This window comes from Mammaliicoccus vitulinus (assembly GCF_029024305.1).
Taxonomy (GTDB): Bacteria; Bacillota; Bacilli; order Staphylococcales; family Staphylococcaceae; genus Mammaliicoccus; species Mammaliicoccus vitulinus.
The window spans coordinates 865070-922740 of the sequence record NZ_CP118974.1 but is presented as its reverse complement, the minus strand read 5'-3'; the positions used below and the strand labels follow the sequence as shown (position 1 = coordinate 922740).

The 57671-nt window shown below is 34.2% G+C and carries 57 protein-coding genes, 24 tRNA genes and 3 rRNA genes (2 of these 84 running past the window's edge); 14 read left to right on the top strand and 70 right to left on the bottom strand.

Going from position 1 to position 57671, the window contains the following annotated elements; all coding sequences use genetic code 11:
* The 5 genes from ppx to nagA form a co-directional block, all read right to left on the bottom strand.
* Nucleotides 1-71 carry the 5' end (the start) of an exopolyphosphatase gene (gene ppx, locus PYW35_RS04680; protein WP_103323117.1) on the bottom strand. 1456 nt of this gene lie to the left of the window's left edge, so only the first 71 of its 1527 coding nucleotides appear in the window; it begins with the start codon at nt 69-71; its stop codon lies off the left edge, out of view.
* 88 nt (nt 72-159) lie between these two features.
* On the bottom strand, nt 160-1548 hold the full coding sequence (fumC, locus tag PYW35_RS04675; RefSeq protein WP_103323118.1) for a class II fumarate hydratase: 1389 nt from the start codon (nt 1546-1548) through the stop codon (nt 160-162).
* An 844-nt stretch (nt 1549-2392) separates the two neighbouring features.
* Nucleotides 2393-2539 carry an SAS053 family DNA gyrase inhibitor gene (locus PYW35_RS04670; RefSeq protein ID WP_233709559.1) on the bottom strand — a complete coding sequence of 49 codons (147 nt, stop codon included), beginning with the start codon at nt 2537-2539 and terminating at the stop codon, nt 2393-2395.
* Between the two features lie 4 nt (nt 2540-2543).
* Nucleotides 2544-3143, bottom strand: coding sequence for a 6-phosphogluconolactonase (locus PYW35_RS04665; protein ID WP_016913145.1), 600 nt, complete (start codon nt 3141-3143; stop codon nt 2544-2546).
* A 47-nt stretch (nt 3144-3190) separates the two neighbouring features.
* On the bottom strand, nt 3191-4342 hold the full coding sequence (nagA, locus tag PYW35_RS04660; RefSeq protein ID WP_103323119.1) for an N-acetylglucosamine-6-phosphate deacetylase: 1152 nt from the start codon (nt 4340-4342) through the stop codon (nt 3191-3193).
* 86 nt (nt 4343-4428) lie between these two features.
* Between nagA and PYW35_RS04655 the strand changes: the two genes are divergently transcribed.
* Nucleotides 4429-4566 (top strand): hypothetical protein, encoded by a 138-nt coding sequence (locus PYW35_RS04655; RefSeq protein WP_016913147.1) that lies wholly within the window; start codon nt 4429-4431, stop codon nt 4564-4566.
* 29 nt (nt 4567-4595) lie between these two features.
* Here PYW35_RS04655 and trmL read toward each other — a convergent pair whose 3' ends face one another.
* From trmL to PYW35_RS04605, 10 genes are all read right to left on the bottom strand, one after another.
* Nucleotides 4596-5069, bottom strand: coding sequence for a tRNA (uridine(34)/cytosine(34)/5-carboxymethylaminomethyluridine(34)-2'-O)-methyltransferase TrmL (trmL, locus tag PYW35_RS04650; protein ID WP_103323120.1), 474 nt, complete (start codon nt 5067-5069; stop codon nt 4596-4598).
* A 3-nt stretch (nt 5070-5072) separates the two neighbouring features.
* Nucleotides 5073-6200 (bottom strand): tRNA epoxyqueuosine(34) reductase QueG, encoded by a 1128-nt coding sequence (gene queG, locus PYW35_RS04645; RefSeq protein ID WP_016913149.1) that lies wholly within the window; start codon nt 6198-6200, stop codon nt 5073-5075.
* A 322-nt stretch (nt 6201-6522) separates the two neighbouring features.
* Nucleotides 6523-7284 (bottom strand): acetylglutamate kinase, encoded by a 762-nt coding sequence (gene argB, locus PYW35_RS04640; protein WP_103323121.1) that lies wholly within the window; start codon nt 7282-7284, stop codon nt 6523-6525.
* A gap of 14 nt (nt 7285-7298) precedes the next feature.
* Complete coding sequence (gene argJ, locus PYW35_RS04635; RefSeq protein ID WP_016912869.1) at nt 7299-8537, bottom strand: bifunctional glutamate N-acetyltransferase/amino-acid acetyltransferase ArgJ; 1239 nt, start codon at nt 8535-8537, stop codon at nt 7299-7301.
* A gap of 15 nt (nt 8538-8552) precedes the next feature.
* Nucleotides 8553-9587, bottom strand: coding sequence for an N-acetyl-gamma-glutamyl-phosphate reductase (gene argC / locus PYW35_RS04630; RefSeq protein WP_016912870.1), 1035 nt, complete (start codon nt 9585-9587; stop codon nt 8553-8555).
* Between the two features lie 26 nt (nt 9588-9613).
* Nucleotides 9614-10339 carry an amino acid ABC transporter ATP-binding protein gene (locus PYW35_RS04625; RefSeq protein WP_016912871.1) on the bottom strand — a complete coding sequence of 242 codons (726 nt, stop codon included), beginning with the start codon at nt 10337-10339 and terminating at the stop codon, nt 9614-9616.
* A complete protein-coding gene (locus PYW35_RS04620; protein ID WP_103323122.1) occupies nt 10332-11795 on the bottom strand; it encodes an ABC transporter substrate-binding protein/permease in 1464 nt (487 codons plus the stop codon). The genes PYW35_RS04625 and PYW35_RS04620 overlap by 8 nt, the downstream gene beginning before the upstream one ends.
* Before the next feature lie 96 nt (nt 11796-11891).
* A complete protein-coding gene (locus PYW35_RS04615) occupies nt 11892-12890 on the bottom strand; it encodes a D-2-hydroxyacid dehydrogenase (RefSeq protein WP_103323123.1) in 999 nt (332 codons plus the stop codon).
* A 333-nt stretch (nt 12891-13223) separates the two neighbouring features.
* Complete coding sequence (locus PYW35_RS04610; protein ID WP_103323124.1) at nt 13224-14276, bottom strand: PTS sugar transporter subunit IIC; 1053 nt, start codon at nt 14274-14276, stop codon at nt 13224-13226.
* A gap of 118 nt (nt 14277-14394) precedes the next feature.
* Nucleotides 14395-14736: a nuclear transport factor 2 family protein gene (locus PYW35_RS04605; protein WP_016912965.1), complete on the bottom strand. Its 342-nt coding sequence runs from the start codon at nt 14734-14736 to the stop codon at nt 14395-14397.
* 84 nt (nt 14737-14820) lie between these two features.
* Between PYW35_RS04605 and PYW35_RS04600 the strand changes: the two genes are divergently transcribed.
* Both PYW35_RS04600 and PYW35_RS04595 read left to right on the top strand, forming a co-directional pair.
* The gene (locus PYW35_RS04600) at nt 14821-15786 is read left to right on the top strand and encodes a LacI family DNA-binding transcriptional regulator (protein ID WP_103323125.1); all 966 of its coding nucleotides are present in this window, start codon (nt 14821-14823) and stop codon (nt 15784-15786) included.
* 60 nt (nt 15787-15846) lie between these two features.
* The gene (locus tag PYW35_RS04595; protein WP_016912967.1) at nt 15847-16062 is read left to right on the top strand and encodes a hypothetical protein; all 216 of its coding nucleotides are present in this window, start codon (nt 15847-15849) and stop codon (nt 16060-16062) included.
* 45 nt (nt 16063-16107) lie between these two features.
* On the opposite strand, the gene PYW35_RS04590 is transcribed toward PYW35_RS04595, so the two are convergent.
* The 30 genes from PYW35_RS04590 to PYW35_RS04445 form a co-directional block, all read right to left on the bottom strand.
* Nucleotides 16108-16192: transfer RNA gene (locus tag PYW35_RS04590), tRNA-Leu, on the bottom strand.
* A 285-nt stretch (nt 16193-16477) separates the two neighbouring features.
* Nucleotides 16478-16981, bottom strand: coding sequence for a DMT family transporter (locus tag PYW35_RS04585; RefSeq protein ID WP_016912968.1), 504 nt, complete (start codon nt 16979-16981; stop codon nt 16478-16480).
* A gap of 11 nt (nt 16982-16992) precedes the next feature.
* Nucleotides 16993-17421 carry a DMT family transporter gene (locus PYW35_RS04580; protein ID WP_016912969.1) on the bottom strand — a complete coding sequence of 143 codons (429 nt, stop codon included), beginning with the start codon at nt 17419-17421 and terminating at the stop codon, nt 16993-16995.
* Between the two features lie 87 nt (nt 17422-17508).
* Nucleotides 17509-17823, bottom strand: coding sequence for an ArsR/SmtB family transcription factor (locus tag PYW35_RS04575; protein ID WP_026023294.1), 315 nt, complete (start codon nt 17821-17823; stop codon nt 17509-17511).
* A gap of 394 nt (nt 17824-18217) precedes the next feature.
* Nucleotides 18218-18292 (bottom strand) — tRNA-Cys (locus tag PYW35_RS04570).
* 6 nt (nt 18293-18298) lie between these two features.
* A tRNA-Gln gene (locus tag PYW35_RS04565) sits at nt 18299-18370 on the bottom strand.
* 16 nt (nt 18371-18386) lie between these two features.
* Nucleotides 18387-18459 (bottom strand) — tRNA-His (locus PYW35_RS04560).
* Between the two features lie 2 nt (nt 18460-18461).
* Nucleotides 18462-18535, bottom strand: a tRNA-Trp gene (locus tag PYW35_RS04555).
* 13 nt (nt 18536-18548) lie between these two features.
* Nucleotides 18549-18632, bottom strand: a tRNA-Tyr gene (locus PYW35_RS04550).
* 7 nt (nt 18633-18639) lie between these two features.
* Nucleotides 18640-18715 (bottom strand) — tRNA-Thr (locus PYW35_RS04545).
* A gap of 14 nt (nt 18716-18729) precedes the next feature.
* A tRNA-Phe gene (locus tag PYW35_RS04540) sits at nt 18730-18802 on the bottom strand.
* Nucleotides 18803-18821: 19 nt separating this feature from the next.
* A tRNA-Asp gene (locus tag PYW35_RS04535) sits at nt 18822-18897 on the bottom strand.
* Nucleotides 18898-18911: 14 nt separating this feature from the next.
* A tRNA-Met gene (locus PYW35_RS04530) sits at nt 18912-18985 on the bottom strand.
* Nucleotides 18986-19013: 28 nt separating this feature from the next.
* Nucleotides 19014-19106: transfer RNA gene (locus PYW35_RS04525), tRNA-Ser, on the bottom strand.
* A 12-nt stretch (nt 19107-19118) separates the two neighbouring features.
* Nucleotides 19119-19192: transfer RNA gene (locus PYW35_RS04520), tRNA-Ile, on the bottom strand.
* Nucleotides 19193-19228: 36 nt separating this feature from the next.
* A tRNA-Met gene (locus PYW35_RS04515) sits at nt 19229-19302 on the bottom strand.
* A 20-nt stretch (nt 19303-19322) separates the two neighbouring features.
* Nucleotides 19323-19398 (bottom strand) — tRNA-Ala (locus tag PYW35_RS04510).
* A 24-nt stretch (nt 19399-19422) separates the two neighbouring features.
* Nucleotides 19423-19496: transfer RNA gene (locus PYW35_RS04505), tRNA-Pro, on the bottom strand.
* 18 nt (nt 19497-19514) lie between these two features.
* Nucleotides 19515-19588: transfer RNA gene (locus PYW35_RS04500), tRNA-Arg, on the bottom strand.
* Nucleotides 19589-19597: 9 nt separating this feature from the next.
* Nucleotides 19598-19686: transfer RNA gene (locus PYW35_RS04495), tRNA-Leu, on the bottom strand.
* 6 nt (nt 19687-19692) lie between these two features.
* A tRNA-Gly gene (locus PYW35_RS04490) sits at nt 19693-19767 on the bottom strand.
* 33 nt (nt 19768-19800) lie between these two features.
* Nucleotides 19801-19882 (bottom strand) — tRNA-Leu (locus PYW35_RS04485).
* A 3-nt stretch (nt 19883-19885) separates the two neighbouring features.
* Nucleotides 19886-19961 (bottom strand) — tRNA-Lys (locus PYW35_RS04480).
* A gap of 9 nt (nt 19962-19970) precedes the next feature.
* A tRNA-Thr gene (locus tag PYW35_RS04475) sits at nt 19971-20046 on the bottom strand.
* Between the two features lie 6 nt (nt 20047-20052).
* Nucleotides 20053-20128: transfer RNA gene (locus tag PYW35_RS04470), tRNA-Val, on the bottom strand.
* A gap of 27 nt (nt 20129-20155) precedes the next feature.
* Nucleotides 20156-20270, bottom strand: a 5S ribosomal RNA gene (gene rrf, locus PYW35_RS04465).
* A gap of 88 nt (nt 20271-20358) precedes the next feature.
* A 23S ribosomal RNA gene (locus PYW35_RS04460) occupies nt 20359-23285 on the bottom strand.
* 178 nt (nt 23286-23463) lie between these two features.
* A tRNA-Ala gene (locus PYW35_RS04455) sits at nt 23464-23539 on the bottom strand.
* Between the two features lie 22 nt (nt 23540-23561).
* Nucleotides 23562-23638, bottom strand: a tRNA-Ile gene (locus PYW35_RS04450).
* 94 nt (nt 23639-23732) lie between these two features.
* A 16S ribosomal RNA gene (locus tag PYW35_RS04445) occupies nt 23733-25288 on the bottom strand.
* Together the 16S, 23S and 5S rRNA genes with 23 tRNA genes alongside form the textbook arrangement of a ribosomal RNA operon.
* A 490-nt stretch (nt 25289-25778) precedes the next feature.
* Between PYW35_RS04445 and PYW35_RS04440 the strand changes: the two genes are divergently transcribed.
* Entirely contained in the window at nt 25779-26219 is a 441-nt protein-coding gene (locus tag PYW35_RS04440; protein WP_040808625.1) for a YgzB family protein, read from the top strand.
* Between the two features lie 25 nt (nt 26220-26244).
* Here PYW35_RS04440 and perR read toward each other — a convergent pair whose 3' ends face one another.
* From perR to bcp, 3 genes are all read right to left on the bottom strand, one after another.
* On the bottom strand, nt 26245-26697 hold the full coding sequence (perR, locus tag PYW35_RS04435) for a peroxide-responsive transcriptional repressor PerR (RefSeq protein ID WP_016913035.1): 453 nt from the start codon (nt 26695-26697) through the stop codon (nt 26245-26247).
* A gap of 78 nt (nt 26698-26775) precedes the next feature.
* Nucleotides 26776-27729: a phosphoglycerate dehydrogenase gene (locus tag PYW35_RS04430; RefSeq protein ID WP_103322944.1), complete on the bottom strand. Its 954-nt coding sequence runs from the start codon at nt 27727-27729 to the stop codon at nt 26776-26778.
* Between the two features lie 5 nt (nt 27730-27734).
* Nucleotides 27735-28193: a thioredoxin-dependent thiol peroxidase gene (gene bcp / locus PYW35_RS04425; protein ID WP_016913033.1), complete on the bottom strand. Its 459-nt coding sequence runs from the start codon at nt 28191-28193 to the stop codon at nt 27735-27737.
* An 84-nt stretch (nt 28194-28277) separates the two neighbouring features.
* Between bcp and PYW35_RS04420 the strand changes: the two genes are divergently transcribed.
* Nucleotides 28278-29564 carry a glutamate-1-semialdehyde 2,1-aminomutase gene (locus PYW35_RS04420; protein ID WP_016913032.1) on the top strand — a complete coding sequence of 429 codons (1287 nt, stop codon included), beginning with the start codon at nt 28278-28280 and terminating at the stop codon, nt 29562-29564.
* 95 nt (nt 29565-29659) lie between these two features.
* Nucleotides 29660-30754, top strand: coding sequence for an FUSC family protein (locus tag PYW35_RS04415; RefSeq protein ID WP_016913031.1), 1095 nt, complete (start codon nt 29660-29662; stop codon nt 30752-30754).
* Between the two features lie 246 nt (nt 30755-31000).
* Here the strand turns inward: PYW35_RS04415 and PYW35_RS04410 are convergent, their stop codons facing one another.
* The 4 genes from PYW35_RS04410 to mutY form a co-directional block, all read right to left on the bottom strand.
* Nucleotides 31001-32587 (bottom strand): FMN-binding glutamate synthase family protein, encoded by a 1587-nt coding sequence (locus PYW35_RS04410; RefSeq protein ID WP_103322943.1) that lies wholly within the window; start codon nt 32585-32587, stop codon nt 31001-31003.
* 66 nt (nt 32588-32653) lie between these two features.
* Entirely contained in the window at nt 32654-34393 is a 1740-nt protein-coding gene (locus PYW35_RS04405) for an ABC transporter ATP-binding protein (protein ID WP_016912910.1), read from the bottom strand.
* A gap of 67 nt (nt 34394-34460) precedes the next feature.
* Entirely contained in the window at nt 34461-35009 is a 549-nt protein-coding gene (gene ntdP / locus PYW35_RS04400) for a nucleoside tri-diphosphate phosphatase (RefSeq protein WP_016912911.1), read from the bottom strand.
* 81 nt (nt 35010-35090) lie between these two features.
* On the bottom strand, nt 35091-36122 hold the full coding sequence (gene mutY, locus PYW35_RS04395; RefSeq protein ID WP_103322942.1) for an A/G-specific adenine glycosylase: 1032 nt from the start codon (nt 36120-36122) through the stop codon (nt 35091-35093).
* Nucleotides 36123-36215: 93 nt separating this feature from the next.
* Here mutY and PYW35_RS04390 point away from each other — a divergent pair, with 93 nt between their 5' ends.
* Nucleotides 36216-37190, top strand: coding sequence for a metal-dependent hydrolase (locus tag PYW35_RS04390; RefSeq protein ID WP_016912913.1), 975 nt, complete (start codon nt 36216-36218; stop codon nt 37188-37190).
* Nucleotides 37191-37497: 307 nt separating this feature from the next.
* Here PYW35_RS04390 and PYW35_RS04385 read toward each other — a convergent pair whose 3' ends face one another.
* The 5 genes from PYW35_RS04385 to PYW35_RS04365 form a co-directional block, all read right to left on the bottom strand.
* Complete coding sequence (locus tag PYW35_RS04385; protein WP_016912874.1) at nt 37498-38265, bottom strand: ABC transporter permease; 768 nt, start codon at nt 38263-38265, stop codon at nt 37498-37500.
* Nucleotides 38266-38274: 9 nt separating this feature from the next.
* Nucleotides 38275-39822, bottom strand: a complete 1548-nt coding sequence (locus PYW35_RS04380; protein WP_016912875.1) for an ABC transporter ATP-binding protein — start codon at nt 39820-39822, stop codon at nt 38275-38277.
* Nucleotides 39823-39834: 12 nt separating this feature from the next.
* Nucleotides 39835-40152 carry a YfhH family protein gene (locus PYW35_RS04375; protein WP_016912876.1) on the bottom strand — a complete coding sequence of 106 codons (318 nt, stop codon included), beginning with the start codon at nt 40150-40152 and terminating at the stop codon, nt 39835-39837.
* Complete coding sequence (gene recX, locus PYW35_RS04370; RefSeq protein ID WP_016912877.1) at nt 40145-40948, bottom strand: recombination regulator RecX; 804 nt, start codon at nt 40946-40948, stop codon at nt 40145-40147. The genes PYW35_RS04375 and recX overlap by 8 nt, the downstream gene beginning before the upstream one ends.
* 83 nt (nt 40949-41031) lie before the next feature.
* Nucleotides 41032-41850 carry a glycosyltransferase gene (locus PYW35_RS04365; protein ID WP_016912878.1) on the bottom strand — a complete coding sequence of 273 codons (819 nt, stop codon included), beginning with the start codon at nt 41848-41850 and terminating at the stop codon, nt 41032-41034.
* 162 nt (nt 41851-42012) lie between these two features.
* On the opposite strand from PYW35_RS04365, the gene PYW35_RS04360 reads away from it, so the two are divergent.
* Nucleotides 42013-43746 carry a pyruvate oxidase gene (locus PYW35_RS04360; protein ID WP_103322941.1) on the top strand — a complete coding sequence of 578 codons (1734 nt, stop codon included), beginning with the start codon at nt 42013-42015 and terminating at the stop codon, nt 43744-43746.
* A gap of 474 nt (nt 43747-44220) precedes the next feature.
* On the opposite strand, the gene PYW35_RS04355 is transcribed toward PYW35_RS04360, so the two are convergent.
* Entirely contained in the window at nt 44221-44736 is a 516-nt protein-coding gene (locus PYW35_RS04355) for a type 1 glutamine amidotransferase domain-containing protein (protein ID WP_103322940.1), read from the bottom strand.
* Between the two features lie 107 nt (nt 44737-44843).
* Nucleotides 44844-45005, bottom strand: a complete 162-nt coding sequence (locus tag PYW35_RS04350) for an SE1561 family protein (protein ID WP_016912451.1) — start codon at nt 45003-45005, stop codon at nt 44844-44846.
* Between the two features lie 137 nt (nt 45006-45142).
* Between PYW35_RS04350 and yfkAB the strand changes: the two genes are divergently transcribed.
* Nucleotides 45143-46270: a radical SAM/CxCxxxxC motif protein YfkAB gene (yfkAB, locus tag PYW35_RS04345; protein ID WP_103322939.1), complete on the top strand. Its 1128-nt coding sequence runs from the start codon at nt 45143-45145 to the stop codon at nt 46268-46270.
* Between the two features lie 79 nt (nt 46271-46349).
* On the opposite strand, the gene PYW35_RS04340 is transcribed toward yfkAB, so the two are convergent.
* The 4 genes from PYW35_RS04340 to PYW35_RS04325 all read right to left on the bottom strand — a co-directional run bounded on the left by PYW35_RS04340 (nt 46350) and on the right by PYW35_RS04325 (nt 48648).
* On the bottom strand, nt 46350-46862 hold the full coding sequence (locus PYW35_RS04340; protein ID WP_016912448.1) for an acyl-CoA thioesterase: 513 nt from the start codon (nt 46860-46862) through the stop codon (nt 46350-46352).
* 73 nt (nt 46863-46935) lie between these two features.
* On the bottom strand, nt 46936-47115 hold the full coding sequence (locus tag PYW35_RS04335) for a hypothetical protein (RefSeq protein WP_016912447.1): 180 nt from the start codon (nt 47113-47115) through the stop codon (nt 46936-46938).
* 81 nt (nt 47116-47196) lie between these two features.
* Nucleotides 47197-48426, bottom strand: a complete 1230-nt coding sequence (locus PYW35_RS04330) for an aminopeptidase (RefSeq protein ID WP_103322938.1) — start codon at nt 48424-48426, stop codon at nt 47197-47199.
* Nucleotides 48427-48444: 18 nt separating this feature from the next.
* Nucleotides 48445-48648: a DUF1128 family protein gene (locus PYW35_RS04325; protein WP_016912445.1), complete on the bottom strand. Its 204-nt coding sequence runs from the start codon at nt 48646-48648 to the stop codon at nt 48445-48447.
* A 137-nt stretch (nt 48649-48785) separates the two neighbouring features.
* Here PYW35_RS04325 and PYW35_RS04320 point away from each other — a divergent pair, with 137 nt between their 5' ends.
* The 4 genes from PYW35_RS04320 (at nt 48786) to PYW35_RS04305 (ending at nt 51305) form a co-directional block, all read left to right on the top strand.
* Nucleotides 48786-49151, top strand: a complete 366-nt coding sequence (locus PYW35_RS04320; protein WP_016912444.1) for a PH domain-containing protein — start codon at nt 48786-48788, stop codon at nt 49149-49151.
* Nucleotides 49152-49313: 162 nt separating this feature from the next.
* Complete coding sequence (locus PYW35_RS04315; protein ID WP_016912443.1) at nt 49314-49613, top strand: YtxH domain-containing protein; 300 nt, start codon at nt 49314-49316, stop codon at nt 49611-49613.
* Between the two features lie 71 nt (nt 49614-49684).
* Complete coding sequence (locus PYW35_RS04310; protein ID WP_016912442.1) at nt 49685-50752, top strand: YihY/virulence factor BrkB family protein; 1068 nt, start codon at nt 49685-49687, stop codon at nt 50750-50752.
* Nucleotides 50736-51305 (top strand): beta-class carbonic anhydrase, encoded by a 570-nt coding sequence (locus PYW35_RS04305; RefSeq protein ID WP_016912441.1) that lies wholly within the window; start codon nt 50736-50738, stop codon nt 51303-51305. The genes PYW35_RS04310 and PYW35_RS04305 overlap by 17 nt, the downstream gene beginning before the upstream one ends.
* Before the next feature lie 48 nt (nt 51306-51353).
* On the opposite strand, the gene PYW35_RS04300 is transcribed toward PYW35_RS04305, so the two are convergent.
* From PYW35_RS04300 to map, 5 genes are all read right to left on the bottom strand, one after another.
* Entirely contained in the window at nt 51354-51983 is a 630-nt protein-coding gene (locus tag PYW35_RS04300; protein WP_016912440.1) for a response regulator transcription factor, read from the bottom strand.
* Complete coding sequence (locus PYW35_RS04295; protein WP_016912439.1) at nt 51973-53016, bottom strand: sensor histidine kinase; 1044 nt, start codon at nt 53014-53016, stop codon at nt 51973-51975. Before PYW35_RS04295 ends, PYW35_RS04300 begins: the two co-directional genes overlap by 11 nt.
* Nucleotides 53013-53723 (bottom strand): cell wall-active antibiotics response protein LiaF, encoded by a 711-nt coding sequence (gene liaF / locus PYW35_RS04290; RefSeq protein WP_103322937.1) that lies wholly within the window; start codon nt 53721-53723, stop codon nt 53013-53015. Before liaF ends, PYW35_RS04295 begins: the two co-directional genes overlap by 4 nt.
* Before the next feature lie 16 nt (nt 53724-53739).
* Entirely contained in the window at nt 53740-54129 is a 390-nt protein-coding gene (locus PYW35_RS04285) for a hypothetical protein (protein ID WP_016912437.1), read from the bottom strand.
* A 141-nt stretch (nt 54130-54270) separates the two neighbouring features.
* Complete coding sequence (map, locus tag PYW35_RS04280) at nt 54271-55026, bottom strand: type I methionyl aminopeptidase (RefSeq protein ID WP_016912436.1); 756 nt, start codon at nt 55024-55026, stop codon at nt 54271-54273.
* Nucleotides 55027-55123: 97 nt separating this feature from the next.
* On the opposite strand from map, the gene PYW35_RS04275 reads away from it, so the two are divergent.
* The gene (locus PYW35_RS04275) at nt 55124-56119 is read left to right on the top strand and encodes an FUSC family protein (RefSeq protein WP_103322936.1); all 996 of its coding nucleotides are present in this window, start codon (nt 55124-55126) and stop codon (nt 56117-56119) included.
* Nucleotides 56120-56767: 648 nt separating this feature from the next.
* Here the strand turns inward: PYW35_RS04275 and gatD are convergent.
* Together gatD and murT are read right to left on the bottom strand one after the other, a co-directional pair.
* Nucleotides 56768-57490 carry a lipid II isoglutaminyl synthase subunit GatD gene (gene gatD, locus PYW35_RS04270; protein ID WP_103322935.1) on the bottom strand — a complete coding sequence of 241 codons (723 nt, stop codon included), beginning with the start codon at nt 57488-57490 and terminating at the stop codon, nt 56768-56770.
* Nucleotides 57490-57671, bottom strand: the end of a protein-coding gene (gene murT, locus PYW35_RS04265; RefSeq protein WP_016912133.1) for a lipid II isoglutaminyl synthase subunit MurT. The gene runs 1129 nt beyond the window's last position; 182 of the gene's 1311 nt are visible here — the last part of the coding sequence; its start codon lies beyond the right edge, outside the window; its stop codon occupies nt 57490-57492. The genes gatD and murT overlap by 1 nt, the downstream gene beginning before the upstream one ends.

Sequence of the window (57671 nt, the reverse complement as noted above, 5' to 3'; positions counted from 1 at the left end):
TCTTTAGAATACTCAAAAATAACGAGCCTTATAGTGTTGGAACCTATATCTATTAATCCTAACCTTTTCATAAATTGCCTCCAGGAATATATTTTGATACATAAAAAGGTGCTTATAGCACCTTTTTATGTTCTTTATATTTATGTCTTATAGCTGCTACTATTTTTGAGAGCTTATCATATCTTCTGGTTTAATCCATTCATCAAACTGTTCCTCAGTTAAATGTCCTGATTGTATAGCTGATTCTTTCAATGTTAAGCCATTTTTATGAGCATTTTTCGCAATTGCTGCTGCATTTTCATATCCAATATGTGGATTTAATGCTGTAACTAACATTAATGATTGATTTAAATATTTATCAATATTTTCTTCAATCGGTTCAATACCTACAGCACAATTGTTGTTAAATGTTTCAATTCCATCTGTTAATAAATATATTGATTGTAACGCGTTATATAAAATAACTGGTTTAAACACGTTTAATTCGAAGTTACCTTGTGAAGCAGCAATGCCTACAGCTGCATCATTACCAAGGACTTGAACAGAGACCATCGTTAACATTTCACATTGAGTTGGATTTACTTTACCTGGCATAATAGAAGACCCAGGTTCATTTTCAGGTATAGAAATTTCAGCTAACCCAGCTCTTGGCCCTGATGCTAACCATCTTACATCGTTGGCAATCTTCATTAAATCACTTGCTAATGCTTTTAATGCACCATGCACGTAGACAACTTCATCATGAGCAGTTAAAGCATGGAATTTATTTTCAGATGATACAAACGGATATCCTAATTGTTCTGCAATTTGTTTAGCTACTTTATCGCCAAATTCAGGATGTGCATTTATACCAGTACCTACAGCTGTACCACCAATTGCTAAGTTTAATAATTGACCTTTAGATTGATTTAATAATGTCTCACATTTATCTAACATATATCTCCAACCACTAACTTCTTGACCTAAAGTTAACGGCGTTGCATCTTGTAAGTGTGTTCTACCAATTTTAATAATATCTTTAAACGATTCTTCTTTCTCTTTAAAAGTATCTCTTAAAGTACTTAAAGCTGGTAATAATTTAGACTCAATTTCATGATACAGCGCAACATGCATAGCAGTAGGATATGTATCGTTTGAGCTTTGAGACATATTTACGTGGTCATTCGGATGAACACTTTCTTCTGAACCTTTGTCTTTTAAATATTCATTTGCAACAAAGCTTACAACTTCATTCACGTTCATGTTACTTTGTGTACCACTACCTGTTTGCCAAACAACTAATGGAAAATGATCATCTAATTTTCCTTTTAAAATTTCATCAGTTGCATAGACGATTGCATCTTTCTTATCGTCCGATAATTTACCAAGATCATGGTTTGAAATTGCAGCTGCTCTTTTTAAATGCGCAAAACCATATATCACTTCGATAGGCATTTGTTCTTTACCTACTGGGAAATTTTGTTTACTTCTTTGTGTTTGCGCTTTCCAATACTTGTCACTTGGTACTTTTATTTCACCAAAAGTATCATGTTCGATTCTGTAACTCATTCTTATTACGCCCCTTTATTTCTTGTATTCATCACTCTTTATTCATCTTTATTATATCTTATAAAGCCTTTTATTTAAACTCTCAGTTGTCAGAAAATTAAATTTTTCACAAAAAAGACTGTCACAATGGACAGTCTCAGTGTGTCGACAAAGTCTTAGACATTACCGGCATTTTTTATGCGCATGCTTTCCGCGGGCATGTTCTCAGCCTGTAGTCTTCGAATCATGCTGTCCCCGCAGGAGTCAGCGCTAAAAAAATACCAAATATTAAAAATTCATATTATAAAATAGATAAAATTTTATTTAGGAGTTGATTCTATGTTGAATTTTATTTTGACTTTATCAAGTCAGGGCTCACTTGATAAATAGAACCCTCGAATTTATCATGTCAGGGCTCACTTGATAAATAGAACCCTCGAATTTATCATGTCAGGGCTCACTTGATAAATAGAACCCTTGAATTTATCATGTCAGAGCTCACTTGATAAATAGAATCCTCGAATTTATCATGTCAGGACTCACTTGATAAATAGAACCCTTGAATTTATCATGTCAGGATCCACTTGATAAATAGGAAACAATCTTTATACTTTTTCTCCACGATTTTGCAAAGTGCTGACGCCCGGGGGAATAGTATGAGTGAGAGACTACAGGCTCGAGCCATACCCCAGGCAAGCATGCACTTTCAAAATCGTAAGATTTTAAAAAATATCATAATGTTTACTAAAAAACAGCCAACAAGTTCACTTTAAGTGACTTTGTCGACTGTCTAAGACTGTCACAATGGACAGTCTTTTAACTTTAGTCAACTTATTATAATTAAAATTCATCTAATCAGTTCAAGTTATGAGTCTTGTTCTTCTTTCTTTTCTTCATATGCTTCGTCGTTCTGTTCTGAAATTTGTTCCATTTCTTTACCTAGCTCTTTTACATCATCTAAGTCTTGAACCATTTCATTTTCTTCTTCAGGATGTTTATTCAAAAGTTTCACCTTCTTATGAAAATTGAATTGAGAAGTAAGATCTAACGTCTTCTGGCAATCCTTGTGCCGCTTCGTTATCTAATAAAACTGTGACCATTCTATGTTGTTTTAATTTTGCTGATTCAACTGAACCATTTGCTGGCTCTTCATATAATTGACTCACTGCTTTAGCTTTTTCTTTACCTGTAACAAGTACAATAACTTCTCTAGCTGGATGTATCGCTTGATTATAATCCAATCCAGTTCTACTATCTTCAGTTAAAGTAATGACATCTAACATCAATTTATTTTTCTTTTTATCAGTGTTCACTTTATCTTTGATAAATGATTCTACATCACTACCGACATCAGTTTTTAAGACTTGTTTTTTTGGTACACCTAATTCTGTGTAGTAATCTTCTTTACCATCAAAATCTAAAACATGAATTTGGCTAAAGTTCACTGGATTTTTCTTTACGTCATCTAATAATTCATCAAAAAATGAAGTGTTTTCTGCATCTAAGTGAATACCAACTACTGAAGTACTATCTGAATTAAATTGTTTACGAACTACATCTGCAGCGTAACGTGCAGCGATATCTTTTGTTTCAAATACTTTAAAGTTTAAAGCCATTTTGTCCACTCCTCATTTCAACTTATCTATTTTCTAAATCATAATCTTCATTCATTATCTATAATATACCCTTTTTTAATGGTAGTTAAAACATTTAATTCTGAATCAACTACAACAAGGTCTGCTTGCTTGCCAACTTTGATTGAACCGAGTCTATCATCTACATGTAATCGTATAGCTTGATTTAAACTAGTAGTACGCCACGCTTCTTCAAGTGACACGTTTGCAAAGTCCATTAAATTTTTCAATCCTTTATTCATCAACAATATACTTCCTGCTAATGATCCAGATTTCAATCTTGCTTCATTATTTTCAACATAAACGTCTTGTCCACCGAGATCGTATTTACCTTCTGACATACCTTTAGCTCTCATCGCATCAGTTATAATACAAAAGTTCTCATTCCCTTTTGCTAAATAAGCTAATTTAACTGCAGCTGGATGTGAATGAATACCATCAACAATCACTTCTGTTGTCAGTCGTTCATCTGTCAGTGCAGCACCGAACACACCTGGTTCTCTATGTGTAAAAGTTGTTTGTGCATTATATAAATGCGTTATATGTTTAAGACCGTTTTCTACCGATTCTTCAATGCCATTAAAATCTGTTACAGTGTGACCTGCAGAAAAAATCACTTCATTGTTTAATTGTTTGATCGTTTCTGCTGCCCCTTCTACTTCAGGAGCAATTGTTACGATTTTAATATTCCCGTTCGCTTTATCTTGAAAGTCATTGAATTTTTGAACTGAAGGTCTCGCAACAAATGCTGGATTTTGAGCGCCAACTTTATATTCAGATATAAATGGACCTTCTAAATGTACACCTAAAATTTCTGCGCGTTTTTCATCTAGCTGTTTATAATTCGCAACATTTTCTAATGCATCGCTTACCGCTTCAGCTGATTGCGTCATTGTAGTCGCAAGAAAACTTGTCGTTCCTTCTGATAACAATTTCTCTGATAATATGTTTAATGCTTCTGGTGTAGCATCCATAGCGTCTTGTCCGTAGCCACCGTGTATATGTATATCTATGAAGCCAGGTAGCAAGTGTTGCCCTTTTAAATCTACAGACTGTGCATCACCTTTATACTCGCCTTCTTGAATGTCATATATATATCCATCTCGTACTTCGATATATCCATTTTCTATTTTAGCTGTTTCAGTATACACTTGAGCATTTTTCAAAATATAATGATTCATTTCTAGGTCTCCTTAAAAATGTATTTAAATATCCCTCTAATTCGTATATAATAAAGATAACATAACATTACAAGGGGGCTAATTAAATGAACACGTTATTAATTTGTATGGTTGGTGTAGCATTTATTACTGCGATGTTAACTGCTGGTCGCGATTCTAAGGACTATGGTCTTAAAGAAGAAGATTTAAATAAAGAGCTTGAATCTCTAAAATCAAATAATTAATAACTGAGACCATTGGGCCTCAGTTTTTTTTATGATAAATTAGGATAATTTTGTTGTCTTAAAGCTTCATAAATTAATATAGCAGCCGTGTTAGATAAGTTTAATGATCTTACATTTTCATTCATCGGAATTCTTAAAGCTGTTTCTTTATATTTTTCTTTAACCCAATCAGGAAGTCCTGTCGTTTCTCTACCAAACACAAAATAATGATCTTCTTCTGTGCTACTATAATCAAATTGAGTATGCGGTTGCGTACCAAATTTCGTTAGTAAGTAATAGTTTCCGCCTTCAGTTTTCTCGAAAAATTCCTCAATGCTATCGTAATAAACAATGTTTACAAACTTCCAATAATCCAAACCTGCTCTTCTTAACATTTTATCGTCAGTACTAAATCCTAATGGTCTTATTAAATGCAAAGTAGTATCAGTTGCTGCACAACTACGTGCAATATTCCCTGTATTAGCTGGTATTTCTGGTTGATATAAAACTACATGATTTGTCATATTTTATTTTCTCCTAATCTCTAATCCTTTTATCATTTCTTCTTGTACTTCTTCTATTTCACGCTCATAGTGGGACATTATAAATGGTCTTGCTTCTTCACCTTGTATTTGACCAATTGCCCAAAATGCTGTACCTCTGATCATTGGTCTTGGGTCTGTTAGTGCGACATCTTTCAAATCAGGAATTGCACTTTCTTCATTAAAATGCGCAAGCGAAATAATTGCATTTCTTTGAATCGGTTTTTTTCCACGCCATGCACCAGCTAAATGACCATATGTGTTTTTAAACTCTTTATTAGACATTTTTAATAATGGAACTAATCTAGGTTTTAATACTTCAGGTTCCAAAATGATATCATCATGTTCTGTATTAATCCCTCTATTTCTAGGACATACTTGTTGGCATGTATCACACCCATATAATCTGTTCCCAATTTTATAGCGATATTCATCTTTTAAATAGCCTTTAGTTTGCGTTAAAAAGCTAATGCATTTTTGGCTATTAAGCTGTCCATTTCCTACTAATGCACCTGTAGGACATCTGTCTACACATATATTGCAATCACCGCAGCTGTCGATAACTGGATCATCAGGTTTAAATGGAATGCTTACTAACATTTCGCCTAAATAACTCCATGTCCCTAATTCCTCGTTAATAATAAAACCATTCTTTCCTTCAAAACCAAGTCCTGCTCTTTCTGCAACTGATCGGTCTGATAATACACCTGTATCGACCATTGATTTCACTTCTACATCTGGAACTTTTTCTTGTAAGAATAAACTGAGTTTATCTAGACGATTTCTCATAATAGTATGATAATCTTGACCCCATGAAGCTCGTGCAAACATACCTCTTCTATCACCTTTAACGCTTTTAGGTGCGCCTTTTAATTTATTAGGATAACCTACAGCAATTGCAATTATAGATCTTGCAGATGGTAAAGAGAGCTTTGGCACAGTTCTTAATTCAATATCACTTTCTTCAAAACCAGAAGCATATCCTTTTGAATGATAATCTTCTAATTTCTGTTTAAGTTCATCAAATGGATCTGCAGTTGTAAATCCAATACTATCGATACCTATAGAATGTGCGTATTCTATCACTTCTTGCTTCAATTGATCTAAATTCAAATTTATTCACCTCACTATCAAACATGCTTATATATTTTAACATATTTAAAAGAGAATTTTTGCTATAACTATTATTTGAGCAAATAAAAAAAGAGTCTGGGCCATAAATGTCCTAAACTATAATGATTTTGTAAAGTGCATGCTTGCCTGGGGTATGGCTCGAGCCTGTAGTCTCTCTCACATACTATTCCCCCGGGCGTCAGCACTTTATAAAATCACCCAATCCGAAAATGATTACAACGGATTGGGTGATTTATTTTAAGTTGGGATTTATGTCCCAAACTCTTAGTATATGGATTGTGCTATTACAAAGTCGTTTTTCTTATAATGTAATAGTAGTACCTACTTTATTAGAAATTGAACTTTTCAACAATGCATGTTCAGAAGCGCCAGGGATTATTTTCACACTTTTACAACCATCTTTTATTGCTGTTATTGCTCCTGTAACTTTTGGTATCATACCACCATAAATTTCAGTCGTTTCAATATAATTGTTGATATCATTAATACTTAAATTTGATTTTACTTCATCTTTAATCAGTACCCCTGGTATATCACTAATGAGAAATAAATCACCTTTCATTTCACTCGCAATTTTATATGCTAAACTATCTGCATTAATATTGTAACGTTGACCGCTATTTCTATCGATACCAATAGGCGCAACCACAGGTATGCTATACAAACAAATTTGTTCAATGGCATCTTTGTTAACCGAAGAACATTCAGCAACATAACCATATTTAGAATGAAGTGGTTCAATATCAAATAAGTTCATGTCTATTCCGTTTACGCCAATAGCTATAGGTGCATGTTGATTAATTTGATAAACAACTTGAGGATTCACTTCACCTATCAATGTATTAGAAGTTTGTCGTAACACTTCATCATCCGTCACGCGTAAGCCATCTACAAATTTACTTTCTACGCCCATTTTACTAAGTTGTTTATTAATAAATGGACCACCACCGTGAACAATGATTGGGACATAATTTTCTTTTTTTAAAGTTAAAATATCTTCTATTATCGTCTGACTTAAATTGTTTAAGATACTGCCACCAATTTTAATTACTGCATACTTCACTTAAAGACCTCCTATTAAGTTCTATATAATGCATTAATTTTTACGTATTCATAAGATAAGTCGCATCCAAATGCTGTTGATTTATGTGGTGTATCGCCAATTTTTGCACAGATTTCAATCGTGTCCTGCTCCATTTTAGCTTTTAAATCTAGCTCATCAAAAGAGACATTCATTCCTTTACTGACTAATAAATGACCACATAACCACACATCTATTTCATTTGGATTAATTGTGTGATCTGCATACCCGATAGAGGTCACGATTCTACCGAAGTTAGGATCGGCACCATGAATAGCTGTCTTAACTAAACTAGAACCAACAATTGTCTTAGCAATGACGTTGTTTTGTTGTTTTGTTTTAGCACCGGTAACATTCACTTTTATTAATTTTGTTGCACCTTCACCATCTCTAGCAATGCTCTGTGCTAAATATTGGCTTACATATTGAACAGCCTTTGCAAACTTATTCCATTCTGGATGTTGCTTCGTTAAAGGTTGATTATGACTTTGTCCATTCGCTAAAAGTATAACCATATCATTTGTGCTCGTATCACCATCAACAGTTATCATATTAAAAGTTTCATCAACAGATTCTTTTAATAAACTATTTAAATCTTCAACTTCTACATTTGCATCAGTCGTCATAAATCCTAACATTGTAGCCATATTTGGATGTATCATTCCTGAACCTTTACAAGTACCACCTATAGTAATGACTTCATCATCAATAGTCACTTGTACCGCTATATGTTTAGTTTCTTTATCTGTAGTCAAAATAGACTCATTAAAGTCTTCAGAATTAGAATCATTTTGAATATCTATATTATTAACACCATATTCTATTTTTTGCATTGGTAAAAATTCACCGATTAATCCTGTTGAAGCAATTCCAATATGATGCTCAGGAATTTGTAACTTAGATGCAACCCATTTTTGAGTTTGTTTAGCGTCTTCTATACCTCTATGACCTGTACAAGCATTTGCGATTGCAGAGTTAATCACTACAGCAGATAGCTTGTTATCAACACTAATACTTTCTTCAGTTACTTGTAATGGTGCAGCTTTAAAAGCATTTTGTGTATATACCGCTGCGCAATTGGCTGGAACTGATGAAAATAGCCAACCAAAATCTTTCTTTTCTCTACGTAAGCCGACGTGGATTCCTCCTGCAACATAGCCATTGGGAGTTGCAACATCACCTTCTTCGATTACTGTCATTTCAGTGTCGATTAATTGTTTAGTTTCTTCTAACATCAAATTCCTCCATTTCTAAGGGTATACTGGTAATAAATTTAATCCTTCATTTTCGTTAAATCCATATAAAATATTCATGTTTTGTATTGCTTGACCACTTGCACCTTTTACTAAATTATCTATAACTGCTACGATAACTGCTTTATTTCTTTCTTCATCAACATAAATACCGATATCGCAAAAATTACTTCCTAATACTTCTTTAGTTTTCGGAAGTTCTCCTAATGCTCGAATACGAACAAATGGTTTTTCTTCATAGATTTTACTGTATAAATTATATAGTGCCTCTCCTGTCATATGCTCATTCAAGTCAACATAAATAGTTGCCAATATACCTCTTGTCATTGGAACAAGATGTGGCGTAAACATCACTTTTATGTCTGATCCGGAAACTTGTGATAAGTATTGCTCTATTTCTGGCGTATGTTTATGTGTACCTATTTTATATGCAGAAAAATTCTCGTTCGCTTCTCCAAAATGAGCATTTTGACTCAAACTTCTTCCTGCACCAGAAACGCCAGTCTTAGCATCAATAATGATAGATTCTTTATTTATTAAGTTGTTTTCTAAAAGCGGATGTAACGATAGTAAAATTGCAGTTGGGAAACAACCCGGATTTGCGATAACGTTAGTCGAGTTTTTATTTATATTTGACCACTCAGCTAAACTATATTCCGCTTCATCAAGAACACTTTGTTCAGCAGGCTTTTCACCGTAATATTTTTCGTACACTGCGGGGTCTTTCAACCTAAAGTCCCCAGACAAATCAATGACTTTTATTCCTCGCTTTATTAATTTAGGAATAAAATGTTTACTTACATTTGATGGCGTAGCAAAAAATATTAAATCACAATCTACTTTATCAACATCTAAACTAGAAAATGGTACATTAATATTGTCTTGTAAATGGGGGTATGTTTCCTTAATGTCATCCCCAGACTTAGAATGTGAAAACACATATTTAATTTTCACTTCTTTATGTTGATTGAGTAATCTCATTAATTCTATTGCGCCATACCCACTTCCGCCGACTATACCTATTTCTAACACGAAAACACCTCTTTTATTTTTTAGTATTACAATACTTTAGATAAAAATTGTTTCGTTCTACTATTTTGTGGATTGTCAAAAATCTGTTCAGGTGTACCTTCTTCTTGAACAATTCCTTCATCCATAAAAATGACATGATCACTCACATTTTTAGCAAAGCCCATTTCATGGGTGACAACTACCATTGTCATACCTTCTTTTGCTAAATTTTTCATAACACTTAATACTTCTCCTACAACTTCTGGATCAAGTGCTGAAGTCGGTTCGTCGAATAAAATAACTTCAGGATTCATCGCTAACGCTCTAGCAATTGCCACACGTTGTTTTTGACCTCCAGAAAGTTTAGATGGATAAACATCTGACTTATCTTCTAAGCCAACTTTTTTAAGCAATTGATGAGCTTGTTCTTCTAATTCAGCTTTATTTCCTTTTTTTAATGTCAAAGGTGTTAACGTGACATTTTCTAAAACCTTTTTATGAGGAAACAAATTAAAACCTTGGAACACCATGCCCATTTTTTGTCTTAATTGATCTAACTTAGCACCTTTAGTATTTGTTAAATCATTGTTATCAAAAATGATTTGTCCTGAAGTAGGTTCTTCTAATAAGTTCAAGCATCTTAATAGCGTACTTTTACCACTACCTGAGGGTCCAATTATCGCGACGACTTCGCCTTTTTCAATATTTAAATTTATACCTTTTAATACTTCATTTTTACCAAATGTTTTGTGTAAATCATTCACTTTAATCACTGACACTATACCTCCTTTCAGCAAAATACATCACTCTAGATAACGTAAACGTTAAAATAAAGTACAATACTGCCGCTACTAACAATGGTGTAAATGGATCGAATGATGCACCTTGAACAACTTGTGCATTAAACATTAATTCACTAACACCTATAACTGACACGATAGATGATTCTTTAATAACTGTTACAAATTCATTACCTAAAGCAGGCAGTATATTTTTAATCGCTTGAGGCATAATAACTTTTTTCATAGCTTGAGATTTATTTAAACCTAAAGATCTTGCTGCTTCCATTTGACCATTATCAACTGCATTGATTCCAGCTCTAATGATTTCTGCAATATATGCACTACAGTTAATAATGAGTGCAATAATACCGCAAATAAGCGCGGATAAATCTAAACCTAATACTGCTGTCGTACCAAAATACACTAAGAACACTTGAACTAATAACGGTGTGCCTCTTATAAATTCTATATATACTGACGCAATTGTTTTTAAAATTTTACTGTTGCTTAACTTCATTAATGCAAAGAAACAACCAATAAGTGCACCAGCTACAACACCTAAGAATGATAATAAAATTGTAATGCCAACACCATGTAAGAAATACGAACCATATTTACTGAAGAATGAACCGTCATCGAACATGGCTTCTGTTGCTTTATCTTTATAATCTTTGATTAAATTATGATCACGAACGTCTTTCACACTTTTATTAACTCTTTTCATTAACTCTGGTGAATCTTTAGGTAAAGCAATAGCAGTTGTTTTATCTGCATCAGAGAATTGAACATCTGAATAAGTTAAATTAGGATTCTTCTCTAAATATGCATCTGCTACAGGACCTTCAATAATCATCCCGTCAACTTTTCCTGAATTAAGTGACATAATAACTTCAGGTACTCTTGTTAATGAACTAATCTGTGAATCTGGCATTTCAGATTTAGCTAATTCTTCTTGAGTAGTCTGTTTTTGGACACCAATCATTTTTCCTTTGAAGTCTTCAACTGTCTTTAATTTATCTTTATTTTTTTTCTGTATAATCAATCGTTGATTAACTTCCATATAATCATCAGAAAAATCTACTTCTTTTTTTCTCTCAGGAGTTGGCGCCATACCAGAAATAATCATATCAATTTTCCCGGTTTTTAAAGCACCTAATAAACTATCAAATTGCATATTCACAATTTTGAGTTTGATGTCATTATCTTTCGCGATTTTTTTGGCAAGTTCTATATCTATACCAGCATATTCACGTTTTCCATCTTTAGTGTGCTCAAATTCATAAGGTGCATAATCTGCTGATAAACCAACCCTCAACTCGCCACGTTCTTTTGCCTTATCCCATTGATCTGTTTCTGAGGCTTGTGACTGTATGGGGACTAAATATGGGATAGTAAGTAGTAAACAAATAGTTGCAATTACTACTTTTACAAATAAATTTCTTTTCAAAGTTGTTACCTCCCGGATTAATAATATTCATTATTATACGCATTTATGTAATTTTATGCAACCTGTTTTTATAAAAAAGTATGAATGGTTATTCATTCATACTTCATTAAGTATAACCTCGTTTTCACTATAACCTTGTGTAATTATATTTAATGCACTATCTAAAGCAATTTCAACCATATTTTTAACCGCTATATTAGTATAAAAAGCAATGTGTGGTGAAATTAATACATCTTCTCGATTTATCAATTCTCTCAAAACAGCATCTTCTATTTTTTTATCTGTATAATCATATGAAAAATATTCGAATTCATGCTCATATACATCTAACGCTGCACTATGTATTTTGCCGATATTCAATGCATGTAAGAGATCATTTGTACTTACAATTGCACCTCTTGATGTATTAACTAAATGTGCACCATTTTTCATAAATCGAATTGTTTCTTCATTTATCAGATGTGTCGTTTCTTCATTAGCCGGTACATGAAGCGTTACGATATCTGCTTTTGATAAAGCCTCATTTAAACTTTGAACATACGTTATACTATCTAAAGATTGATCGTATGGATCATATCCTATAACTTTTGCACCAAACCCACTAAATAGCTGTGCAGAAACTTTCCCTATCCTTCCGACACCTATAATAAGCACGGTCATATTTCTTAGCTCTTTTGCTATAACAGATTCATTCCATGTAAAATCTTGATTATTGACTTTTTTATTAATTTTATTAATGTTTCGAATAAGCTCTAAAGCTCTGCACACTGCAAATTCAGCGATAGCATTAGGACTATAAGAAGGTATATTAGTAATCTTAATTCCATGTTTAGAAGCTTCAGACAGATTAAACATATCAAATCCAGCAGCACGGCCAGCAATCTGTTTAATTCCTACATTTTTAAGCGCTTCATATATTCCGTCATCAAACTTAAAAAGTTGTTGTGTACTTACAGCATCAAAAGTCTTTAAAGTCTCTATATTATCTAACGTCAAATCCTCGTCAGTACACACAATTTCATGTCCATTTGATTCGCCCCAATTATAAGCAAACGCCTTTTCATCTTCTCTTACATTAAATAATTTAAAGCGCATAGCATAACTTCCTTTCAATACCTAAATTAATAATAATGATTAATTTTACATCACTTTATGAAAACAAACAATCCATTTTTCATAATATTCTTACAATTTAATCAATAGAGCCCGTGATTTTATCAAGTCATGCTCCACATGATAAATAGCAAAAAATCTTTATAATATTTCCTCACGATTTTGCAAAGTGCTGACGCCCGGGGGAATAGTATGCGAGAGAGACTACAGGCTCGAACCATACCCTAGGCAAGCATGCACGAGCAAAATCGTAAGATTTCAAAATAAAAAAAGATCTCTTCACTAGTCTATAACCTAATGAAGAGATCTATTATTTTATGCATTTTCTTTAAATAAGAATATTTCTTGATAATATTTTGGTAACAACTTCAAACATATTCTATGCACAATGTATGCAAACACAAACGGTATAACAAAGTATGTAAATGTTAAAATCACGATATTTAAGGCTAACGAGCCGTCCATATATTTTAAAGCATTCGCCGGGCCTACAAATCCTGTATATCCAAAACCAGTAGACATTGGTGTTCCTTTTATACCTACAAAGTATGTTAACAATCCACTCATTAATCCATTAATCATTAAAGGTACTATTATAATAGGATTTTTAAAGTACACTGGAATCATCATTTTTGCAGCACCGACTATCAGAACGATATTAATACCTTTATCATTCACTTTCCAAGATCCCATCAAGAACGTTACACATGCAGCAACAATACCCATATTACCGGCACCTGAGCTAAGTCCTTCTAACCCTACTGCTGTTGCAATAGCTACTACGGAAATAGGTGTTACCATCAATAAAGCATATGCTATTGCAATCAGTATGCACATGAGCAATGGATTCAAAGTTGAAAAATGCTCTATTAATTTTCCTATTCCTTTAGTTACATTACTGACATACGGTAATGTAAGCATTCCTATAAATCCGCTTATTACAGAAATAATAATTGGTAAAATCAACATATCTAAAGAACCAAATTTACCTTTTAATTTAATCATTAAATAACAACTTATGATTAATACAACGATTAAATTGACGACATCACCTATACTAACAAACATGAATTGTCCATTTTGAACTTTTACAGCACCAGAACCAATTAAACCGGCTGCTCCGATCATTACTGCATCTGTAGCTTGAAACTTAAATTGATTAGCAACAACTATCCCTATGATAAAACTCATAGCATACTGCATGAGTAACAATGCTTGATTAAACATTTCAAGTACTGGATGAAACTGTGCTAAATAACTAAATAAAACACCAAGTATCGCATTAGGTATAAGCGCTATCACAATTCCAACGCCAATACCATTTAATATGTTAAAGAAAAATTCCTTTACCGTGAACCGTTTATCCATAAAATTCCTCCATATTTAAATATGTATTCATCATATATGAGTTTAAAATTTTAGACAATCACATTTTAATTTTCAAACCTAAAAATGACTACTAAAATCAGTAGTCATTCCATTTTATTTATATAATAGTTCCTTGATGGAATCTCATTTTCCATTCTGAATTTTTTCTAATCCACAAAGTACTTCTATTCGTTGTCACATTATCTGTTTCATTGAATAACTTATATGTAACTAATACAATACCCTTTTGAATCTTTTCAGTTACAAATTCACTGATTTTATATTCAAAAGTATGTAATGAGTTATTTTCAATATCACTCTTTTTAATAATTTTACCTGACTTACCTATTTCTTTAAAATTTTCATCAAGAAGATTTAATATAATATCTTTATCTTCACGATTATTCGCGTTTAAATGAGAAATCTCTAGTTCATAAAATTGCTGTTTAATAAATGTCACCTACTCTATAAATTTTAAATAATAACTTAACCTAATATGCTAAACTATTAGTATCATACATAGTATAAATGAGGGGGTATCTATATGACAAATCTAAAAGAAGTTGCAAGAAAAGCTGGTGTCTCTCCGAGTACCGTCTCGAGAGTCATTAATAACCACCCTTATGTAAACGAAGAAAAAAGAAATAGAGTTCTTCAAATTATAGATGAAATGAATTATATCCCTAATATAAACGCTATACATTTAAAAAGGGGCAAAACAAACTTAATAGGTGTTGTCATACCTTTTTCAAATCATCCATACTTTTCACAACTTATACAAGGCATATCAGAAGAAGCAATTAAATTAGATAAAAAAATAGTCCTTTTCCAAACATCTTATGATACAGATCAAGAAATTGATGCTTTAGAAATGTTAAAGTTGAAGCAATTAGACGCATTAATCATATGTTCTAGAAATATATCTTTAACGATTATAGAGCAATATATTGAATATGGACCTATTTCAATTTTTGAAAATATAACACATTCGAAACTACGTACATCCTATATCGATCACTATCAATCATTTCTTACAGCGTTAAATCACTTATACGAACATGGGCATCGAAACATTTCATGTGCTATTAATAGAAAAAAGAGCACTAGCTCTATAGAAAGAATTGCTGCTTATAAAGATTTTTGTATAGAAAAATCACTCACTTATAATGACAACAATATATATGAAAATTATGTATTATTAGAAGATGGTTACGATTTATCAAAGGAAATTCAAAAATCACTAAATCCCCCGTCCGCCATCGTAGTCTCAGGTGATAATACTGCAGCTGGTTTGTTATTAAGTTTAAATGATGATTTAAAAGAAAACTTATCAATCATAGGATTTGAAAACCATAAAATTTCAAAGTTACTCAACTTAACAACAATAGAAATACCTCTTATAAACATAGGAAAAAGTCTATTCAATCAACTTTATGACAAATCTGTAAGCAATCAATTATTTGAAACACGTTTAATAGCAAGACAATCAGTAAAAAATATTAATATTTGACATGAAATGCATTTCATAGATTATCCTTTACTCAATCACATATCTTAGGGGGTAATTTAAATGAATATACAAAAAGTTGGCATTGATGGGTGTAACATTACTTCAGAAATATATGTAGAAATTCTTCAACACACAAGCAATATTGACATTGTAGCATGCGCAGATGAAAGCTTATCTAAAGCAATTAAGATGAAAGCTAAATACGATATACCACAAGTAATGACAAGAAATAAAATGTACAAAGATCAAAGAATTGATTATATTATAAAACTTTAAAATAAAAAAACCTTAAACAAAATTGTTTAAGGTTTTTTATATAAGTACCGGTGGTCGGGTTCGAACCGACACGTCCTCAACGGACACGGGATTTTGAGTCCCGCGTGTCTGCCAATTCCACCACACCGGCATAAAACGCTACTACTAGCGACTATGTAAGCATAAAAGTCTAAATAATCACATAGGATTACTCGAATTCCTGACCAAAACGCGTATCCTCATTATAATATGTAGCGTATTTAACGTCAATACTTTTCTGCTACAAACCGCATTAAATTCGTGTTTATAGCAATTTTACACAAAAGATTTTATAAGAAAAAGGACAGAAATTCAATTTTAACAATGAATTTCTGTCCTTTTTAAGTTTCTAGGATATTTATGTCCCAAACTCTCGAATTAGATAATATTTTTATAGCTAAATGTTTTCAATATTAGATGCCATTTCTTTATTATATATTGCCTTTTTTTCATTATTAGAGCGCATGTTACCTTTATAAATAAAATACAATGCTACACCCATAAATAAAAGTGCAAAAAATCTTTTTATATCAAAAGAAATAATTAAACTATCAAACCACCCAAAGTGATCTATTATAATACCTATCGTTAATTGTCCGATTATCGCAGAAATATTCGTTGCTACTACTCCAATTCTTGTAACTGCTATTACAGAAAGCAGCAGATACAACGTACCTAAAAATGCGGCACTTAATTGCCATTTAGGTGCATGTAGTATACCTAAAACATTCCCTTGTCCGAAGAAAATAATGATGATCGATAGAAATGCTAAACCTGTTAAAAACGTTAAAAATGTTGTCTCTAAAGTCCCTGCTTTACGACTTAAAGTGCCGTTAACTGATGATTGCGCACTTAATGTAATCCCTGCTACTAAAGTAAGTAGAACCATTATAACACTCATTATATTCCCTCCTAATATATTAATATAAGTGCAATCACCATTGCGATAACTGCAAATATTTTTTCTTTGTTTACTCTCGTTCTTTCAATTCCAAGCCAACCAAAATGTTCAACAACCATACTCATGATTAATTGACCAATTATAACAGCAGTCATTGTTATGCCAACGCCCACAAATGGAACACTGACAACGATTACTGTAAGATAAATAACGCCTAGTATACCACCGAGTAGAGACCATTTAGGCGCTTTAGGAACAAACGACATTTCTCCTTTACCAAAAAATAGTACTAGAATACCTAAAATTAAAGTACCCATAAGAAAATTGTAAAAACTCGTTTCTAGTTGACCTATGTTCTCACCCAATTTTCCGTATATAGCACTTTCAAAACTAAGCACTGAGCCAGCTAATATAGCTATAATATAAATAAAAACTTTCATGCAAATCCTCCTATTTAAATAATTATATATTTGAATATCTAAATATCACGATATAAGACAGAAAATAATAAACAGAAATTTAAAAGTTCAAATTTCTGTTTCAATAGCTCTAGCTAAAGCTTTAATCGTCTCTTCGTTTCTTCTATAGTATGTCCATTGTCCATAACGAACAGACTCTAATAGCCCAGCATTCTGTAGAATAGTTAAATATTGAGAAATAGTAGACTGAGAAGCATTTGCTTTTTCCTGTATATCACCTACACACACTCCGCCTTTAAGACTCACCCCTTTTGGTAAATGTGCTCCTTGTTTTGGAAAATTCACTTCAGGATCTTTTAACCATTTCAAAATATTCAACCGTGTTTCGTTTGATAATGCTTTAAACATATTTATATATTCCATAAGCCCTATTATATCGTCTTTTCTCGATATGTCAATGATATGCTTTTAAACACTGTTTATAATATCAAATTAAAAAGGCGATACGACTCATTTTGTCGTATCGCCTTTTATCTATATTAAGTTTATTTATTGTACATAACAGATTATATTATTAAAGATTGCTCAAAAATTACTTATATAAATAAAAAAATCTTCCCAATGGAAGAAATAATGGAGCGGAAGATAGGACTTACACCTATATCTCATTCCGGGAAGGAATGTATTCTGAAAGTTAAAATACTCCCGCATATTAATATTTAATTATGAAAATGGAGCGGAAGATAGGATTTACACCTATATCTCATTCCGGGAAGGAATGTATTCTAAGAGTTGAAATACTCCCGCAAATTATTAATGGAGGCGGCAACCGGATTTGAACCGGTGAATAGAGGTTTTGCAGACCTCTGCCTTACCACTTGGCTATGCCGCCTGACTACTGGGCTAGCTGGATTCGAACCAGCGGGTGACGGAGTCAAAGTCCGTTGCCTTACCGCTTGGCTATAGCCCATTAATAAAAAATTAAGGGCGGCTGATGGGAATCGAACCCACGAGTGTCGGAACCACAATCCGATGCGTTAACCACTTCGCCACAACCGCCATGGCAGGGGCAGTAGGAATCGAACCCACATCAAAGGTTTTGGAGACCTCTATTCTACCTTTGAACTATGCCCCTATTAAAATAATGATGGTGGAGGGGGGCAGATTCGAACTGCCGAACCCGAAGGAGCGGATTTACAGTCCGCCGCGTTTAGCCACTTCGCTACCCCTCCCGATAGATGGTGCCGGCCAGAGGACTTGAACCCCCAACCTACTGATTACAAGTCAGTTGCTCTACCAATTGAGCTAGGCCGGCATAATGTTAAAAGATGGCTCAGGACGGAATCGAACCGCCGACACAAGGATTTTCAGTCCTTTGCTCTACCGACTGAGCTACTGAGCCATACATTAATTTTTAAAAATGGCGGTCCCGACGGGAATCGAACCCGCGATCTCCTGCGTGACAGGCAGGCATGTTAACCGCTACACCACGGGACCTAAAAAAATAATAATTGCGGGAGGTGGATTTGAACCACCGACCTTCGGGTTATGAGCCCGACGAGCTACCGAACTGCTCCATCCCGCGATAATATAAAGTTATTTGACAAATATAATGGCGGAGGAAGAGGGATTCGAACCCCCGCGAGCCGTTAAGCCCCTGTCGGTTTTCAAGACCGATCCCTTCAGCCGAACTTGGGTATTCCTCCAATATATAAGTATGGACCTTGCAGGACTCGAACCTGCGACCCAACGGTTATGAGCCGTTTGCTCTGACCAACTGAGCTAAAGGTCCAAAATTTAAAATATGTATCATATTCAAAATTTTAAATGGCGGCAGAGGGGATCGAACCCCCGACCTCACGGGTATGAACCGTACGCTCTAGCCAGCTGAGCTACGCCGCCGTAATAATATTAATTTTAAATGGTGGAGACTAGCGGGATCGAACCGCTGACCTCCTGCGTGCAAAGCAGGCGCTCTCCCATCTGAGCTAAGCCCCCATTTAACATGAAACTTTTAAAGAGTCGGGAAGACAGGATTCGAACCTGCGACCCCTTGGTCCCAAACCAAGTGCTCTACCAAGCTGAGCTACTTCCCGTAACCAAAATGGTCATTACGCGCCCGAGAGGAGTCGAACCCCTAGCCTCTTGATCCGTAGTCAAACGCTCTATCCAATTGAGCTACGGGCGCATATTAATATGGTGCCGAGGACCGGAATCGAACCGGTACGGTAATCACTTACCGCAGGATTTTAAGTCCTGTGCGTCTGCCAGTTCCGCCACCCCGGCAAATAATGGAGCAGAAGACGGGATTCGAACCCGCGACCCCGACCTTGGCAAGGTCGTATTCTACCGCTGAACTACTTCTGCAAAATTAAATGCTGTAAATCATATTAATAATAATGCGGGTGAAGGGAGTCGAACCCCCACGCCTTGCGGCGCTAGATCCTAAGTCTAGTGCGTCTGCCAGTTCCGCCACACCCGCTAATGGTGAGCCATAGAGGATTCGAACCTCTGACCCTCTGATTAAAAGTCAGATGCTCTACCAACTGAGCTAATGGCTCTAAAAAACATGGTGCCGGCCAGAGGACTTGAACCCCCAACCTACTGATTACAAGTCAGTTGCTCTACCAGTTGAGCTAGGCCGGCTTTAAATGGTGGAGAATGACGGGTTCGAACCGCCGACCCTCTGCTTGTAAGGCAGATGCTCTCCCAGCTGAGCTAATTCTCCATTTAAAATATGTATTTTTTATTATTTGCCCGGCAACGTCCTACTCTCGCGGAACGTAAGCCCAACTACCATCGGCGCTAAAGAGCTTAACTTCTGTGTTCGGCATGGGAACAGGTGTGACCTCTTTGCTATCGTCACCAGACAAATAGTAAAAACTATATTAGAATGTATTGCACATTCAAAACTAGATAGTAAGCAGATTTTACGGCTAAAAAACCGATTTAAAAATTTTGATTAAGTCTTCGATCGATTAGTATTCGTCAGCTACACACATTACTGCGCTTACACCCCGAACCTATTAACCTCATCATCTTTGAGGGATCTTATAACCGAAGTTGGGAAATCTCATCTTGAGGGGGGCTTCATGCTTAGATGCTTTCAGCACTTATCCCGTCCATACATAGCTACCCAGCTATGCCGCTGGCGCGACAACTGGTACACCAGAGGTATGTCCATCCCGGTCCTCTCGTACTAAGGACAGCTCCTCTCAAATTTCCTACGCCCACGACGGATAGGGACCGAACTGTCTCACGACGTTCTGAACCCAGCTCGCGTACCGCTTTAATGGGCGAACAGCCCAACCCTTGGGACCGACTACAGCCCCAGGATGCGATGAGCCGACATCGAGGTGCCAAACCTCCCCGTCGATGTGAACTCTTGGGGGAGATAAGCCTGTTATCCCCGGGGTAGCTTTTATCCGTTGAGCGATGGCCCTTCCATGCGGAACCACCGGATCACTAAGTCCGTCTTTCGACCCTGCTCGACTTGTAAGTCTCGCAGTCAAGCTCCCTTGTGCCTTTACACTCTGCGAATGATTTCCAACCATTCTGAGGGAACCTTTGAGCGCCTCCGTTACTCTTTAGGAGGCGACCGCCCCAGTCAAACTGCCCGCCTGACACTGTCTCCCACCATGATCAAATGGTGCGGGTTAGAAAGTCAACACAGCCAGGGTAGTATCCCACAAGCGCCTCCACGTAAGCTAGCGCTCACGCTTCTAAGGCTCCTACCTATCCTGTACAAGCTGTGCCAAATTTCAATATCAGGCTACAGTAAAGCTCCACGGGGTCTTTCCGTCCTGTCGCGGGTAACCTGCATCTTCACAGGTACTATGATTTCACCGAGTCTCTCGTTGAGACAGTGCCCAAATCGTTACGCCTTTCGTGCGGGTCGGAACTTACCCGACAAGGAATTTCGCTACCTTAGGACCGTTATAGTTACGGCCGCCGTTTACTGGGGCTTCGATTCGTAGCTTCGCAGAAGCTAACCACTCCTCTTAACCTTCCAGCACCGGGCAGGCGTCAGCCCCTATACATCACCTTACGGTTTAGCAGAGACCTGTGTTTTTGATAAACAGTCGCTTGGGCCTATTCACTGCGGCTCTTCAAGGCTTGCACCCTAAAAAGCACCCCTTCTCCCGAAGTTACGGGGTCATTTTGCCGAGTTCCTTAACGAGAGTTCGCTCGCTCACCTTAGAATTCTCATCTTGACTACCTGTGTCGGTTTGCGGTACGGGCACCTATTTTCTAACTAGAGGCTTTTCTTGGCAGTGTGAAATCAACGACTCGCCGGATACATGATCCAGCTCCCCATCACAACTCAACCTTACGAGTGCCGGATTTGCCTAACACTCAGTCTTGTTGCTTGGACGTGCACTCCAACAGCACGCTTCGCCTATCCTACTGCGTCCCCCCATCGTTCAAACAATCATAGGTGGTACAGGAATATCTACCTGTTATCCATCGCCTACGCCTATCGGCCTCGGCTTAGGTCCCGACTAACCCAGAGCGGACGAGCCTTCCTCTGGAAACCTTAGTCAATCGGTGGATGGGATTCTCACCCATCTTTCGCTACTCACACCGGCATTCTCACTTCTAAACATTCCACATGTCCTTACGATCATGCTTCGACACGTTTAGAACGCTCTCCTACCACTATCCTTACGGATAATCCACAGCTTCGGTAATATGTTTAGCCCCGGTACATTTTCGGCGCAGTGTCACTCGACTAGTGAGCTATTACGCACTCTTTAAATGATGGCTGCTTCTGAGCCAACATCCTAGTTGTCTGGGCAACGCCACATCCTTTTCCACTTAACATATATTTTGGGACCTTAGCTGGTGGTCTGGGCTGTTTCCCTTTCGACTATGGACCTTATCACCCATAGTCTAACTCCCAAGTTGAATTATTTGGCATTCGGAGTTTGTCTGAATTCGGTAACCCTAGAGGGGCCCCTCGTCCAAACAGTGCTCTACCTCCAATAATCACCACTTGAGGCTAGCCCTAAAGCTATTTCGGAGAGAACCAGCTATCTCCAAGTTCGATTGGAATTTCTCCGCTACCCACACCTCATCCGCTCACTTTTCAACGTAAGTCGGTTCGGTCCTCCATTCAGTGTTACCTGAACTTCAACCTGGACATGGGTAGATCACTTGGTTTCGGGTCTACGACCAGATACTCATTCGCCCTATTCAGACTCGCTTTCGCTACGGCTCCACATTTACTGCTTAACCTTGCATCAAATCGTAACTCGCCGGTTCATTCTACAAAAGGCACGCCATCACCCATTAACGGGCTCTGACTATTTGTAAGCACACGGTTTCAGGTTCTATTTCACTCCCCTTCCGGGGTGCTTTTCACCTTTCCCTCACGGTACTGGTTCACTATCGGTCACTAGAGAGTATTTAGCCTTGGGAGATGGTCCTCCCAGATTCCGACGGAATTTCACGTGTTCCGCCGTACTCAGGATCCACTCAGGAGAGAAATAACTTTCGACTACAGGACTTTTACCTTCTATGGTTGGCTTTTCCAAAGCCATTCGTCTAATTATTTCCTTTGTAACTCCGTGTTGAGTGTCCTACAACCCCAACAGGCAAGCCTGTTGGTTTGGGCTATTCCCGTTTCGCTCGCCGCTACTCAGGGAATCGAGTTTTCTTTCTCTTCCTCCGGGTACTAAGATGTTTCAGTTCTCCGGGTGTGCCTTCTCACATACTATGTATTCATATGTGGATAACATGACATAACTCATGCTGGGTTTCCCCATTCGGAAATCTCTGGATCAAAGCGTACTTACAGCTCCCCAAAGCATATCGTCGTTAGTAACGTCCTTCTTCGGCTTCTAGTGCCAAGGCATCCACCGTGCGCCCTTAATAACTTAATCTAATATTTTCTTATACATAAATGTTTAAGAAAATAACTGTTATTAATCTGTGATGTCGTCTAAAAAGACGACGCGCGATTATTAAGCTTGTTGAATTTCGTTAGAAATTCACTCGGTTTTTTGCTTGGTAAAATCTATTTACTTACTTATCTAGTTTTCAATGTGCAATAAAAAATTATGGTGGAGACTAGCGGGATCGAACCGCTGACCTCCTGCGTGCAAAGCAGGCGCTCTCCCATCTGAGCTAAGCCCCCTAATTGGGTAATTAAATTTTAATGGTGGGCCTAAATGGACTCGAACCATCGACCTCACGCTTATCAGGCGTGCGCTCTAACCAGCTGAGCTATAGGCCCATTCTTAAATTGAATGTTAAGTAAACATTCAAAACTGAATACAATATGTCCACGCTAATCCCATGACCTAATGGTCATTCCGTAATATCCTTAGAAAGGAGGTGATCCAGCCGCACCTTCCGATACGGCTACCTTGTTACGACTTCACCCCAATCATCTGTCCCACCTTCGACGGCTAGCTCCTAATAAAAGGTTACTCCACCGGCTTCGGGTGTTACAAACTCTCGTGGTGTGACGGGCGGTGTGTACAAGACCCGGGAACGTATTCACCGTAGCATGCTGATCTACGATTACTAGCGATTCCAGCTTCATGTAGTCGAGTTGCAGACTACAATCCGAACTGAGAATAATTTTATGGGATTTGCTTGACCTCGCGGTTTCGCTGCCCTTTGTATTATCCATTGTAGCACGTGTGTAGCCCAAATCATAAGGGGCATGATGATTTGACGTCATCCCCACCTTCCTCCGGTTTGTCACCGGCAGTCAACCTAGAGTGCCCAACTTAATGATGGCAACTAAGCTTAAGGGTTGCGCTCGTTGCGGGACTTAACCCAACATCTCACGACACGAGCTGACGACAACCATGCACCACCTGTCACTTTGTCCCCCGAAGGGGAAGACTCTATCTCTAGAGCGATCAAAGGATGTCAAGATTTGGTAAGGTTCTTCGCGTTGCTTCGAATTAAACCACATGCTCCACCGCTTGTGCGGGTCCCCGTCAATTCCTTTGAGTTTCAACCTTGCGGTCGTACTCCCCAGGCGGAGTGCTTAATGCGTTAGCTGCAGCACTAAGGGGCGGAAACCCCCTAACACTTAGCACTCATCGTTTACGGCGTGGACTACCAGGGTATCTAATCCTGTTTGATCCCCACGCTTTCGCACATCAGCGTCAGTTACAGACCAGAGAGCCGCCTTCGCCACTGGTGTTCCTCCATATCTCTGCGCATTTCACCGCTACACATGGAATTCCACTCTCCTCTTCTGCACTCAAGTTCCCCAGTTTCCAATGACCTTCCACGGTTGAGCCGTGGACTTTCACATCAGACTTAAGAAACCGCCTACGCGCGCTTTACGCCCAATAATTCCGGATAACGCTTGCCACCTACGTATTACCGCGGCTGCTGGCACGTAGTTAGCCGTGGCTTTCTGGTTAGGTACCGTCAAGACTTGTTCAGTTACTAACAAATTTGTTCTTCCCTAACAACAGAGTTTTACGATCCTAAGACCTTCATCACTCACGCGGCGTTGCTCCGTCAGGCTTTCGCCCATTGCGGAAGATTCCCTACTGCTGCCTCCCGTAGGAGTCTGGACCGTGTCTCAGTTCCAGTGTGGCCGATCACCCTCTCAGGTCGGCTACGTATCGTCGCCTTGGTAAGCCATTACCTTACCAACTAGCTAATACGGCGCGGGTCCATCTATAAGTGACAGCCGAAGCCGTCTTTCACTATTGAACCATGCGGTTCAAAATATTATCAGGTATTAGCCCCGGTTTCCCGGAGTTATCCCAGTCTTATAGGTAGGTTACCCACGTGTTACTCACCCGTCCGCCGCTAACATCAGAGAAGCAAGCTTCTCATCTGTTCGCTCGACTTGCATGTATTAGGCACGCCGCCAGCGTTCATCCTGAGCCAGGATCAAACTCTCCATAATAGAAGTAAGCTTGATTAGCTCATCTTTGATTGGTTGAGCCAATCACTCTTTGAAGTACTTTCAGTACTCAATTATCGGAATTAAACGTTGACATATTGTCATTCAGTTTTCAATGTTCATTTTAACCGCTACAAGAATCAATTATACCAGTTATTAAATATCAATGCAAGTATTATTTTTAAAAAATAATATTTTGTTTTTTTTTGGAAGTGACTAATCTTTTCAAGCTGTCATTTCTGAATCAATCAACTTGCATAATTTATATTACATTGTTATTTGGTTAATTTCAAGCGTCAAATTTACACTTTGTTAACCTTTTTAACAATCAATTTATTTTGTTTCGTCTGTCTGTTTTGACGACTTTTATAATATATCAAGATATAACGGCTACGTCAACGATTTCTACACACAAATTCGTGTATTTTTTCGCTTTATAAGGTACTATATATTTTAATAGAAATTATGCTATACTTTATCAGTATTAAATAGTATGGAGGGAATAGAATTGAAGCTATTTCGTAAGAAACCTACTAGTAAAATTAACAGAATAAGATCTTTTGCATTAGGATTAATCTTTTTAGGGATGATTGTAATGTATGTAGGTGTATTCTTCTTTTACTATTTCAAAAGCCAAATTGTATTTAGTATTTTCTTAGTTCTGGGGATGTTGGCTCTTGGTTTATCTTTTGTGGTGTATTTTTGGATAGGTATGTTAAGCTCTCGTACAATACAAGTTCAATGTCCAAACTGTGATCATTATACAAAAATGTTGGGACGCGCAGATATATGTGCGAATTGTAACCAACCTCTTACTTTGGACAAGAACCTAGAAGGCAAGACATTTAACCAAGATTATAATAACAAACGTAAATCTAAGAAGTTAGAAGAACAGGAAATTGCAGATACTAATGAAGAAAAGAAAAAAAGCTAAAGGTAAATTACCTTTAGCTTTTTCTTTATTTATTCTTACTTTGACATTCTGGACAAACACCATATATTTCCATTCTGTGGTGAGTAACTGAAAAACTCGTAACGTGTTGAGCTAATTGTTCAACCTCATCTAATCTCGGGTAATGAAAATCAGATATCTTACCACATTGATCACAAATGATATGATAATGATTATGCGTTTCAAAATCAAAACGGCTTGAAGCATCACCATACGTTAATTCTTTAACAAGCCCAGTCTCTTTAAAAACTTTTAAGTTATTATAAACTGTAGCAACACTCATATTTGGAAATTGTGGTGAAAGTGACTGATAAATTTCATCAGCAGTAGGATGACTATCTGTTTCAATTAAATATTGAAGAATCGATTGACGCTGTGGTGTAATTCTAACACCTGTACTTCGTAAAGTACCAATTGCATCGTCTAACATGTGTTCAACATTCTCAACATTTTGTTGCATCCTTACACCCACCTTCTAATTTATAATGATTATTATTTATAATATATCCCTTTTATTAGCAATTTGTCAAACAATTAATCAGTATCCTGCTTTTGAATTAACTTCATTAAATAATGATTTTAAATTCCCATTAATTATTTGATTTAAATTTTCAACAAGTATGTCAGTGCTTCTCTTTAAGTTATTTCCATCATTTCCAGAAATATGAGCCGTTATAAACACGTTATCCATATCATATAATTTAGAAGTGGCTGGTAAAGGTTCTTCTTCAAACACATCAATAGAAGCATATCTGATTTCTTTATTAATCAATGCTTCTACTAGTACCGCTTCTTTTACAACGGTTCCTCTTCCTACATTAATAAAGTGGGCGTCTGCTTTCATATGTTCAAAGTCTGCTTTTTGTAACAAATGAATTGTATCTTCAGTTTCTGGTAATACATTCACTATGAAGTCTGCTTTATTAAAAACTTGACGTCTTTCTTCTATAGAATATACTTCATCAAATCCTGAAACGTCATGACCAGTTGTATTTATACCGATTACCTTCATATTAAATGCTTTTGCTACTTCTGCAGTTCTTTCTGGAATTTTTCCTGTTCCAAGAAATAATATTGTTTTGTCATTGATTGAATCAGGGCTTAACTTATGATTAAACGCCCTTTTCTTCTGTGATTCATATGTTTCTTTAAATAACTTGATATCATTTAAGATATAAGCGAATATGAATTCTGCTATTTGTATAGCATGTACGCCTTTTGCATTCGTTAATTTAATATTTCTTTTATTAATGTAATCTAAAGGTAATTGATTTACCCCTGTTGCGAACCAAGCGATTAGTTTAAGCTGTTTACACTTATCTAAAAATGTTTCATCTACTTCACTATGATAGCTAACTAATACATCAGCGTCTTTAAGTACTTCTTCATCTGCCAAGTTAGGATGCTTATAAAATGTGAACTCTATATTAGGAAATGTTTCTTTTAGTCTTTCTTCTTGATCTTTTAACCTCATTAAAGTTACGACCTTCATCTATATCATCCCTTTATAATGTTTTTCAACTCTTCTATTTGTGTTTTGACTTTCACTTTCTCGATGATATGTTTTACTACCCCTTCTTCATCTAACACAAATGTCGTTCTAACAATCCCCATTGATTCTTTACCAAACGATTTCTTCAGTTGATATACGCCTAGTTCATCTGATAGTTTATAATCTTCATCAACTAACAAATCAAAATTTAAGTTATGCTTATTAGAGAAATTAGAATGTTTCTTTTCACTATCACCACTGATTCCGTATACTTTAGTATTTAAATCGTTGAAAAGCTCTAAATTATCTCTAAAATCACAAGCTTCTGTCGTACAAGTTGGCGTATTATCTCTTGGATAAAAATATACAACACTTTTACTTCCTTTTAAGTCCTTACTGCTTACAATTTCACCATTTTGATTTTTTAATTCGAATTCTGGAAATTTCTCACCAATTTGTATCATGATTTGCACTCCTTATAAACGATAGTTACTCCATTTTATGATACGATATAAATGAAAATAATTAAATTAAAAGAGGTTGATAACATGAATTTTGCAAAAAGTGAATATTTACAAACACTTTCAGACGAATATATTTTAGGTGGTGTTAATTCCCCTTCTCGCTCATACAAAGCAGTTGGTGGAGGTGCACCGGTCGTTATGAAAAAAGCTAAAGGCGCATATTTCTATGATGTAGATGACAATAAGTACATTGATTACTTACAAGCTTATGGTCCTATCATTGCAGGTCACGCACATCCACACATTACAGAAGCGATTAAAAATGCAGCAGAGGACGGTGTATTATTCGGAACTCCTACAGAATATGAAATTACTTTTGCTAAAAAATTACGCCATGCAATTCCGTCATTAGAAAAAATTAGATTTGTTAATTCAGGTACTGAGGCAGTGATGACTACTATTAGAGTTGCCCGCGCTTATACAAATCGTGATAAAATCATAAAATTCGCTGGTTGTTATCATGGTCATTCAGACCTTGTTCTTGTAGCAGCAGGTAGTGGCCCTTCACAACTGGGCACGCCAGACTCAGCTGGTGTTCCAAAAAGTGTAGCGCAAGAAGTTATTACTGTTCCATTTAATGATGTCGATTCTTTTAAAGAAGCGATGGATCATTGGGGAGATCAAGTTGCAGGTGTATTAGTAGAACCTATTGTTGGTAACTTTGGTATGGTTGAACCGAAAGAAGGATTTTTAGAAGCAGTAAATGACATCACACATGAACACGGTGGATTAGTTATTTACGACGAGGTGATAACTGCATTTAGATTCCATTACGGAGCTGCTCAAGATTTACTAGGTGTATATCCCGACTTAACAGCATTTGGTAAAGTCATTGGTGGGGGTTTACCTATAGGTGCTTATGGTGGAAGACAAGAAATTATGGAACATGTCGCACCATTAGGACCTGCATATCAAGCTGGTACAATGGCTGGAAACCCACTTTCAATGAGAGCTGGTATCGCATTGTTAGAAATTTTAGAACAACCTGGTGTCTATGAGAAGTTAGATCAACTAGGTCAGCAATTAGAAGATGGTTTACTAGAACTCATTGAAAAACACAAAGTTCAAGCAACAGTCAACAGAGTAAAAGGTGCTTTAACATTATACTTTACGGATGAAAAAATAGAAAACTATGTACAAGCTGAAAATACTGACGGTGAAAAATTTGCGAAGTTCTTTAAAGCTATGTTAAACCAAGGTATTAATTTAGCGCCTTCTAAATATGAAGCGTGGTTTATAACGACAGAACATACAGAAGAAGACATAAAACAGACATTAAATGCTGCTGATTACGCATTATCTCAACTATAAACTTGAAAAGTTATTAAAAACAATGTATAACCAATATATACTAGGCTTGTGATATTTATTACAACCCTGTTTTAATAACAAAAAGGAATGGTTCTATGAAATTTGGGGCAAGAATATTTAAAACTGGTATCGCTATTGTCCTAGCAATATTTCTAGCAAATTTACTGCCAGGACCAACATTGATAACATCAATAGCTGGTGTAGCTGCTATGGTTGCCATGCAACCAAGCGTTTATCGCTCTTTTAAAACGATAGTAGAGCAATTTCAAGGTAATGTGATAGGTGCCATAACTGCCGTTACAATATTTTCAATATTTGGTAACAACGTCGTCTTTATTGGTTTAACGGCAGTCATCATCATTTCAATACTATATAAATTCAATCTACAACATGTTTCTAACTTAGCTGTTGTTACAGCTTTAATCATACTTGGGCATCATGAAGGTGATTTCTATATATCTGCCATCTACCGATTTCTACTAGTCATGATTGGGGTACTAAGTGCTTTTATCGTTAACTTCACTTTTCTACCACCAAAGTTTGAAACAAAAATGTACTATAATTCATTGAATATATCTACTGACATATTCAAATGGTTTAGATTAGTCTTAAATGGTACGACTGAATTTCATTATGTAAAGCAAGATTTAGAAACGATAAGAACGAGAATCGTAAAGCTCGAACAATTTTATCTTTATTATAAAGAAGAAAGAGCATACACTAAAAAACAAGCTTTTAGTCAAATGCGAAAAAAGATTCTTTTCAAAGAAATAATTGCAGCTACACGAAGAGCATATGAAGTTCTACGTAAAATGAATCGTTACGAAAATGATATTCACAATCTAAATGATGATTTAAAGGTACAAATGAAATTTGAACTCGATGAACTAATGGCACAACACGAACAAATATTGGTTAGAATATCACAAAAAGCTAAACATGACATTGACCAAGTTCCAGATTATTTAGTTGAACCTTATAAAGAAGATTTAATGAAGATATTTATAAAAGACATTACTAATAATCCAAATCAAGAAGATTATTACATCGAAAATGTCATGCAAGTCTTATCAGCAATGCTTGATTACAAAGCTACTATACTTCACTTAGACAAACTATCATCTAGTTACTTTAAATATCATCCCGAAGATAGTGACATTCAAATTGAAGATGAAGACTTTGACCTATAAAAATAGAGTCTCGGACATAAATGTCCTAAACTATAATGATTTTTTAAAGTGCATGCTTGCCTGGGGGTATGGTTCGAGCCTGTAGTCTCTCTCACATACTATTCCCCCGGGCGTCAGCACTTTAAAAAACCAGAAATATAAAATCACCCAATCCGTTGGAATCATTTTCGGATTGGGTGATTTATTTTAAGTTGGGATTTATATTCCAAACTCTATTTTTTGATTTAATTTTCTTTATTTTTTGATTTAATTTTCTTTATATAAGGACTTTTTGTATTCTATGATATTCATTAAGTCACCATTATAACTTCTATACAGTAAATGATGCTCTCTTATTTGATTTGGACTTTTCACGCCAACTGCAGCTGCTAAATTAAATAGTCCCTCATGTAAACTCACAATATAATTTGAAACTCTATATTCTTTTTCTGACACAACTAATGCTGTTTCTTTTTTAGGATCAGTAGTAGCTACGCCAACGGGACAATTATTTGTATGACATTGTTGCGCCATAATGCACCCTACATTAATCATTAAACTTCTTGCCACATTTACAAGATCAGCGCCTAACCCTAAAGCAATTGCTATTTGGTCTGGTGTAATTAATTTTCCTGAAGCAAACACTTTAACTTTGTCTCTAATTTTATGTTTTTTCAATTCTACATCTAATATTGGCAAAGCTGTAAATAATGGTAACCCTACAGTATCAACGAGTTCTTGAAATGTTGCGCCTGTTCCACCTTCTCCACCATCTACAGTTATGAAATCAGGAATAATATTCGTCGAAACCATATCATGAATTAATAATTTTAAATCGTTTATATTACCTACAACAATTTTAATTCCAACAGGTTTATCGGATAACCTTCTTAACTTCTCTACAAATTCAAGTAGTTCTTTATTATTATGAAGAAACTCGAATCGGTTCGGTGAATTCACCGTTTCAAATGGTGTCACATTTCTTATTTTTGCAATTTCTTCTGTGACTTTTTGACCTTCAATATGACCGCCTCTTGTTTTTGCACCTTGAGCTAATTTTAATTCAAATGCTTTAACTTGCTTTATATTCGCTTTTTCAACAAATTCTTTTTCATCAAAGTTCCCATCTTCATCTCTCACACCAAATAGTCCGGGTCCAATTTGGAAGATGATATCACAATTTCCAGATAAATGATGTTCACTTAATCCACCTTCACCTGTATTCATCCACGAACCGCTTCTTCCTAACCCTTTAGATAAAGCTGTTATTGCATTTTTACCTAATGCGCCATAACTCATTCCCGACTGTCCTACCAATCTTTTCGCAATAAATGGATGCTTTAAGTTCTCCCCAATGATGATTTCATTGTTATGGGTCAAATTATATGGCTCAACTTCTTGTTGAATTTGACTCTCTTTTCGATCAAAAAGTCCTTCGTTTGAAATATTATAAATATATGTAGACATTATTTCGTCTTGATTAATTTCTAATTCGTCATGATCTACAGGAAACATAGCATTCTGCAAATAAAAACCTGGTTCTTCAAACTTTCTTAACGAACCAAAACTTTCTATTCTATTTTTATATTTTCCAGGCATAACCATATTTAAATACTGTTTTCTAGAAAAAGGTTTACCATCATTATCATTCAAAATAAGATATTGTCTTAACTCAGGTCCAATCATTTCAAGAAAGTATCGGACTCTACCTAATAAAGGATAATTTCTTAATACACTGTGATGTTTTTGCCTTTTATCTATAATGTAAAGCGATATACACGTAATCAAAGCACCTATGATAATTACAAAGAACAAAATATTCACGATCAGTTGCAATATATTTAAAAAGCTCATAAAAAATCCCCCTTATTCTATCTCTATCATGTTAATGATAGCATAAAATAAGGAGGTATTGTAATATTACCCGAACGATTGAATACTATATAAATTGTAATAACTACCTTTAGCTTGCATTAATTCTTTATGTGATCCTACTTCTTCAATATGACCATTTTGAATTACTACAATCTTATCAGCATGTGTAATCGTAGATAATCTGTGCGCGACGATCAGTGTTGTTCTTTCTGAGCTTAATATTTCTAAAGCATCTTGAATAATTTTTTCACTTTCTAAATCAAGGGCACTTGTAGCTTCATCTAAAACTAAAACAGGTGGATTATTAAGGAAAATTCTAGCGATAGAAACGCGTTGTTTTTGACCACCAGATAATTTCACACCTCGTTCGCCAACTTCTGTATCATATCCATTTGGTAAAGACATAATAAAGTCATGAGCATTAGCTTTCTTACTTGCTGCAATAACTTCTTCATCAGTAGCATCTGGTTTACCAAGTAGAATATTTTCTTTTATTGAATCAGAAAAAAGGATATTATCTTGTTCTACCATTCCAACTTGATTTCTAAGACTTTCAGTAGTGAAATCTTTTACGTTATGATGATCAATCCTGATACTACCTTTTGTAACATCATAAAACCTAGGAAGTAAACTAATCAAAGTAGATTTACCGCCACCACTCATACCGACAAAGGCAACTGTTTCACCCTTTTTAATATCAAGGTTAATATCAGTAAGCACATCATCTTCATATTCGTTGTATTTAAATGAAACATTTTCAAATGCTATATGTCCATCTTTAATTCTAATTTCTTTCGCATCGTCTTCATTTTTCACGTCATATTTTTCGTCGAACAGATGAAACACCCTGTCCATTGATGCAATACTTTGTGTCAAAGTTGTAGATGATGCTACTAATCTTCTTAACGGTCCGTATAATTGTTCTAAGTATGCAACAAATGCAGCTAACGTACCTACTGTTAAATTACCTTGTATCACGAGAAACCCACCGAAACCTACAACAATTAATGGTCCGATATCTGTCACTGTATTAATAACTGCAAAAGATTTAGCATTCCATTTAGTATGGTCAGTAGCTTTAGTTAAGAAATTTTGGTTTCTTACGTCGAATCTTTTTTCTTCATTTTTTTCAATGGCAAAACTTTTAATCACTGACATTCCTGAAACTCGTTCATGTAAAAAGCCTTGTAGTTCTGCTAAACTTTGAGATCTTCTTCGCGTAAGGCTACGTAATCTTCCGAAGAAATAATAGATGCTGAAAATAAATACAGGGAATATCGCGATTGCTGAAAAAGTAAGCTTAACATCTAGAACAAACATAATGCTAAGTGCAATTATAATTGTAACTAGATCTAACCAGACGTTCATTAAACCAGTTAGTATGAAGTCTTTCGTTTGTTCAACATCGTTTATCACTCTAGATATGATTTCTCCTGCTTTGTTATTAGCATAAAATCTAGAACTGAGTGCTTGTAAATGTGTATATAATTTTTTTCGAATATCATAAAGAATTTTATTAGATGTCCATTGCGCTAAATATTGTCTGAAATATTCTATTGGTGGTCTTAAAACCACAAAAATAAATCCCATAATTAGCATCGCATAAGCTAATTTTTCTGTTTTTTGCCCAATAGATAATGCCCCATTATTGATTACATCATCAATAACATATTTTATTAATAATGGCATCAATAATGGAATCCCAAATTTTAAAATTCCAATGATAATCGTACCTACAATATGCCATTTATATGGTTTCACGAATTGTAAATACCTTTTAATCATTTCCGTTCCCCCAATCATAGTCCAAACGAAACAGCCTAGCTTTTGCTAGGCTGCTATGTTTTCATTCTCATGAATTTCGTCTATCAATTGAATGAAATCTTTCTTGCCAAACTTTAATAAAGTCTGGCGCAAATGGTCCTTTTTTACGTTCAATCCATTGTTGTAGAATATCAACATTTCTTTTTAGAATTGCATCAATGTCTTTAGGATAATTCATTTGCTTCATATGTTGACGATATTCATCTTCGTCCAACAAATGATACTTTCCACTTGGATAAACTTTGATGTCTAAATCATAATCGATATATTTAATAGCTTCTTCATCACAAACAAAAGGTGAAGATAAATTACAATAATAATAAACACCATCATCGCGGAACATACAAATTACATTAAACCAATACTCTGCATGGAAATAAACAATCGCTGGCTCCCTTGTTACCCAAGTTCGACCATCACTTTCTGTTACGAGTGTTCGATTATTCCCACCGATAATAACATGACTCGTACCTTTAAGAACTGTTGTTTCTGACCATACACGATGTATATTACCATCATGTTTATAACTTTGCACTTTAATTACTTGGCCCTCTTTTGGTATGGATTCTTTGACCATGTTCCACACCACCTTTTAATTATTTACCAAGTTATTATAACATATTAAAAATAATAAGCTAAAATTATGTTTGTTTTTAATTTACGTGTTAACTTCATTAAAAATTTTAGACATGGACGTTGAGAATGATAACTTTTCTTTTTCGTCTTTCTTCATCCATTTATAAGGCGGTTCAAATGATTGCTTCTGAGTATATGCTCTGTATACTTTCATGTTCCATGTCATATGTGTGAATACATGTTTCGTTGTGAACATAGGCTCTTCTTGAACATCAATGACCGCATCTAGTTCTTCTTCAATACTATGAATGCTATCTTCAGCATCGAACATTGGAAATTCCCACATGCTATTTAATAACTTAGTATCTCTTTGACGTACTAGAATCTCTCCAGCACTATTTGTAATATATAATACTGAATAATCAACTGTTTTTTTCTTCGCTTTTTTCGTTTTAACTGGTAATTCAGATACTCGACCTTCAGCAAAAGCTGAACAATGTTTTTGTACAGGACACATAATACATAAAGTTTTCTTTGGCGTACAAATTGTAGCACCTAATTCCATCATTGCCTGATTAAAATCACCTGACTCGCTTTTAACAAATGGTTGTAATTCCTCTTCGAATATTTTTTTCGTTTTTGGTGCTGCTATATCACGATCATTGCAAGTCAATCTACTCCAAACACGCAATACATTACCATCAACTGCTGGTATAGGGTGATTGTGGACGATACTCATCACTGCTGCGTTAGTATAAGGCCCTACCCCTTTTAACTTTTTAAACTCTTCTGGATTATCTGGAACAATTCCATCGTATTTATTGTGAACTTCTTTAACTGCTTCATGAAAATTTCTCACTCTTGAATAGTACCCTAGACCTTCCCAATACTTCAAAACATCATCTTCTTTAGATTCACTTAGTGCTTGAATTGTAGGAAAGCGGTCTATAAACGCATTATAATAAGGTCTTACAGTATTGACTTGTGTTTGCTGCAGCATAACTTCGCTCAACCAAATATAATAAGGGTTAGTAGTCTCTCTCCATGGCATCTGTCTCTTATTTTCATGAAACCAGTTGAGTAAATCGTCTTTAAATTCTTTCGTTTCTATCATTTATGACACTACTTTCTTGTGAATTACTTTCGGATTACTATACTTATGCTATATAATATATATCATATAGATTAAAGTAAAGTGGTGATTTTTATGGATACTGGTACACATGTTGTTATGGGCGTTGCATTGACGGGTCTTGCGACATTAGACCCAAATGTTACACCTACATTTACTGCAGTTGCAACGGGTATTATGATTGGATCTCAAATACCCGATATAGATACTGTCTTGAAATTTAAAAATAATGCAATATACGTTAAGAACCATAGAGGTATAACACATTCCATTCCTTTCACACTATTATGGCCCTTAATTCTAACCTTTCTAATTTTCGTTATATTTCCAGGGGTAGATGTTTTGCATATTTGGTTGTGGACACAGTTTGCTGTATTCTTTCATGTTTTTGTTGATATCTTTAACTCATATGGTACACAAGCGCTAAGGCCTATATCTAATAAGTGGATTCAGTTAAGTATTATCAATACCTTTGATCCCATTATTTTTGTAGCACACTTAGTTGCGATTTTATTTTGGACACTTGGTGTTCATCCAAGTATTGCTTTCGGTACATTATATGCCTTATTAGCATTTTATTATGTATTGCGTTTCATGTTACAAAAAGCGATTAAAAATCAAGCATTGAAACAAATACAACAAGAACATAATCCTGTCAAAATATTCGTTGCACCAACAATCAGGTTTATGGAGTGGCGAATAGCGATACAAACAGAAACACATGATTATGTCGGACGAAGCTATGGCCGTAACGTTGCGTTTAATGATGTTTTCAAAAGACAATCATTCCCTAATGATCATATTATGGCCTATGCAAAACATGATGAAAACTTAAGATCATTTTTAAGCTTTAGTTCCATTTATCGTTGGGAAGTCACTAGAATTGATAAAAAAACGACTGAACTGCGCTTTATTGATTTGAGATATTTAAAAAATGGACACTATCCATTCGTAGCAATATTACATTTAGATGATGATATGAAAGTAACGTCTTCATATATCGGATGGGTATTTACTGAAGAAAAATTAATGAAAAAACTAGAAGCATAATGAATTACAGTGATTATTTCACTTCTCAATACAACACGATCCTGGGACATAAATGTCCTAAACTATAATGATTTTGAAAAGTGCATGCTTGCCTGGGGTATGGCTCGAGCCTGTAGTCTCTCTCACATACTATTCCCCCGGGCGTCAGCACTTTACAAAATCAGAAATATAAAATCACCCAATCCGAAAATGATTTCAACGGATTGGGTGATTTATTTTAAGTTGAGATTTACGTCCAAATTCGTGTTTTTAATTTTTAAAATAACTACTACTTTTTAAACTTCTAGGCCATATCTCCTAGATTTTTTTATTTGAAATATTTTGTTTTATAAGCTCTGTTCACGTTTATCCAAGCTAAATAGATAAATGCTACTTCAAAATAGAACAGTATATGATACGGTAAATTCGTTACTGAAGCATTCCCAAGAATCATTGACTGTTGAAAACCATTAATAATATAAAATAACGGATTCAATTTTAATACGTTTACCCAAACTGCATACATATTATCAGGTACGTACAAGATAGGAACAATAAACAATAACAATATTAATAACCCAAAAACGATAAATCTTGTAGAATACATATACTTACCAAGCACACCAATCATAGAAGCTATCGGTACAAGTAAAATATATGCCATTACTAAATAATAAAAGAACCCTAAATGATTGATTTCAATTATATTAGTCGTACTCGTTGAAACAATGCCTGTCACTGTCACGATAATTAAAAATATAATCATCGTGAGTAGCACTTGAGCAGATGCACCAACGTAATATGGTACTGATAAACGATTGTATAAAGCACCTTGTTTTCTAACCGTCTTTTCAGCATTAAAGAGCGATAAAAATATCCACATATAAGAAAAAAGTCCGATTAATTTAAAATAAGAAGTTGATTTTTCTACGTCTATCGCGTCACTTATCATCAATTTAATATAGGTGATTAACAATAGTAGCAACATAATAGCAAAGGCAGATAAATAGTATTTATAATGATTTTTAACTTCAAAGAAGCAATATTTGATCATATGTGGAAAATGTTTAATATGTTGTTCAAATAGTTCGTTCATATGGTCCTCCTACAATTGAATAAATATCCATTTATTTTCTTCTAAATCTGCTATCATAAATCCATCTTTAGATTTTACTACCCAAGTATCACTTGTAATATTAAATTTATCAATCAGTTTTTGTTTATCTTTAATGTCAAAAGTAAAACCAGTTAATACGTTATCACTATTGAAAACCATATGCACTTTTTGACCTTCCATTTGTTCATTGAAACGGTTAGCCTTATCAGCTGTTATCGTTTCTGAAACTTGTTTATGACTTTTATGCATAAAGCTGTTGTAAAAATCTATATAGTTTAAGTAACTACCATCAACATAATCTTCTAAATCCGCCCAATCAACATCTTCATAAAGTCCTGCTGGATTAAAGAAATACAAATTGTTCTTCTTAGATATATAGGCTTTATCATCTACTTCGAGTCTATAGTTTGATTGATTCTCTCCAGTTACATCTAAAAAGCTATATTGTGGTACTTTCATTTTTTCTCCGTTAGATGAAGGCGTTAGTTCAGTATCATGCTTTAAAGATAGAACATAAGCAGATTTATCTATGTATTTAGGTTCACTATTCGTCGTGATGACTTGTTTAGTTGTTACTTCTTTATCAGTCTGAGAGTTACCTACACCTACAAACATAAATAACGCTGCTAAAGTTGCACCAATTAAAAATGTAATGCCGTAAAATATCATTTTCTCAATGGACTTAGGAATTCGTCCATATTGATATTTACGCATTCTTTTATATCCTCCACCTTGTGCAACTGGTAATTCTTGCTTAGATATTTTCCATTTCAAATCATATAATTCTTTTTGGTTTTTATCTTGAATTTGATTGTATTTCTTTTGATAATCACGATAAAAAGTCAATACTTCTTTAACCGTACCTTCTTTTCTAACTTGACCATACGTTAACCAAATAAGATAATTACTCATTTTTTCAATTGAATGTAAATGATCATCTATTAATACAGCCGCTCTATCATATTCTTTCTGCTCATTTAAAAATTCATTGAATCTTTTTTGATAGTATTCATCTAAATATTGAATAATATTCGTGAAAATTGCTACTGTTGGTCTCATATACTTGGCAATACTTATTAATAATTGAGCATATTCTGCTTCATCTATTTCTTGGCAAGTCTTTGAACCTTTATCGCTTAACTTTGCAAAGCTTAAAATTTGTCTTTGAATTGTAGGAATATCTCTAACGCTAACACCCGATAAGCTCAAAGTTCTAATTACCATTTCATTGAGTGTTTGATGGTCTTCTGATTTATGAGCAACATCTGCTAAAAATGTTTGTTCATTGTTCCTTACTTTACCTAAATTAGGTGCTACTTCTTTAATCATCAGCTTACTAATCATTTCTTTACCTGATTCGTGATCACCGATAATACCCAGTACTTCACCTCTATATAAATGAACAGTTACATTTTTTAGCACGATATTTTTGTTCAAATGTTTTAACTTGAATAATGATTTAAATTTATTTTGTTGTTTATTTTCGTAGTAATATTTAGTTGCGTTTACAACTCTTAGTAATATTTGCTGTGTCATTCTGCACCACCATTATAGTTGTAGAAGACTTACAGGAATGCCTTCTTCAATTTTTGAACCTTTTAATCTAAATCCCCAAGCAAATACACCATTTATTCTTTCTACTTTAAAGTAGCTAGGTGTGTCACCTACTAAACCATATACTTTTCCTACTTCTATTTTAGAAGTATCTACAAGGTAACTTTCTGCTATGAGCGCTTTTCTTTTATAAACTTCATATTCATTTAGTATACCCATCATTTCTGATTTTCTCATCTTTTCTCTATATTCCGCGATGACCGTTTTAAGTTCGTATTCATTCATTTCTACTAATTTTTTATCATTATTCATCTACAATACCACTTTCTCTTAATTTGTCATTAATCATATCAAAAGTATACCCTTTTCTAATTAAAGCTTGAATTACGTGAGATTTAAGTTCATATCCATTATATTTCTTTTGATATTTATTATATACCTTTTCTAAATCTTTCATCAAAATATTTTCTACATTGTCAGATGTCGGTTCAATGTTTAAATCCGATAGATGCTCATTTATTAGTGAAAAAGCATATCCTCTTTGTTGTAACGTTTGAACAATTGATTGTTTAAGCCGATTTGGAGGTTGTTTCTTTTTTTGCATAATTTTTTTTGCAATTTCGGGAATTCGATCTTCTGCCATTTCCATTTCAAATTTTTCTTTATATGTGAAAATTAAATCTGCTTCTATCCCTTTTTCTTTAGCAACTCTTTCAAAATGATCTGGACCTTTGTCAGTTGTCTTCAATATTGTGTTCTTTAAACTTTCGATATAATCTTCGTGATTTATGTATTTATTAGATTCACAGTAATCTATTACTTGAGAAATTAAATCTATAGAGTATTCTTTATCCGCTAAATATTTCTCGATTTCTAATTTCGTTCTCTTCTTATGAGATAAGTATACAATCGCTTGATTTAGCGCTTGTCTATATTGGTCATAATCTTTAATTTCTTGTAACTTGCTTTTCGTTAGTTCTAAATCTTTTTTTAAATTAAAGTAGATGTATGTAGCTTGATCAATACCCATTTCAAATTCATTATTTATAAATAAATTTAGACGCTCTTTGTTTTTCTTCTGCACTTCAATTTTAGTAATTTTAAGCACTTTACATCCCTCCACACATATATATAGGATACAATAAAACACACTGAGTTTAAAAGTTTAATCACTTAACTCAGTGTGTTTATTTATTGATTCAATTCATTTATAGCTTGTGTATACTCAGAATCAGAAATATAATTTTGTTGTTTCATTTTTTCTAGTGTCGTTTTAATTCTTGTCATATAACTATCGCTAATATTGTTAATATCAAAATTAGACGGTGCGTTAACAACACTTGCTAAAATTGCACTTTGCAATACAGATACTTGAGGTAAGTTCTGATTATTCTTATTTACTGTTGCACCAAAGTAATAATTCGCCGCTTCTTCAATCGTATAATTGTTCTCTCCAAAGTAAATGTTATTCACGTAGTAACTTAAAATATCATTTTTACTATATTTATCTTCTACACGCTTTGCAACAAACATTTCTTTAACTTTTCTTGTTAATTGAGATTCATTAGAGTAAAAATAATTTTTTACGACTTGTTGTGTAATTGTACTACCACCTTGCGTTAATTCTCCATTTTTTAAACTAACTGCAAGCGCACGAGATACACCTCTTAAATCTATACCTTCGTGATCGTAATACCTTTTGTCTTCTACAGCAACAAAAGCATTTTTAGTGTAATCAGGCATATCTTCAACATGAACATATGCAGGTTTATCTTCTATTTTAACTAATTCATCTACATCAGAAGTTCTTGACCACATGTACATTACTGCCAGATAAAACGCAATAATGAGTATTATGAGTATTGTAATAAAACCAAATAGTTTAGATACTCGTTTTCTTTTTCTTGGTTGCACTGGTTCTTGATAATAGTGCTGATATCTTCTATATTGAACTTCTTCTTGAGAATTAGGTTGTGGAATATCACGCTTCTTATTTTTAAATAGCCCCATCTTTATTCTCCCTTATTAGTATTTCTTACATCATTATAGCTTGTAATATGTATTTTAAACACTTCTTTTTACTTAAAAACAACAAAATCAGTCCAGAGTCTTATAACAACGTATAACCTTTAGCGTATTTGGGTATAGTTTAATTATAAGGAGGATTTTAAAATGGCGAAAATAAAAGCAAACCATGCACTTGTTAAAGTTTTGAAAAATTGGCAGGTTGATCATGTATATGGTATCCCTGGTGATTCTATAGATAAAGTTGTAGATGCTCTAAAAAAAGAAGAAGATAATATCAAATTCTATGGCGTCAGACACGAAGAAGTTGCTGCATTAGCAGCGAGTAGCTATGCTAAGTTAACAGGCAAATTGGCTGTCGCTTTAAGTATAGGTGGTCCTGGAGCGATACATATGTTAAATGGTATGTATGACGCTAAAATGGATAACGTCCCTATGCTTGTCTTAGCAGGACAAACTGATTCAAAATTATTAGGCACTAAGTTCTTCCAAGAAGTTAATCTAACAGCTCTTTTTGACGATGTAGCTGTTTACAATAAACAACTGGAATCTGCTGAAAATGTTCACGAAATTGTGGATGAAGCGATTAAAACAGCATATGCTAAAAAAGGTGTAGCAGTATTAACAATTCCAAGTGACGTATTAGACGAAAAAATTGAAGATATGGTCCCAATGGAAACCTACAAATTTGAAAATGCCGTAACATACGCTGAAGATGAAGACATTGCAAAAGCAGTGGAATTAATAAATAAAAGTGAGAAACCAGTCGTGTTAACTGGCGTTGGCGCCAAAAATGCTAAAAATGAACTTTTAGACTTTTTAGACCATATCGATGCACCTGGACTTATTACTTTACCAGCTAAAGGTATTATACCTGATAAGCATCCTAATTTTATGGGTAACTTAGGAAAAATCGGGACTAAGCCAGCATTTGAAGCTTCAAAAGATGCTGATTTATTAATTCTAGTTGGTACAAATTATCCTTATGTAGACTACTTACCAGACAAGGATATCCCATGTATTCAAATAGACATTAATCGATCAAATATAGGAAATAGATTTAATGTCGATGTTGGTTTAATTGGTGATACAAAAAATGTATTAGCTTCCTTAACTCAAGCAAGTCATGAAGTTAATGACCGTAAATTTTTGAAAGCATGTCAAGAAAACATGAAATCTTGGAACAAATGGTTAGAAGAAGATCGTAATGATACAAGTAAACCTATACGCCCTGAATTATTAATGGCTGAAATTGAAAAAATTTCTACTGATGATACTGTTTTCTCAGTAGATGTCGGTACTTCAACAGTATGGAGTACAAGATATTTACAACTTGGTCATAATCATCAGTTCATAACATCCTCTTGGTTAGGAACAATGGGATGTGCCTTACCCGGCGCAATAGCTAGTAAAATAGCAAATCCTGATAAACAAGCTATTGCCATAACAGGCGATGGAGGTTTGGCAATGGTTATGCAAGATTTTGTAACAGCAGTGTTATATAAACTGCCGATTATAGTTGTCGTACTAAATAACCAAGAATTAGCTTTCATAAAATATGAGCAACAAGCAGCTGGAGAATTAGAGTATGCAATTGATTTAGGTGATATTGATTTCGCTAAATTCGCTGACAGTTGTGGCGGTATTGGTTATAACGTCGTTGATGTTGAAGACATAGCACCAACACTAGAAAAAGCTAAAAACGCGAACAAACCAGTTATCGTAAACGTAAAAGTTGATCCTGAAGCAGCCCCACTACCAGGTAAAATCATTTGGGACGAAGCTAAAGGATACGCTAAATTTGAAATTAGAACAGCTTTAGAAGAAAATAGACTAGAAAAAATGCCACCACTAAAAACATTAATCAGAAGATTCTTCTAGAATATTAACAAATAAAGCAGTAAGTCTTGCTCGTAAGACTCACTGCTTTTTTAATTGTATAAGGTTTGGGTCTGTCGAGGGAGCGGTGTCTGGGCTAAATGTTGCTTGTTTGGTAAGTCTTGCAACTTTCGGACTTCCTATGTTGCTTGTTTGATCAGTCTTGCAACATACAGACCTCCTATGTTGCTTGTTTGATCAGTCTTGCAACATACAGCTTGTGCTTAAAAGAACAAACGAAAAAATATAAAAAATATGAATGTTCCTCACGATTTTGTAAAGTGCTGACGCCCGGGGGAATAGTATGCCGCGCGCGACAACAGGCTCGAACCATATTCATAAAGCAACCACAGGCAAGCATGCACTTTCAAAATCGTAAGATTTTAAAACATAAAAGATCTCTTCACTAGACTTAACTAATGAAGAGATCTTTTATTTTGAGAATGGTTATTTATGTCCCAGACTCATGAAAAGCATTTATTGAAGCAATGCAAGTGATTCACGGTTAAAGTCTTCTAAGTCATCTGGAGTTCGACTTGTGACAATGCCACTGTCTACGACTACAGATTCGTCAACAACTTTTGCACCTGCGTTTTGTAAATCTTTACGGACAGATAAGAAACTTGTTACAGTTTTTCCTTTTAATAAATCAGTATCTATTAAGAGTTGTGGTCCATGACAAATTGCAAATGATGGTTTTTCATTTTGTACGAAATGTTTAACAAATTCGCCAAATCGACCTTGTTCATCTCCACGTAATATATCTGGTGAGAAACCGCCAGGAATTAAGACTGCATCATAATCTGCAGCATTTGCTTCTTCTATACCTAAGTCAACTTTAACTTTTTCGCCTTTTTTACCAGTGATTTCTTTACCTTTTTCTTCACCAATAACGACAACTTCATGTCCAGCGTCAGTAAGTGCTTTTTGTGGGCTTGTTAATTCAACATCTTCAAATAAATCTGTTACAACTGCTGCTACTTTTTTACTCATAATATCAATCTCTTCCTTTCATAATAATTCTAATATCTATATACCACTTATGAAAAAGTTTAAACGTATTTTGTTATTAATTTTGTAACGACTTCTATCAGTCACACTTATTCATGCATTGATTGCACTTTTTTCTCAAGTTCATCTAATAATGCAATCCATTCATCGACATCAGATACTTCCATATCTTCAGGATTCATAGCTTCCATTTCTTCTAAAAACTCAGATAATCTTTGTTTAATTTCTTTGAGTGATGTTTTTTGGCTCATTTTAATACTCCTTTTGACTTTAATAATATTATTATGAAGGATTATAAGTATAAAAACAATCATAAAACAGTATTGGAAAATCTATCTACAAGTGTTACGCTCATAGATAGGAAAAAATTCAGAAAGAAGGATATAGCATGATATACGACTTAAAAAGTCCTATCTCAATACAAAACGATCCATGGGAAGCATACAATGATATTGACGAACATGGTTCATTACAACTCAGTAATATAGAATTTACGACGACGACACTTTGTAATATGAGATGTGCACACTGCGCTGTTGGATATACATTACAATTACGAGACCCTGATACGTTACCGATGGATCTTATTTTAAAAAGGTTAGATGAAATACCACATTTAAAAACAATCTCAATAACTGGCGGAGAGCCAATGTTCAGCAAAAAATCAATTCGAGAAACTGTTGTTCCACTTTTAAAGTACGCCCATAAAAGAGGAATATATACGCAAATGAATTCTAACTTAACTCTACCAATAGATCGTTATTTAGAAATTGCAGAATATATTGACGTCATGCACATATCACATAATTGGGGAACAATTGATGAATTCAGCGAAGTTGGATTCCACGTTATGGATAAAAAACCTCCTCTAAAAGCGAGATATAAACTTTATGAACAAATGATACAAAACTCTGCAACACTATCCGAACAAGGTATGTTCGTATCCGCAGAAACGATGTTAAACAAAAGTACAAAACCATACTTACATAAAATTCATAACGAAATCATTCATGATATGAAATGTAGTCGTCATGAAATTCATCCTATGTATCCATCAGACTTTGCAAGTCAATTAAATATTATGAGCCTAGATGAAATGAAAGACACAATACATGAAATATTAGATTTTAGAAATGAAGACACATGGATGCTATTTGGTACATTACCATTCTATCCTTGCTTTATGAACGAATCAGACCAAAATTTATTATCTAGATTAAAAGATACCAAAAACGTTAGCTTAAGAAATGATCCAGACGGCAGAAGCAGACTAAATGTTAACGTATTCTCTGGAGATGTAATTGTTACTGACTTCGGAGATGAAACTGGTTCAATCGCAAATATTAAACATGATAAATTAGAAGACGTTTATCAAACTTGGATGAACTCATCATTAGCAAAATCACTCAATTGTCATTGTCCTAAAGTAAGATGCCTCGGTCCAAACTTACTTGTGAAAGATATGTATTACAAAGATGTAGACTTTAAAGCAAACGAACTAAGAATGAATCAATAATACAAATTAACATAAAAAATGCCTCATCCATGCGATAAATCGAATGGATGAGGCATTTTTTGTATTAACATATCACATTTTATATATATAACTTGGTAGACATAAAGTCTAATGTTTTCTTACTTTCATGTCTTCTTTCGTGACGTAATTTCACTCGTTCTATAGCACTTTCATAAAACCATTTTTCATCATCTGATTCTGGATATATAGCGGGTACTTTTGCTTTTTTACCATCTTTATCTAAAGCTACAAATGTTAAAAAGCTATACGCCGCTAAATGTTTTTGGTGATTAATGTTATCTTCGCTAATGACCTTCACACATATTTCCATTGAAGATTTACCTGCATGTGTAACGAAAGATACTAATGACAATACTTCACCTGTTCTAATTGGTTGTAGAAAATCAACTGAATCAGTTGATGCTGTAACGACTGAATGTCCGCTATGTCTCATCGCAGCGATTGCAGCAATCTCATCAATTTCTGCCATTAATTTACCACCAAACATTGTATTATGATGGTTTGTATCTTCCGGAAAAATTTGAATAGATTTAACACTTCTTGATTCTTTCATTGGTTTTTTCTCTTCCATATTGTTAACCCCACTCGTTTAAACTTATTTTGTCGAAAAATAATAGCCAGGTTTCCCCGGCTATTAAAGCGTATTAATGATAATCTTCCTCATCATCAAAAACTTTCTTTTCTAGTGCTTCTTCAGCAGTATCAATTCGTACAGATTCTCTACTATCGAATGTATTAACAAGATACATCATTAATGCTCCGCCAAAAGTAAATATTGCGAACACAAATGCAATCATAACGCTCCATTCCATTGGTGTACTCATGATATCCCCTCCTTTGAATGACTAACTATAAAGACTTTATTTATCTTTATTATACATGATGTAATCTTAAATGGCTATATATTAAAATGCCCAGTTGCCTTCTCTAAATACAGGCTCTTTCTCACCATTTTCTAATATACCATCAATAGATAATTCTTTACTTCCGATCATAAAGTCAACATGTGTTGTAGAGTCATTGAGACCATTTTCTGCTAACGCTTCTGGTGTCATATCTTTGCCACCTTCTATACAAAATGCGTAAGCTGAGCCAAGTGCTATATGACATGAAGCGTTTTCATCAAACAACGTGTTGTAAAATAAAGTCTTCATATTTGAAATTGGTGAATCAACTGGTACAAGGGCTACTTCACCTAACCTTTTAGCGCCTTCATCTGTTTCAAGAATACTTTTTAAAATTTCTTGTCCTACTCCAGCTTTATAATCAACTACTTCACCATCTTTAAATGTTAATGTAAAGTCATCGATAATATTACCTGAATAACTTAATGGTAACGTATTGCTAACAACGCCGTTTACACCATTTTTATGAGGTGCTGTGAATACTTCCTCTGTAGGCATGTTTGCAACGAAACTATTGCCTTTAGAATTTATTGAACTTGCACCAGACCAATATTGTCCTGTTGGTAATTCAATCGTTAAATCTGTACCTTCTGATTTATAATGCAATGCTTTATATTTCTTTAGGTTTAAATAATCTGCTTTTTCATGTAATAAATGATCATGTTCTTCCCATGCTTTAACAGGATCTTCTTGATCAACTCGAACTGTTTTTAAAATTGTTTCTAGAAGTTTGTTTACTGCTGCTTCTTCATCTAAATCAGGGAACATCATTTTAGCCCATCCTGCTGATGGATAAGATGCAACACACCAACTCATACGATCGCTTTGCACAGCTACCATATAATCTTTAAAAGCTTTTCCGTTAGCTTGCATTGCTTTACTTATCTTTTTAGGATCAGCGTCTTTCAAACTATCTGGACTAGATGACACAATAGATAAGAATGCTGCTTTTCTATTTAAATAATCCATTTTTTCATCAATATCATATTGTTTAACTTCTTCGAAAAATTCATCGGGTTCATATTGATATTTTAATTGAGAAATTCTATCGTCTTTGTAATTGACTTTAACGTCTATTGCTCCTACTTTATACGCTTCTTCAACAATTAAATGTACAAACTCACTTGCATCAATTGAAGCTTGAATATAAACAGGCTCTTTCTCTTGAACATTCAAGCCAACTTTCACTAATAGTTCTGCATATTTTTGAAGCTGTGTTTCATATCCCATATTGTACTTCCCCCTTAATTATTTTCTAAGGTCTCCTAGTGCTTGCGTAATTGCAGCCATTTCACTAGTCGAAATATTTTTTCTAGACATAACCATACTATGTATTTCCTTTAATTCTTCTTTCTTTTCTTCAGGAAATGAGTCTTTACTCAATACGCTTGTATTCACTAGTCTCAGTTTTCCTTTTAAATCATCTATCATTTGTTCAATTGATTCAGTCATATTTTTATCATCCTTTCAAAATTAAGTTTAGCAAAAAGTAATTATAATTAAAACTATGAAACTCGTATATTCGCTTTACAATTAATATGAATATTTTATACAATGTATACAAATCATAAGGTTAGGAGTGAACTGTAATGGCGGTACAAGATATTCTTTCATGGACATTGTTCGAACAAGTTGCTGTACCAGACAACATAAATCAATACCTTGTTGAAAGTGAACAAGCTTATAGTGCTTTCAAGACATACAGAGATACAGCTGTGTTTACAAACAAGCGCATTATTATACGAGACATGCAAGGTATTACAGGTAAAAAAGTAGAAACATACTCCATACCTTATAACATTATACTCATGTGGTCTACTGAGAATGCTGGAAAATTACTAGATTTAAATGGTGAAATTACATTGTGGACACGCGCAGGCAATTTTAAAATTAAAATTGGCAGGAATTTAGACATTATGCCTTTCGAAAAGTTATTGTCTAACGCCCTATTATAATTTACAATTGTGTTTACATCTTTGTAATAATGGGAATAAAAAGGATTAGTGAACTATTTAACATTTATTAGTACCTATATTTTCAAAATTAATAATTAGATATGATATGATATGTAGGTCAAAGATATTTTAAAGTTATATACATGAAAGGGGAAAAACATTATGCAAAACAAATTAGTTCCTGCTATTTTAATAGGTGGTACAATTGGCGCAATTGTCGCTTTAGCGGATAAAAACACTCGTCAATCATTATCAAGTCAAGTTCAAAACATTAAAGAAGGTAATACTTCAAGAGAGCCATCTAAATTAGATCAAATTAAAGACGAAGTTTTATACTGGAAAGATGTAATTGAAGAAATTCGTCGCAAGAATCCAGAATTAGAACAATCAATTATGGATGCTAAAGATACATTCATTGAGAAAAAGAACGAAAGACAAATCTCAGGTCCAAATCATTCATAATTTATATTAAAGACTAGGCGTATTCAACTACCTAGTCTTTTTTAACACCATATTAAATTAGGAGAATATTTATGGGAAATGATAAATCGAGTTCAAAATTTTTAGAACAAGCTAAAAACTTTAAAGATGAACAAAAAAAATCTATAAAAAAAGAAAATTATATTCCACCGCAAAGGTTTGAATCTAAAACTGCAAAAAAAGATAATCAAATATTTTTTGTATCTAAAATTAATAAGCCAGCAAAATTTACTAAAGATGGAAATATATTATCTACGTTAATTTATAGAATAGGCAAAGATAATGCAACTGGACTAGCTGCTCAACTATCCTATTATTTCTTACTTGCATTATTCCCTACTCTTATATTCGTTTTAACATTAATTCCAATATTCCAAGTCAATCCTGATACCATTACGAAGATGATTTCAGAAAATGCACCTGGTGATACTGCTACTCTTATAACGGATATCATCGATGATGTCATGAGCAACGGCAGTGGCGGACTATTCTCATTCGGTTTAATTGCAGCACTTTGGTCAGCATCAAATGGTATGACTGCCTTGATGAACGCATTCAATGTTGCGTATGATGTTGAAGATGGAAGAAATGCAATTGTCCTTAAACTTATGAGCGTATTCTTCACAATCATTATGGTTGTCGTCTTTGGTATAGCGATTGCCTTACCTATCTTTGGTCAACAAATAGGAAATTTATTATTTGGGCCTTTAGGTTTAGAGTCTGAATTACGATGGGTATTCAGTTTAGTAAAAATCGTGCTACCGTTAATTGTTACTTTCATCGTGTTTATTACACTGTATGCGTTAGCACCTAATATTAAAATCAAAATATTATCCGTTATTCCTGGTGCTGCATTCACAACGATTGCATGGCTCGGTTCGAGTGCACTTTTCGGATTATATGTAAATAACTTTGCGAACTACTCTAAAACATATGGTAGTATCGGAGGAATCATCATACTTATGATTTGGTTATTCTTAACAGGTTTAATCATAATTATAGGTGCCGAAATTAATGCAGTATTACATCAGAAGAAAATGCTTAAAAACGGATCACCCGAAGAACAAGCATTTAATAACTTAACAGAAAATGGTGATATGACTAATGCCTCTATTGAATGATATATTAGATTATAATGCAGCTTTTATAGACCAAAAAGAATATCAAAACCTTATAACAACAAAGACACCGAATGCTAAAGCTGTTTTGCTAACTTGCATGGATACACGCTTAACAGAATTATCCACGCGCGCACTAGGCTTTAAAAATGGTGATGTAAAAGTTGTAAAAAATGCTGGAGCTACTATTTCACATCCTTATGGTTCAACGATGCGTAGTTTATTAGTCGCAATTTATGCACTTGGTGCAGAAGAAATCATTATAATGGGACATAAAGATTGTGGAATGGGTAATTTAGATGTCAATTCAGTAATCGATACAATGAAAAGTCGTGGTATTACTGATAACACACTCAATACGATTGAACATTCTGGCATTGATATTCAACAATTTTTAAGAGGCTTTGATGACGTCACACAGAACGTACAAACCAATATACAAAAAATTTATAATCATCCACTATTTGATCAATCCGTTCCAATTCATGGGCTCGTAATCGATCCACATAATGGTGAATTGGAAGTTATTCAAAATGGTTATGAATTTACTAAATAAAAAGAAGCTGAACGTCTTTAAAATAAGATGTTCAGCTTCTTTTTATTTCTATGATATTAAGTTATGTTGAAAAGCATATATCACAGCTTGTGTTCTATCTTGAACTTCTAGCTTACTAAGTATGTTACTTACATGTGTCTTAACTGTTTTAATCGTTATATGAGATGCGCTAGCGATTTCTTGATTAGAATAACCTTTAGCAATTAATAGTAAAATTTCCATTTCGCGTTCAGTCAGCATTTCGAATAATTCAGCCTTTTGGTTCATTCTATTGCGCATTTTCACGAGCACCTCTGGCTCAAATACAGATTCTTTATTGTATGTCTTACGTATAGCATTCGCAATATCATCTGCAGAAGTTGTCTTTAATATATAACTATCAACACCAGCATCTAATGCTTGATACACTTCATTATCTTCAATAAAACTTGTTAACATAACAATTTTTACGCTCGGTTGATTTTTCTTTATATGTTGCGTAGCTTCAATACCATTCATATCATCCATTACTAAATCCATTAGGATAACATCAGGTTCAAGTTTTTCAGCTTTTTCAATTCCTTCTCTACCAGAAGCGGCTTCCCCTATGACAGATATATCTTCTTGAGTAGATAAATAACTTGATATGCCTATTCGAACCATTTCATGGTCATCTACGAATAATACTCTAATTGTCATATTGTTCCTCCTTATTATTTGGTACCTTAACTTCAATACGTGTTCCCGATTCAGGCATTGAAATAATATTTAGAGTTGCTCCAATTTCTAATGCACGTTCGTTCATTGTATTTAAACCATAACTTTGTGAATCTTTATTAGACGTATCGAATCCAACTCCGTCATCTTGTATACGTAATATAACATAATCATTCGTATCTATTAACTCGATTGAAACTCTTGTTCCTTTAGAATGACGTAAAGTATTGGAAATCGCTTCTTGTGTAATTCGGAAAAGGTGATCTTCCGTACCTTTAGCTATTTCTATATCTTCTATATCATATACAACTTTCATAGGAATTTTTTGTTTTAAATCGACTACTAAATCTTTTACACCTTCACCTAGTGATTTATTTTTAAGTCCTAATGGTCTTAAATGTAATAATAAAGCTCTCATTTCCAGCTGAGAATCTTGAATCATCTTCTCTAATAAATCTATTTGTTTAGCTAGTGCATCACTCAACTCTGAAGATTTAATAGCTGAAAGCATCATACTTGCAGCAAATAACTGCTGGCTTACTGAATCATGTAATTCTCTAGCTAGTCGCTGTCTTTCATCTTCTATAATTTTCTTAACGACTGAATCTTGCATTTGGTATGACTCATTTATAATTTGTTGAGACTTTAATCTCAATGTATATAGCTCTTCATGTAAAGGTATCAAAGTTTGATAAATTTCCAATGTTTCTTTGTGTAAATCTATTTCGTGATTATTCACGCCTAACATTTCACCTTGGAACGATCTTTCTATTTGTTCTTTTATCCAATGATGTTGTTGGTTAATTTTATATGCTACAGCTGAACCGATAATAATACATAATAGAATAACAACTATATTAATAAATAAAAATGCTGGCACACCAAGTATTTGAGTGTAAAAAATACCTTGAAAATAAATAATATTAATAAAAATACGATCTAAGAAAAATAATATAGCGACAATTGTATAGACAAGAATGAGCATTGAACCAATAATTCTAGTGTAGTTATTCATCGGAAAATCACCTCAACATCTCCCATAAATGTTGAGAAGAAAATATTTACTTTAAAAGTATTTTTATGACTATTTTCTTCGTAATGTACCGTTTCATTTCTCACTCTATATACTTGATCATTCATATATAACCTGCTAAATAAAGCTGTTATATGTACATTCACATGATAATTATAAGGAACGATAATTTGTGTCTTACCAATATATTGTCTTACAACAATCACATTATTCTCTGATAAATTGGCAGCTAAAGATAAATCTAATTCTATATCTCCAATTGCTTGTTGAATTTGTATATCTTCCCATTTATAAATGTAATGAGGTGTTTTTTGTGGAGAAAACCATCGCTGTTTTATAAATGATTCATTAATATTTTCATTAGATGTGTTTTCTATATGTTCTACTTTTAGTGGTTTCTTTCGATATATAATATATCTCACAACTAAAAATATAAGGGATAAGAATAGAATAGCCAGCATATAAGGATTAGAAAGTAATGCATAAATTAATAATATGGCCCCTATCCAAAATATAATGAGTCCTCGTAATTTATGAAAGTATAAATAGCCTACATAAATTAATATAACCCCCATTACGACAACAAGTAATAAGCCTATTTTTTCAAAGAAAATATAGTAAATATTAGACAACAGAACGAGTACTGATAAAACAATTAACAATTCTGTTGATATAAATTTATTCTTCAACTTACCACTCCTAACCTTAGAGAAGTGAATTCATTTGTGTCAGCATTGTACGTTCAGCTATCGTATTAGCTATTTGATCTAAAGTACGTTTCATTGCTTCATCAATTTTAGCTAATTCACTTTCTAACATATTAATTTGTTTTTGTAACCATAGTAAATCATGGTCTTCTAATTTTTTAGCACAGGTAATTTTAAAATCTTCTATTTTATCCATATACTTATTGTCTAATTCTAAATTGTATTTATCAATCATTTTACTTAAATGACATCGTTTCTGAGCTAAATAAGATATATATTGCTTCATTGCTTTTATTTTAACATCTAAATGCTTGGCACAAGCATCTAAACTTTCATAATAAGAAACAAGTATAAGTTGTTTTAATTGATTAGAAACAACATTAAACATAGAATCACCTACTTCTGTCAGATTAAACTCTATTATAAAATGTTATTCATAATCTCGAAATGGACCTAGGGACGAATTAACAATAGGTCCTTAGTCTTAGAAAAAGCTCAAGCCATATGAAAGATATGCTTGAGCTTTGTATTAATCTTCTAATTTAGTTAATAATAATGGGCCTTCATTTGTTACAACAATCGTGTGCTCAATTTGAGCAACATAACTTTTATCTTTCGTTTCAAATGCCCAATCATTTTTACCATCACTTACAATTGTTGCATTAGAAGAGATAAATGGTTCAACAGCTAAGACCATACCTTCTTTAAGTAGTTGTTTCTCTAATGGATCATAATAGTTCATAACGTGCTGTGGTGAATCATGTAATGATAGACCTACACCATGTCCAGTTAAGTTTTTGATAACTTTTAATCCATTTTTACGTGCTGTAGCATTAACTGCTCTACCGATTTGAGATAATTTAGCGCCAGGCTTAACTTTTTTCATAGCTTCTTCAAAAGCCATAGCAGCTACATCTACAACTAATTGTTTCTTCGGATCGTCCGTTTCACCAACAACAAATGAGATACCTGTATCTGCATAGTAACCATTTTTACGTGCTGAAACATCAATGTTAACAAGATCTCCTTCTTTTATAACGCGTTTACCAGGAATACCGTGTGCAACCTCTTCGTTGACACTTATGCATGTATACCCTGGAAAATCATATTCTGCAATAGGAGCTGATTCAGCTTCTAACTCTTCAAATCTTTCCTTTGCAATATCATCTAATTCTTTCGTCGTTATACCGGGTTTAGTCGCATTTTTCAACTCATCTCGAATTATCGCACATATTTTACCTATTTCTTTTAGGCCTTCAAGTTCTTTATTGTTTTGAATTATCATTTAAATCCCGTTCTTTCTTTTAAAATTTTTTTGTCGTTTTTAATTATATCAGAAAATGCATGTTATACTATAAAAAAATGATTTCGGAGTTTTGTGTATGAAAGAAAATTGGTTAACTAGAATTATCGGTGCAAGAATTATTAAAACAGGATTAGCGACATTTTTAACCGCTTTAATTTGCATGTTATTAAGCTTAAATCCTATATTTGCAGTTATAACATCTATCGTAACAATTGAACCTACAGCTAAAGCTTCTTTAAAGAAAGCTTTTGTACGTTTCCCCGCATCTATACTTGGTGCATTTATTGCTGTTATTAGCACATATTTCTTTGGTGAATCACCATTAAGTTATTCATTAGCTGCAACTGTAACCATTTTATTATGTTATCAACTGAAATTAATAGATGGCATGCTTGTAGCAGCCATTACAGCTGTTGCTATGGTACCTGTTATTCATGAAGCCTTTGTTTATAACTTTGTTTCTCGTCTAGCAACAACCACTATCGGCTTAGCTACAGCAGGAATTGTTAATTTTATTATTTTACCACCTAAATATATTAATCAAATTGAACATATAAATAATGAAATGGATAACAGAATTTTAAAGATATACATAAATAGACTTAAAGAACTTTTGCTTGGTGAATATGAATCTCATCCATCAATGAAAAAGATGACATCACTTCAACAAGATGCTACTAAAATTGAACAACTCATTAAATATCAAAAAGAAGAATATGATTACCACCGTACAAAGAAAGAATCTAAAACACATATTAGAAAAGTTGAAATGAAATATCATACAAATCGATTGCTTAATGCACATCTGCTCAATCTAATTTATTTGCCTGAAAACACTAAAGTTATTTTCACAGAAAAAGAGCGAATCGCAATCTCTCATTTCTTAAAATCATATGAGCATCTTTTAGCAACAAAAGAATTTATGAAACAGAAAAAAGCAGCGACTACGCTTAAAAATAGTGTGAAAGGCCTCGATGAATTTGATGAAAACCAAATTAAAAGTCACATTATTTATGAAATTTTGATGATCAATAAAATATTGAATGATAGATATTCTAAAATTTCAAACTAACCCATAGGTTATAGTCTAGTGAAGAAATCTCAGACTGTCGATAAAGTCACTTAAAGTGATCTTGTTGGCAGTCTTTTTTATTTTAAAATCTTACGATTTTGCTTGTGCATGCTTTCCTGGGGGTATGGTTCGAGCCTGTGGTCTCTCTCGCATACCATTCCCCCGGGCGTCAGCACTTTGCAAAATCGTGAGGAATATTCATTTTTCTTATATTTTTTCGTTTGTTCTTTTAAGTACATGCTGTATGTTGCAAGACTTACCAAACAAGCTACATAGAAGCTCTGTATGTTGCAAGACTTATCAAACAAGCGACATAGAAGGTCTGAATGTTGCAAGACTTACCAAACAAGCTACATAGAAGCTCTGTATGTTGCAAGACTTATCAAACAAGCGACATAGAAGGTCTGAATGTTGCAAGACTTATCAAACAAGCAACTTAGAAGCTCTGTATGTTGCAAGACTTACCAAACAAGCAACATAGAAGCCCTGTATGTTGCAAGACTTACCAAACAAGCAACATTCAGATCTCAATCCCAAATCAAAATAAATAACAACTCATTTCACAGATTTATTCAGCTAGAAATGAGTTGTTATTTGTTATAGAATCTATGATTTTGCTTGTGCATGCTTGCTTTAAATACTTTAACTTTATTTCGCTTTTAACAATCTTTTTATTATAGCTTGTTTTGCCGCTTCTTCAACTGTATTATCTAATTTTTCTGGTTCGAATGCTATGCCTTTACGTATACAAGCTTGTTTCAATAAGTAATCTGTAATTTCATGATTTTTTGGCAATATTGGTCCATGTAAATATGTACCTAATAAGTTTTTATAATGTATACCTTCTCGTTTGTCTGTATCATTGTTTCCATATCCATCAACAACTTTTCCAAGTGTTGGGTATTCGTGATATGTTCTTCCACCATGGTTTTCAAAGCCTACTATTTGACCAAATGTTTCAGATTCAATTACGATATCTCCTATTAAACGCTCTTTTTTTGATTCAGTGAATATATTAAGTATATTTAAACCTTCTAACCTTGTACCATCCGGCGTTACATACTCCGAACCTAGAAATTGATAACCTCCACAAATTGTTAATGTTGGCATACCATCTTCTATTGCATTTTTAAGTTGTGTTTTAATTTTCTTTAATTGTTCTGTAGCAAGGCTTTGTTCCCTATCACTACCGCCGCCAATAAAGAAGATATCACATTCGTCTAAACTTAAGTCATCTGTTTCTGTTATATCCACTACTTCGACGTTAATATTGCGCCATTTCGCACGTTGTTTCAGGGCGATAATATTTCCAATATCTCCGTATAAATTTAATTTGTCTGGCATAAAATGATATATCTTTATAGATGACATTATGCTTCCTCCTTAAAGGCTTTATTCAATGTGCGATGCATTGGTGATAACGATGTATAATTTGGTATCGCAACCGTAAATTGAGGATACGTCATCGATAATTCAGTTGCCTGTTCTATTGATTGTTCGATGATAACTTTTGCTTCAACTTCTGCATATTTCAATCTTAAAGCTAATTCTT

Bases quoted from the DNA above. Each gene is read 5' to 3' on its own strand.
- fumC (WP_103323118.1), bottom strand. From the start codon at position 1,548: ATGAGTTACAGAATCGAACATGATACTTTTGGTGAAATAAAAGTACCA.
- PYW35_RS04665 (WP_016913145.1), bottom strand. From the start codon at position 3,143: ATGGCTTTAAACTTTAAAGTATTTGAAACAAAAGATATCGCTGCACGT.
- nagA (WP_103323119.1), bottom strand. From the start codon at position 4,342: ATGAATCATTATATTTTGAAAAATGCTCAAGTGTATACTGAAACAGCT.
- PYW35_RS04655 (WP_016913147.1), top strand. From the start codon at position 4,429: ATGAACACGTTATTAATTTGTATGGTTGGTGTAGCATTTATTACTGCG.
- trmL (WP_103323120.1), bottom strand. From the start codon at position 5,069: ATGACAAATCATGTAGTTTTATATCAACCAGAAATACCAGCTAATACA.
- argJ (WP_016912869.1), bottom strand. From the start codon at position 8,537: ATGTTAGAAGAAACTAAACAATTAATCGACACTGAAATGACAGTAATC.
- PYW35_RS04615 (WP_103323123.1), bottom strand. From the start codon at position 12,890: ATGCGCTTTAAATTATTTAATGTAAGAGAAGATGAAAAGGCGTTTGCT.
- PYW35_RS04610 (WP_103323124.1), bottom strand. From the start codon at position 14,276: ATGGATAAACGGTTCACGGTAAAGGAATTTTTCTTTAACATATTAAAT.
- PYW35_RS04600 (WP_103323125.1), top strand. From the start codon at position 14,821: ATGACAAATCTAAAAGAAGTTGCAAGAAAAGCTGGTGTCTCTCCGAGT.
- PYW35_RS04595 (WP_016912967.1), top strand. From the start codon at position 15,847: ATGAATATACAAAAAGTTGGCATTGATGGGTGTAACATTACTTCAGAA.
- PYW35_RS04585 (WP_016912968.1), bottom strand. From the start codon at position 16,981: ATGAGTGTTATAATGGTTCTACTTACTTTAGTAGCAGGGATTACATTA.
- PYW35_RS04580 (WP_016912969.1), bottom strand. From the start codon at position 17,421: ATGAAAGTTTTTATTTATATTATAGCTATATTAGCTGGCTCAGTGCTT.
- PYW35_RS04575 (WP_026023294.1), bottom strand. From the start codon at position 17,823: ATGGAATATATAAATATGTTTAAAGCATTATCAAACGAAACACGGTTG.
- PYW35_RS04440 (WP_040808625.1), top strand. From the start codon at position 25,779: ATGGAGGGAATAGAATTGAAGCTATTTCGTAAGAAACCTACTAGTAAA.
- perR (WP_016913035.1), bottom strand. From the start codon at position 26,697: ATGCAACAAAATGTTGAGAATGTTGAACACATGTTAGACGATGCAATT.
- PYW35_RS04430 (WP_103322944.1), bottom strand. From the start codon at position 27,729: ATGAAGGTCGTAACTTTAATGAGGTTAAAAGATCAAGAAGAAAGACTA.
- bcp (WP_016913033.1), bottom strand. From the start codon at position 28,193: ATGATACAAATTGGTGAGAAATTTCCAGAATTCGAATTAAAAAATCAA.
- PYW35_RS04420 (WP_016913032.1), top strand. From the start codon at position 28,278: ATGAATTTTGCAAAAAGTGAATATTTACAAACACTTTCAGACGAATAT.
- PYW35_RS04415 (WP_016913031.1), top strand. From the start codon at position 29,660: ATGAAATTTGGGGCAAGAATATTTAAAACTGGTATCGCTATTGTCCTA.
- PYW35_RS04410 (WP_103322943.1), bottom strand. From the start codon at position 32,587: ATGAGCTTTTTAAATATATTGCAACTGATCGTGAATATTTTGTTCTTT.
- PYW35_RS04405 (WP_016912910.1), bottom strand. From the start codon at position 34,393: ATGATTAAAAGGTATTTACAATTCGTGAAACCATATAAATGGCATATT.
- ntdP (WP_016912911.1), bottom strand. From the start codon at position 35,009: ATGGTCAAAGAATCCATACCAAAAGAGGGCCAAGTAATTAAAGTGCAA.
- mutY (WP_103322942.1), bottom strand. From the start codon at position 36,122: ATGATAGAAACGAAAGAATTTAAAGACGATTTACTCAACTGGTTTCAT.
- PYW35_RS04390 (WP_016912913.1), top strand. From the start codon at position 36,216: ATGGATACTGGTACACATGTTGTTATGGGCGTTGCATTGACGGGTCTT.
- PYW35_RS04385 (WP_016912874.1), bottom strand. From the start codon at position 38,265: ATGAACGAACTATTTGAACAACATATTAAACATTTTCCACATATGATC.
- PYW35_RS04380 (WP_016912875.1), bottom strand. From the start codon at position 39,822: ATGACACAGCAAATATTACTAAGAGTTGTAAACGCAACTAAATATTAC.
- PYW35_RS04375 (WP_016912876.1), bottom strand. From the start codon at position 40,152: ATGAATAATGATAAAAAATTAGTAGAAATGAATGAATACGAACTTAAA.
- PYW35_RS04365 (WP_016912878.1), bottom strand. From the start codon at position 41,850: ATGGGGCTATTTAAAAATAAGAAGCGTGATATTCCACAACCTAATTCT.
- PYW35_RS04360 (WP_103322941.1), top strand. From the start codon at position 42,013: ATGGCGAAAATAAAAGCAAACCATGCACTTGTTAAAGTTTTGAAAAAT.
- PYW35_RS04355 (WP_103322940.1), bottom strand. From the start codon at position 44,736: ATGAGTAAAAAAGTAGCAGCAGTTGTAACAGATTTATTTGAAGATGTT.
- PYW35_RS04350 (WP_016912451.1), bottom strand. From the start codon at position 45,005: ATGAGCCAAAAAACATCACTCAAAGAAATTAAACAAAGATTATCTGAG.
- yfkAB (WP_103322939.1), top strand. From the start codon at position 45,143: ATGATATACGACTTAAAAAGTCCTATCTCAATACAAAACGATCCATGG.
- PYW35_RS04340 (WP_016912448.1), bottom strand. From the start codon at position 46,862: ATGGAAGAGAAAAAACCAATGAAAGAATCAAGAAGTGTTAAATCTATT.
- PYW35_RS04335 (WP_016912447.1), bottom strand. From the start codon at position 47,115: ATGAGTACACCAATGGAATGGAGCGTTATGATTGCATTTGTGTTCGCA.
- PYW35_RS04330 (WP_103322938.1), bottom strand. From the start codon at position 48,426: ATGGGATATGAAACACAGCTTCAAAAATATGCAGAACTATTAGTGAAA.
- PYW35_RS04325 (WP_016912445.1), bottom strand. From the start codon at position 48,648: ATGACTGAATCAATTGAACAAATGATAGATGATTTAAAAGGAAAACTG.
- PYW35_RS04320 (WP_016912444.1), top strand. From the start codon at position 48,786: ATGGCGGTACAAGATATTCTTTCATGGACATTGTTCGAACAAGTTGCT.
- PYW35_RS04315 (WP_016912443.1), top strand. From the start codon at position 49,314: ATGCAAAACAAATTAGTTCCTGCTATTTTAATAGGTGGTACAATTGGC.
- PYW35_RS04310 (WP_016912442.1), top strand. From the start codon at position 49,685: ATGGGAAATGATAAATCGAGTTCAAAATTTTTAGAACAAGCTAAAAAC.
- PYW35_RS04305 (WP_016912441.1), top strand. From the start codon at position 50,736: ATGCCTCTATTGAATGATATATTAGATTATAATGCAGCTTTTATAGAC.
- PYW35_RS04300 (WP_016912440.1), bottom strand. From the start codon at position 51,983: ATGACAATTAGAGTATTATTCGTAGATGACCATGAAATGGTTCGAATA.
- PYW35_RS04295 (WP_016912439.1), bottom strand. From the start codon at position 53,016: ATGAATAACTACACTAGAATTATTGGTTCAATGCTCATTCTTGTCTAT.
- PYW35_RS04285 (WP_016912437.1), bottom strand. From the start codon at position 54,129: ATGTTTAATGTTGTTTCTAATCAATTAAAACAACTTATACTTGTTTCT.
- map (WP_016912436.1), bottom strand. From the start codon at position 55,026: ATGATAATTCAAAACAATAAAGAACTTGAAGGCCTAAAAGAAATAGGT.
- PYW35_RS04275 (WP_103322936.1), top strand. From the start codon at position 55,124: ATGAAAGAAAATTGGTTAACTAGAATTATCGGTGCAAGAATTATTAAA.
- gatD (WP_103322935.1), bottom strand. From the start codon at position 57,490: ATGTCATCTATAAAGATATATCATTTTATGCCAGACAAATTAAATTTA.